This window comes from Myxococcales bacterium (assembly GCA_012517325.1).
In the GTDB taxonomy this organism is placed as follows: Bacteria; Lernaellota; Lernaellaia; order Lernaellales; family Lernaellaceae; genus JAAYVF01.
Genome location: JAAYVF010000085.1, coordinates 1 through 57671, shown reverse-complemented (window position 1 = coordinate 57671; position 57671 = coordinate 1). Strand labels below are relative to the sequence as shown.

Sequence of the window (57671 nt, the reverse complement as noted above, 5' to 3'; positions counted from 1 at the left end):
CGTCGCCCGCGGGGCCCTGGACGCCCTCGCGCTGGAGCGCTGCCTGCGCGCGGCGCGGGAGTCGGGCCGCCGGCTGGGCGAAATTCTCGTCGAAGGCGGTCACGTCACGCCGGCCGAACTGGCGACCATGCTCAAGATCCAGGCCCGCCGGAAGATCAATTCGGCGTTCCGCTGGAAGGAAGGGTCGTACGCGCTCCTGCCCGACACCGACGACCCGGCCGAAATGATCCCGATCGAACAGGACATCCTGTCGGTGCTGGTCAACGGCATCACGCGGCATTACACCCTGGCGAAACTGGAAGACCGCCTGTACCTCAACAAAAACGCCGTGGTGGAAAAAGCGCCGCATCCCGAGCTGTCGGCCTTCGATCTGCACGTCACCGCGCGCGAACTGCAACTGCTCGAACTGGTCGACGGCGAACGGACGCTGGGCGAGATCATCGCCGACGCCGACCTCGGCTTCACCCGCACCTTCCAGGTGCTCTACCTGTTCCTGCTGTTCGGCCTGGTCCGCTTCAAGGATGGCGATCTGTTCTTCCGCCTCGACGACGCCGTGGCCCACCGCGCCCGCAACGAAAGCCGCCCCGGCGCCGCCGCCGGCACCGAGCCGGTGGAAGACCTGGAGACGGTGGTCGAGGAATCCGGCGACCTGGAGGAAATGCCGCTGGGCCGCTTCCTGCATTACCTGTTTCTCGGCAAGGCCACCGGCTGCCTGTCCCTGCAGCACGGCGACGAGGAAGAATTCATCTATCTGTCGCAAGGCATGCCGGTGCAGGTGTTGTCGAACCGGCCCGGCCCGTTCGCGCTGGGCGAAATCCTGGTTCGCCAGGGCCGCCTGACCGCCGCGGAACGCGACCGGCTGCTGGCCGCCGCGCACCAGAGCGGCCGGCCGTTCGGCGAGGTGCTGCTCGGCGCCAACCTGCTTTCGCCCCACGAGCTGTTCGAAACGCTGATGGGGCAGATGGAAAACAAGCTCTACGCGCTTTTCGCCTGGCGCGAGGGCCGCTATCAGTTCGAACGCGACCTGAAGCCGGAGATCGATCTGCCGCCGCTCAACCTCGACTTGCCGCGCCTGATCCTCCACGCCCTGCAGGAAAGCGCGTCGGCCGAGGAAGTGGAAGCGATCCTGGACGAGATGTCCACCTACATCCTGGCCCCGGTGACGTTGGATTTCGACCTGGGGAGCCTGCTGTCGGACCAGCGCGAACGGCGCCTGGTGGCGATGATCGACGGCAAGAAGCGGGTTTCCGAACTGTTCGCGAAAAGCCCGCTCGACCCGGCGCGCAGCGCCCGTCTGGTCTACGCCCTGCTGCAACTCGAATGGGTGCAACTGGTCGAGGATTGAGCCGGCGGCCGGCCTTGCCGCTTATTCGACCGTGACGACCGAACCCGCCGGACGGGATTGAAGAATAATCTGCCGAAGCAGACCGAGCAGAATGGTTCGTTCCGGATTTTCCTTGCGCCAACGGTCAAGGGTGTCGTCGATCTTCCGGCACGATTCCCCGGAATGGCTGATCGCCTGACTCGTAAACCCGTTCGAAACGACGCCACTGACGCCAATCCCCGATCGACCAGCCTCGCTACTGATTTTAAGGGAGGCTCAATCAGATTAGAGCACCGATTAGTCATTTCTTTACTTTGCTTTGTTCCGCTTTTTCAAGAGAAGCGAAATATCTTGAAGCGCCTGGAATGATTTATCGTACACGGATCAATATCCAGAGGCCCCCGCCTCTGGCTAGGATCGCGAAAGCGATCGGCCGCTCGCTAGCGGCGGACTTTTTTCAAACCCGCTTGAGCGGGTGTTCGACCGTCGTCCATCGGGCGACGGTCGTAGCCATGGGAGGGAGCCCATGGGATAGAGAATCGTGGCATTGGGTCGCGTCAATCCAGCACCGATTCGTCATCTCTTTGCGAGACGGCCTTGGGGCCTCCTCAAGGATGCGGTGATTGCTTAGGGTTCGTCAGTTCGTGAAACCAAGAAATGACTAATGGGTGCTATAGAATCGTTTTTGGAGTGCAGTGAAAAAATTAAATTTCATTTTCCATTTACCTCTTTAAAATCCCATTAGCTAATCGGACGGCCTCGGCGTCGAGCAGGATATGGTGCGGATTAGTGATTTCTTTTACCAATCGCCGAAAGCGATCCCGTTTCGAGTCGGCCGGTTCGGCCGCGACTTTGGCATAGGTATCGATCAACTCACAAGCATCATCAGCCAGCTTGATTTGGAAATTGGTGGCGATGATCCCTTGCGGCCTCTCTTTCGACCGTTCCTGAAACGATTCAGGAAGAAATTTTCGATAGTGATTAAATTCTTCTTGCCGTTCCTCGGTTATTTCCGATTCCGAAGGGCTGGTCAATCGGCCGCATTTTTCGACAATTTGGTCCCAGGAATGATGCAATTCTGAGCGAAATTCATAATCAGGTTCTAAAAAATCAAGCCGATAATTGACGCGGAGGCGAGGAAATTGTCGATTGGGACAAGGATTATACAAGCCAAATAATGTGGTTGGGTACACTTTAATCCACTTTCCGGGCAGATCCATTTTGTCAAGCTCGGCTCTGATGAACGCTTCCCAGGCCTCGTCGGAATAATTGGGTATCGAATTCGCTTTTTCCTGAATAATTTTAAATTGCTCCTCATAGGCAGCTTGCTGTTGTGCCGCCACGTCTCCATGGTTTCTCCGATAAGTTTGGACAAAGTTCGATAATTCGGTGTGAAAACTACCCGGACTCGGGGTTACGCCATCCCAGACAAAGAGCGGAAAACCGTTGATCGTGATTTGCTTTTCGCTTTCGAACACCTTGATTTTCAAAGGGCCTTTGACGGGATTGCCGTACAGAATCGCGCAGGCGTTGGAAACCGTAAATACTTCGTCGGGGTGCGGAAAATCGACCTTTTTCACCGGTTGAACCGCGGAAAAAATCCGAAAAAATTCCTCGTCGGTCGCCACGTCCATGAACCGGTCCAGCAGTGGCTTGCGGTATTCATCGGGAACCGAGCCTGAAGCCGCCGGCCGCGGCGTTCGATCGGCTTTTAAAGACGAATTTTTCATTGGCGTTGTTTTGTTTATCGTGGGAGTGTCTTGGTGCGGACCGCAGCCCACCAAGAGAACTATTGAAAGAAAAAGAATAACAAGGTTTTTCATGGAATGACTGCCTTTCTTATCATGTATATTCTACCTTATTCTATTTATTTGTCAATCTAAAGTATTTCCGATAAAAACATTTCTTTATGAGGTCCTTCAAATGAGCCTTTACTCCCTAGAAATACCGGCGCTTTCAAGCTTTCTTCTCAGCCTTTACATACAATGGCCAGCCATCCAGTCTCCCATTTCAGGAAACGACGAAGGCAAATAGCCCAGGGTCGAACCGATGGATGGAATGACGTCGGCAACCAAGAGGAGAACTTTTCTAATCTGCCAAAAAAATTCAAACAAGATGCAAAGGTCACTCATTTTGGTCCGACAATGACTTTCTTCCCAGGTTTGGTGATTGTCCGGCTACTAGTGTTGCGGAATTGGCTATAACCCAGTCTTCCCTGCGGAAATTTCTTGTGAAAGATGAAAACGATTTCAATGTGTGAAGCGCTCCATTTTTCACAGTCGAAAAAAATTTCGAAAATCTTCTGTTGTATTATTCTCTGCGATCAACCCAACATATTGATATTATAAGTAAATACTGTTTTTGCCGTTAATAAAAAGACAAGTTGACAACATTTGGCAAGATATACTATTCTACTCAACTGTACAATATTGAGTAATTCAATATTGAACGGTAGGCAGGGACTTTGGGCTGGGGAAAACGACCAGCGAGCGATCAATATTCAACCAGATCGCCGATTCGCCCGAAGAAAAAAGGTGTCGCGGAGGGGCATTGCGTGATGAGTGAGTACCGGTATCCGAAATATTTCGCCGATCGATTCATTCCCAAGGAAGACGCGTACAAGGCCACGGTCCACTCGGGCATGAAGATCGCCTCGGGCTTCGCCACTTCCGAGCCGTCGGCGTTTTACAAGGGACTATGGGATTACATCCAGCAGGAAGACCTGCGGGACATCGCCTTTCGCCAGGCGCTGTTCATGGGGCCTTACCGCCTGCTGATCGGCGACGCCCTGAGCAGCAAGGGCCTGTTCAACGGCCTGGTCGGCGGCAACGGCAACGGCGGCGGCTTCACCTCCTCGATGTTCAAAAACCTGGCGCAGCGCGCCAACACCATCACGAAAAAAGTCGAAGGCCTCAACAAGTTGGTCGAGCACTTCCGCGAATTGCAGGAACGGCAAATCCATTTCGTCTCGGCCTTCATCGGCGCGGCCGAGAACATGGTGATCCCCGCCAACACGATCACCCGCCTGCTCTATCCCGATTTCGTCGGCCGCAACAAGAGCCGCCTGGACATCATCAACATGCAGTCGGTCCACTTCCCCGAGGCGGTGGACGCGATGGCCTTCGACGACGACGGCAAGCTGAACATCGATCTGTTCGTGGCCGTGATGACGCCGCCCGACGAAAAGGGCGAAATGAGCCACGGCGTCGCCAACGGCGCCACCAGCGACATGCTGGAACTGGCCTTCCGCAATCCGACCACGAAAATCCTGCTGTACATCAACAAAAATTACCCCTTCACCTACGGGATGCCCGAGGCGCCCAACACCCTGCCGGTCGAGCGCTTCAAGGAAGCGGCGCTGGCCGGGCGGCTGTTCGTCGTCGAGGACGATTCCCGCGTGCCGGCGCTGCCGCCGCACAGCTTCGACAACCCCTCCGAGGTCGAGGTGAAGATCGCCGAAAACCTCGTCAACCACATGGAAATGCACCGCGACCTGACTTACGGCCGCGCCGTGCAGGTCGGCATCGGCGGCACGGGCGTGCTGGCGATCAAAAAAATGCGCGACTCGAACTGGACCGGCCGCAGCTACACCGAAATGCTCGAACCGTTCACCCTGGATCTGTTCGAGGCGGGCAAGATCGCCGGGACGCACTGGATCGAAAAGGACGGCACGCGGCGGCCGCTCGACGGCAAGCTGGTGTGCACCTTCAGCCTGGCCGAGGACAGCAGCGATTTCTACCAGCGGCTCGACAAGAACCCGAACGTGCTGTTCGCGCCGGCGTCGCGAGTCGTGTTGCCCGAGGGTTTCTACGGCGGCCTGGGCATCAACAACATCCTGGGCATCGACTTCCAGGGGCACGTCAATTCGGCTGGCCGCGACAAGAACCACTACTCGGGCGTCGGCGGCGCGGCGATGATCATCCGCGGCCTGGCGCGCGGCGGCGTGGCCTATCTCTGCCTGAAGTCGCTGCACCAGACGCCGGAGGGCGAGGAGCGGTCGTCGGTCATGCCGTTTTTGCCGCAGGGTACGCCGATCAGCATGGTCGGGCCCGACCTGATGGGCACCTGCCGGAACGCGCATTTCTTCCTGGTGACGGAATACGGCGTCGCCAAGATCAACGCCATGAGTCAGGATCGTTTCATCCGCAGCCTGATTTCCGTGGCGCACCCGAAGCACCAGGATTGGCTCAAACGCCGCGCCTGGGACGAATTCCGGGTCAAGGTCTGATCGCCGGCGCGGCAACGCGTTAAAATTCGTGATCCTTCCGTGAAAACCCCGGATGACTTTTTCGCCAAATCGGATACAATAATCAGGCAGGCTTCGGGGGCGGAAGAAGAGGACCGAATGGCTCGGGCCAAAATTTGGATTTTTTGGTGCATCCTGATTTTATCGGCGGCCGGTTGCGGGAATGACGACCTGCCGGCCACCCTTTCCGACCAAGCGGGCGCGCCGGATTTTTCACCGGACTATCGCTCCCCGACGGCTACCGCCGGGCTTTCCATTCGGGTTCCACCGCAATTGATGCTTCCCGAACCGGAGGGCGACGAACCCGTCATCCTGAGTAACGGCTCGATCGAAATCGTTTTCGACGAAACCACCGGGCAAGTGCGCGAAATCAACGATCTGCGCCAGGATCCGCCTCTGGCGCTGCTGGACCCGAATCAAGTCATTACGGCCGTCCCGCCTTTCGAGATCGACGAACTGATCAAAGGCCCGCTCGGCGTTTATCAGACCGTGACGATGAAATGCCCGGTCATCACGCCGCTCATCGAACAGGAAAGCAACCGCGTCACGCTGCTTTGGGACGGGGCGCCGGACTGGCCGACGGTCGAAGCGGCCTGGGAACTGACGCCCGATTCGCCCGAGGTCCAAATCACCGCCCAGGTTTCGCTGGAACAAGACCACCTGATTCGCCTTCTGCGCTATCCGATTCTGACCGGCCTGCTGCCCCTGGACGGCGACGGCACCGCGGATCAATACCTCATCTCGCTCGAAGGCGGGGCGCTCCTGCGCGATCCCCGGGCCCGGCTGTCCGAGGAAATCGCCAACAACCTGGCGATCCTGCGCGATTTCGCGTATCCGCTGGGCCACGTTTCGATGACGCAGATGGTCGCCTACCTGCACGAGGGCGTCGGCGGCATGCTGCTGTACACGGCCGATCCGTCGTTCGGCGCCAAGTCGTTCCGCCTCGACGACCGCAGCGGGTCGCCGGCCGCCGCCAAGGACGGCCTGATCCTGTCGTGGGAAGTCGACCACTACAATCCCGACGTCAACGACGACGAGGGAACCGACGCCTTCGACATCGGCTATCCCGTCGTGCTGCGGTGGCTCGACAAGGGAACGTGGTATGAAGCGGCGGAGCGGTACCGTGAGTGGTCCGACGAGCAGGAATGGGCGGCCGATCCGATCGCCGGGCGGGACGCGGGCGAGCGGGAGTTTTACGAGAAGGTCGGCGCAAGCATCTTCGGGCTGTCGTCGCGGGTCGATCAGCGGCCGTGGATCAAGGCGTTTCACGACGCCTTGGTCGGCGATTCCCCCAACGCCAAACTGTTGTACGTGTTCGGCTGGGATTTTCATCCGATGGGCGTGCCGGCCCCGAAAAACTACAACTGCTTCGTCCAGGGCGGCTGGGACGAAGCGTTCTGGGTGCCGTTCGCCGGCAAGGCCCGGGAGAATTTCGAGCAGGCCCGCGGCCAGGGCGACTACGCCATGCCGTTCTATTACGATCTGATGGTCGGATCGAAGATGCCCGGCTGGAATCAATTCTTCACCCGCTTTGACAACGCCTACGATCCGCACGGCTCGTTCTGGAAGCACCTGTTGATCGGCGCGTCCGGCCGGCCGACGGGCTACGTCTATTACGACAAGATCACCGACGGCTTCGTCTACACGCTCGACCCGGCCGATCCGTTCGTCGGCAATTTCTGGCGCTGGCGCGATGCGTTGATCGTCAACCAGTTCGATCCGCCGCTGGACGGCCTGTACTTCGACCTCGGTTTTTCAGTGATCCTCTGGGACTCGTTCGACAGCTTCGCCAACTTCGATAACGGGCATCCCTCGGGCTCCGGCCGCTGGCTGATTCAAAGCGTGCGCGACAACCTGAGCCTGCCGCGCGGCACCCCCAATCCGCGCGGCTTCCGTTACGGCGCGGAAAACGTCTCGGAGCCCTACGTCGATCTGGTCGATTTCTGGCACCTGGGCGGCGCCGGCGTCGGGCCGATCCGCAGCAAGGTCAAGGATTCCGATCCGCCGGTTTTCAACGTGCCCGACAAGTGGTTCATGGAAGGCAACGCGACGGACGTGCCGCTGATGCAGTACCTGCACCACCACAACGGCACTCTGCGCACCGGCGGCAAGATCCAGGCCAGCTATTCGTTCGGCGACGTGTTCTATTGGATCACGGCGTTGGAATACATCTGGGGCGGCGTGGTGGAACTGATCTACTTCAACACGCCGGTCGACTGGTTGCCGTCGCTCGATCCGCTCGTCGCCTGCAAGGGCGCGGCTGCGGCCTGCGCCTTCCAGACGGGCTGGATCCAGTATAACGAGTACAACACCGGCCGGCATTGGTACGGCGAATCGACCACGCGACATGCCGACCCGGCCAAGCTCGATTTTCTGCACCGGGCCATTCACCTGCGCGTCGATACCGCGGCGGGCGCCTACCTGACCAAGGGCCGCATGGAGGCGCCGCCGGAGCTCGATCCCGAACCCGCGCCGATCGCCTATTCCTACAACTTCTACTCGTCGATCGTCGGGCCGCACTATTACCACTCCGGCACTTATACCGCCCCGCCGGTGCTGCGCGCCGCCTGGCGCCATCCGACCGCCGACAAAATCGCCCTGATGGTCGCCAACGCCTCGGCCGCGACGATCAACACCGACCTCGTCGCCGATCCGTCGCTGTACGGGTTGGCCGCGACCTGCGGCCTGCGGGAAGTCAATTTGGGGGAAGCGTCGCCCGCGGCACCGACCGCCGCGATTCGCCGCGACAACGGCAAATGGCGGGTCAGTGTGTCGCTGGAGCCTTACTCGTTCCGGATGTTCGAACTCGGTCCCTGAGGCCACCCGCGAGCAGCATCAAGAAAAGCAGCGCCGCCGCGCCCAGGCTGAGCCGCGCGCCCTGCGCGAAAGCCGCCGGTCGGTAAATGAAATCCACCTCGCTCTCGCCGGCCGGAATCGGCACCGCGCGAAACGCCAGATCGGCGCGGCGGATCGGCTCGGGCCGGCCGTTCACCGTCGCTTGCCAATCGCGGTCGAAGAGGTCGGTCACCACCAGGTAGCCGGCGGCGGGTGAATTCACCCGGTACGTCTGTCGATTGGCGACGCGGCGCAGGGTTGCGACCGCGGCCGGCGGGCCGTCGTCGGGGTACAGCGTGGGGTGATCGCCGGGCAGGCCGGAAACGATCGTCTGCCGATGCCAATCGATGCCCTGCCGCAGCCGGTTCAGCACCGCTGGCGGATCGGCGATCAGCGGCGTCTCGCGCGGCACGAACGCGCGCGGCATCGCCCCGGCGTTTTCGTAGAGGAACAGCCCGCCGTGTTCGGCGGCGAGCCGGAAGTGTTCGTCGGTTTTCAGCGCCTGTTGCGAAAGAATGAAGCGGGCGTTGATGCCGTCGGCGAAGCCGGTTCGCAGCGGCTTGTCGGTGAGAAACGGCTGCACGGAAGCGCCGGTGTCGAAGGGATTCAGCTCGGCCTGCCGCCCTTCCTGGTACAGTCCGACGAGTTCCCGCAAATTCGGATCGATCATCGAGCTGTAGGCGTGCAGGTCCTCGATGCGGTCGTACTTCAACGCCTCCTGCGTGTAGAGCCGGCCGTCGCGCACCCAATTCCAGCGATCGCCGATCCGCAAAACGCGGTACGGATCGGCCACGGCCTTCAACGCCTCGCTGATCGGCGTCGACCGGTACAGGCGGCGTGTGTCGATGCGTTCGGCCGAGACCGTCGCGCGGCCGTATACTTCGAGCGCCAACACCGCCGCGAGCAGCAGCGCCGTCCGGCCCGCGCCGAGTTTGCGGCCCAGGAAAAACGCCGCCGCCAGGCCGCCCAGGCCAATCGCGGCGGGCAATAGGTGTTTCCAGGCGCCGGCGCGAAACACCGGGGTGGCGGCAAAACCCAGGATCATCCAGACCGCCGCCAGCGCCGCCGCCAGGTCGAGCAACCGCCGCGCGTCCGGCGCCGCCGCGACCTGCCCCAGGGCGCGCACGGTCAACCAGAGCAGCGCCAGGCCGCCGACGCACCAGTACCGCGCCGGATGAAACGAGCCGTAACCGGGCAGGTAATCGAACAACCCGTGCGCCAACGGGGTCCGGGTCGTGGTCGCCAGGCCGATCACCAGCACCGCCAGCCAGAACCAGTCGGTCCGCGATTTGCGGCCGAAAACGGCGAACGAAGCCGCCAGAGTCCAGGCGGTCAGGCCGTAGGACAGGATCGTCGCGCCGCGCCGGAAACCGTAATCATTGAAGGCGCCGGGCGCGAACGAACCGAAAAATCGCGCCGGGGTCGTCAGCAGCGCCTGAAAGGCGTCCCATTGCGCATAACCGCCGCGCAACCGCTCCATGCCGTCCAGCAACGGCAGCCAGCGCGCCGCGCCCGCCAGAAAGCCGATCGCCACCAGCCCCAACGCCAGCAGCCAGCAAGATGCCCAACGCCCGACCGGCGGCCGCCGATCCCAGGTCTGGAACAGCACCCATGCCGCGCCGGCCAGCAGCGTGTACACCGCGTAATTGAACATGCCCGCCAGCAGCATCAGCCCCAGCGCCGCCGCGCCCGCCGCGACTTCGCGCCAGCGACCGTCCGGTCGCCGGATCAACCCTTCCAAAGCCAAAAACACCAGCGGGATCCAGGCCATGGTCTGGCTGAAATACGGGTAGAAAAGGTAGTGCAGTTGCAGGCCGCCGAAGGCCAGTGCCAGCGCTCCGGCGGCGGCGGCCGGCGCGGTCGCCTCGGCGCGGTGAAAAAACCGGAACGCGAAGGCATAAAGAAACAGGAACGCGAGCCAGTAATCGGCGAGCATTGCCAGCCAGGGCGGCAGCAGGCGCGCCGTCAGCCAGGTGAACGGGTAGACGGGATGATGGCGAACCGGGTAATCGGGCGAACCGGTGCCGACCCACGGATCCCAGGTGGGAAAGCGGCCGGCCCGCAATTCATCGGCGTAAAAGACGAGCTTCGGCAGGCCCTGCGTCAGGCCGTCGCTTTGCGGCCCGGCCAGGCCGACGGGCACCGCGTGCCGCACCGCGTGCCAGCCGAAAAAGGCGGTGATCGCCAGCACGGCCAGCAGGTGAATCGCCCGGTTTTTCCGCTCGGTTGCCGGCATCGGCCTCCCCGCACGGGATCGCGGTTCGTCGCGAAGGTAGTCGGATCCGCCGCATCAAACCACGGATGAAGCCTGCTGTAAACGTTTGCGTGAAAACAGGTTATTCCTGAACCGGCTTGATCTCGAATCCGGCTCGGCCGATTTCCGCGCCGGAGGCGTTTTTCACGACCACTTCCCACTTGCCGACCCAGGCCGGGCTGATCTGCTTGGCCGAGTAGGTGCGCCAATTCTGGGAAGTGCCGATCGACAGCGTGTTGCGGGTGATCAGCGAGCCCTGGTAGTACCAATCGTGGTGAATCTCGGTGGGACCGCCCGGGTTGTTGATGACCGTATGGCAGTAGACCCATTCGTCGGTGGCGGAAAACTGCGTCGCCGGCTCGACCGGCTCGCGGTCTTCCACCCGCGAGCAAAAAACGATGGACACGCATTCGACGCCGGCCGCTTGCGCCAGGCCGAAAACGACACCCAGTACCAACAATGATAGAATTAACGTTTTGTGCATGATGAATTCACTCCCTAGGCGGTCTCAGCATAGTGCAGACGTTTTACCGGAGCAATAAAAATGTGTTTCGATGATGGATTTTCTCGCGTGGTCGCGGCGGTTTTTTAAACCACGGAAAAAGTCGCCCGCAATGCGATTGCATATCAAGTGGCCGCCTTTCGCGGAATCCCTTGGCCGCCTCGAAGGATGCGATCCTTTTCGGGGTGCCATGATCTTCGATCCTTCCGGATCGATGGCCATGTCGAGCGGACACCAATCGTCACCCTGAACGACACCGATCCGTCACCCTGAACTTGTTTCAGGGTCTGAAGCCGAGATGCCGAAACGAGTTCGGCATGACGGGTTGGTAGGCGTTTTCCCCCTCATCCCTGCCCTTCTCCCACGAAGGGAGAAGGGAAAGCAGTTTCGCCCCTCGCCCTTGCATGGGAGAAGGGTCGGGGGTGAGGGTACAATCTCGCGTGGTTTCCGGCTTGCGAAAGGAAAGACGGCGCGGGTTTGTATCGCGGCTGCTAAGCCGCTCCTACCGTGGACATGCGGTCGGCGAAGCCGGGGTGAGGGAAAAAATTCGGCGGCATTCGCGAGCGCCACGGATCGCCGGCAAGGAGTCGATTACCGCAGTTTGAGCGCCAGGAGGCTGATCATCGCCGCGATGCCCGCGATGATCCAGAGGCGCACGACGACCTTCGGCTCGGCCATGCCGCGCAGGCGGAAGGCGTCATGCAACGGTGCTCGGGCGAAGATGCGCATCCCCAGCCCGCCGCGGTTCACCCCCAGCCGATCCTGGATCGCCGAGGAAACGAATTCGGCGCAAAACAAAAAGCCGGCGAGTACGAACAGAAATTCCTGCTTGATCAGCACCGCCGCCGTCGCCAGCATGCCGCCGATCGCCAGGCTGCCCGTGTCGCCCATGAACACCGTCGCAGGGTACGAATTGAACCAGAGAAAACCCACCAGCGCCCCGAACAGCGCCGCCAGAAACACCGCCACCTCGCCCGCGCCCTTCACCTGGTCGAACCACAGGTAGCTGCTGATCTTGGCGTGCGACAGAATGTACGCGTAGATCGCGTAGACCAGCGCCGTCATAATCGAGGGCACCGTCGCCAGCCCATCCATGCCGTCGGTGAGGTTGATGGCGTTGCTGATGCCGATCACCACCAGCACCACGAAGGGAAGATAAAGGATCGACAGCGGGATCGTCCCCTTGATGAACGGCAGGGTGAACCGGCCGATCAGGTGCGCCTCGTGCGGCGACAGGCTCGGGGTATAGCAGACCAGCGCCAGCAGCAGACCGAACAGGCCCTGGAAAAAAAGCTTTTCCAGACGCGACAGGCCGAGGTCGGCGTTGCGGTGCACGACGATTTTCAGGTAGTCGTCGGCCGCGCCGATCGAGGTAAACCACAGCAGCGACAGCAGCATGATCTGCACGAAGCGGTTGGTCGGGTCGCAGGTCAGGAGCGCCACGACGAGCGTGACCAGGGCAAAGATCAACCCGCCCATCTGCGGCGTGCCCTTCTTGTCGTTGACCTTCATCACCCCGTAATCGCGGGGCGTGTCGTGAATGCCGGCCCGGTGCAGCCAGCGGATCATCCGGCCGCCGAACAGCAGCGTCAGCAGGATGCCGAGCACCGCCGCGACGCCCGCCCGAAAGGTGATGTAGCCCAGCAGCCGGTTCAGCGTCGTGACGTGGCCGTGCAGCGCCTGCCAATGGGAAAATAGGTACAGCACGTTATTCCTCCGGCAGTCCGGCAACCGCCTGCTTGACGGCCCGCTTGATGGGCGAAATCGGCTCGATCATCTCCCCGGCCAGCAGCGTCCGCGACAGCACCCGCCGCAACGCCGCCGGATCGGGCACCAGACCGCGATCGAACAGCCGCCGGCAACCGTCCACCGCCGCGGTGCGGATCGGCCAGCGCGGATCGTCGAGCAGCGGGTACAGTTTTTCGTGGGCGCCCGGCGACGTCGCCAGCTCGGCGTAGGCCTTCACGGCCACCGGAACGACCTCGAAATGCCGGTCGAACAGCAATTTTTCGACGGCCGCCAGCGTTTCGGCGTCGCCGCGCAAGGGGTTGGCGAACGCCAGCAGCGCGCGCAGGCCGTACTGGCGCACCTCGTAATACGGATCGCGGAGCGAAACCAGGATGGCCCGCCGCACGCGCGCGTCGAAGTGGTCGACCTCGACCAGGCTCGTCAGGCTGTTGCGCCGCACGAAGCCGACGTCGCGGCCGAATCCCGTCAGCCGCCGCAAATACCAGGGCCGCCGGTCGACCTTGGCCTCGATCGCGTCGACCAGCACGTCGATGCAGTCGGTCAGCTTCAGCACGCCGATGAGCTTGATGCCGATGTTGCGGATCCACCAGTCGTCGTGGTGCAGGTAGCTCTCCAGCCGCTGGCGCACGATGGCCAGTTCCTCGGCGTCGAACTCGCGCCGCTCGGCCTCGGCCAGCAGCGCCCCCGCCGCCAGCAGGCGCACGTTGCCGTTGCTCTTGGCGACGACCACCGGCGCGCCGCCGAACGGCCGGCCCAGGCCCAGCCGCGCGGCGAAGTAGTTGAGCATGTCCAAGAGCGGGCCGATCCGCAGCAGGTAGGCGAACACGACGAAGATCGCCAGGCCCATCGTCGAGGGCACGATGAAGCTCCAGGCGTTGCGCCAGAAGCCCGCCCCCGCCTTGGGCGTGGCGAAGAACAGCAGCACCACCAGGGTCATCACCAGGCTGGCGGTCAGCGTCTTGACAAAGGTCGGCGCGAGGCGGCGCATGTCCAGCGGGAAGCCGTCGGCGGCCAGCCGCCGCGAGATGATGCCGTGCCGCCAGACCGTGTTGAAGGTAAACGCCAGGCTGGTGGCCAGGGCGAGGCCGGCGTGGCGCAGCGGCGTCCGGACCAGGATTACCGCGAAAATCAGGTAGACCACGACGCTGCCGGCGTTGGTCAGCATGCTGGTGCGGGTGTCGAGCTGGCTGGAAAAGACGCGGCTGTAGAGCGAGGTCAGCGACCAACCGAGCAGGCCCAGCGAATAGCAGACGAGGGCCAGGCTGGTCATCGCCGTGCCCTGCGCCGTGAACTTGCCGCCCTCGAAGACGAACCGCACCAGCGGGGTCGCCAGGGCGATCAGCAGGACGGTCGTGGGGATCATCAGGAGCAACGTGGCCTCGATCCCCTGTTGCAACATGTCGCGGTACTGCCGGCTGTCGCTGGTCGCGGCGACGCCCGAGAGGTCGCGCAAGAAAACGCGGTTGACGCTCATCGCCAGCACGCTGAAGGGAAACACCACCAGCAGGCGCGAGAAATAAAGGGCGCTGACCGAGCCGGCGACGAGCGGGGTCGCCAGGATCTTGTCGACGACGCCGCTGATCTTGTTGAGGATGGCGTCGAGGAAAACCGGCCCCGACAGCGACATCACCTTTTTCACGCCGGGCTCGTTGGCCAGGCGCGGCCGGTATTCGTTCCAGGCGATCTTTTCGCGCAGCCCGCGCCGCAGCAGGAAGAACATCTGAAAGACGATCTGCAGTACGCCGCCGACCAGCACGCCGACGCCCAGGGCGTACAGGCCGAAGAGCGGTTCGAGAATCGGCACGATGAACAGCAAGCCCAGGCTGTAGAGCACCGGCGAAAACGCGTTGGGCCCGAACCGGTCGAAGGCCTGCAGGAGCGTACCGAGAAACGCGCTGACGCTCATCAGAATCAGGAACGGGAACATCAGGCGCGTCATGGCGACGGTCTTGTCGATCAATCCCTTTTCGACGAAACCGGGGGCCACGAAATGAATCCACCACGGGCAGGTGACGATCGCCACGGCCGTGAACAGCGACGAGAGCACGAAAAAGACGTTGAACACCTGCCAGGCCAGCCGCCAGGCGGGCCGCTTGTCCTCACTGCGGTGATAAAACAACAGGAACGAGGGCAGAAACGCGTTCTCCAGCGCCATTTCCGCCACGACCTCGCGCATCAGGTTGGCGAGGCTGAGTGCCACCGCAAACACGTCCATAATGCTGCCGGCGCCGAAAAACCGGCCCAGGAATGCCTCGCGGAAAAAGCCCAGGCCCTTGGCGAAAAACGTGCCGACGCCCTGCGAAAACACATTTTCGACGACGCCTTTTTCCGACCTCTCGCGCGAAACCTCGATCCATTCACCGTTGAATTCGAGTTCCGCGCCGCCCGGCAGCACCAGGCGATCGCCGGGACTCAGCGGCGTCGGGCCGTCCAGCGGCGCCGGCGCCGCGGCGCCACGGCGCAACGACAGCGCGGAGCGGGGAATCGCGGTCCAGGTTTCCTCGACCGCGCCGTCGACCATCCGACCGACGCGTTTGAGCCAGAAATGACGGCGGTGCAAGCCGGGGACGGCGAACCGCGTGTCGTCCCAGCGGCCGGTCCCGACGCGGTTGCGGTCGTACAGCAAATCCGCGCGGCGGCCCTGCGGATCGATCAGGTAAGTGCGGCGGCGGCGGATTTTTTCGGCTTGCGGCTTGGGCGGGGCCAGCAGCGCATCGGCTTCGCTTTGAATCCGTTCGAGGCAATCGGGCACGACGAAACGGGCGGCGGCCGCCTGCATCGCGGCGCGGGCTTCCGGGCTCAGGTCGATCAGTTCGCGGATCGCGGCCAGCAGGCGCTCGGGGTCGACCGCGTCGCCGGGCTTGCCGTCCACCGTCTCCCGGTGCTCCTGAATGACCAGGCAGGCGCCCGCCGCGGCCATGGTCTCGGCGTTTTTCACCTGGTGGTCGCCCGGCAGGCCGCTCTTGGGAATCACCACCGCCGGCGCGCCGACCGCCGCCGTCTCGGCCAGCGATCCCGCGCCCGCCCGGCAGACGATCACGTCGGCGACGCGCAGCCACTTCTCGATTTCGTACAGATAGCGCTCGCGCCGGTAGAAATCGCGCGCCGCATCCTCGTCGAAGCCGACGGCCTTCAGGCGGGCCACCGTGTCGGCGGCGGCGTCGTATTCCGGCCCCGCGAACCGGCCGACCCCGTGCAGCACGAAAACGCGCCGGCGCAGTTCGGCGTCGGCCGCCAGCGCGGGCAGCAGCGCCGCCACCGCGCGGTTGATCGACCGCGCGCCCAGCGAGCCGCCGGTGATCAAAATCAAGCGGCGATCCGGATCGACGCCCAACTCACGCTTCCATTGGCGCCGCTGTTCCTCGCTCGCCGGTTCGCGCAAGGCGAGAATCGCGGGCCGCACCGGGTAGCCGACGAGTTTGCCGTTGTGGCCGAAGTGCGCCAGGCTCTCGGGAAAGCTGACGCATACCCGCTGGGCGATGCGGCCGAAGGTGCGGTTGACCAGCCCGGGGTAGGCGTTTTGCTCGTGCACCAGCACTGGGCGCCGCAGGAGCCGGGCCGCCAACAGCGTCGGCGCGCTGACGTAGCCGCCGGTGGCGATCACCAGGCGCGGCCGAAAGCGCAGCAGCAGCGCCGCCGCTTTGAGCGTGCCGACGAGCAGGGAAAACAAAAACACGACCATCGCCGGCGAGAACTTGCTGGTCGGCATCCCGCGCGAGGGCACGAAGCGGATCGGCATGCCGTAGCGGGGCACGATGTCGGCCTCGGCGCGATCCTTCACGCCGATATAAAGAAATTCCGCCTGGGGATCGTGGCCGGCCAGTTGGCTGGCGATCGCCAGATTCGGGTAAACATGGCCGCCCGTACCGCCGCCGGTAAGCACATAACGCATGCGCACCTTCAATGCCGTTTGGAAGTCGGCAAAGCTTAGCACCAGCCCATCCGGTACTCAAGACAAATGCCGCCCGGTGAATCATCCGGTTAGACAATCGCCGCCGGAAAAAGTGCGATTTTTTCGCCTGTCGCCGCGCGAATGACCAGGGGGCGAAAACGCTTTTTCTATGTTATATTCCGCGCCGATGAGTCTGATCTTCGCCGATTTGCTCACGCACCGCCGGCTGCTCTGGAGCCTGGTGATGCTCGATCTGCGCAAGCGTTACGGCGCCAGTTTCGGCGGCTTCTTCTGGTCGGTCATCAACCCGCTGCTGCAAATACTCGTTTATACGTTCGTTTTCGGTTACATCCTCGAGGTCAACATCGGCGGCAACGCCGGCACCGCCAACTACGGCGTTTTCCTGTTCGCCGGCATGCTGCCCTGGATCGCCTTTTCCGAGGCGGTGCAAAAATCGGGCACGGTGATTCTCGAAAACAAGGATCTGGTCAAACAGGTCCGTTTTCCGACCATCCTTTTGCCGATGCACGTGCTGCTTTCCAGCTTTTTGCACGAACTGATCGCCCTGGCCATCTTCATCGTCATTCTGGTGATCGTCGGCGAACCGCCCTACTTTTGGGCCCTCGGATTGCTCTTCATTTTTCCGCTGCAATTGGTTTTCACCCTCGGGTTGAGCCTGATCGCCTCCTCGCTGCACGTGTTTTACAAGGACGTCGGCCAGGTCATCTCGGCGGTGCTGACGCTCTGGTTCTTCGCCACGCCGATCATCTATCCGCTGCGGCTGATTCCCGATCAACTGAAGCTTCTGTTCTACATCAACCCGCTGACCCCGTTGATCAGCGCGTATCGGGCGGCGCTGCTCAGCAACGAAGTCCCGCACCTGTGGACCGTTTTCTACCTGGGCGTGTTCTCGCTGCTGGTGTTCCTCTTCGGCTTGCTCTTGTTCCGCCGCCTCTCCCGCGAATTCGCCGATTTGCTCTGATCCCTTTCCCGGCCCGCGGCGAATCAATTGAAGAAAGCCGGCGGCAATGACGGATAAAAAAAAGCCCGGAGCCTCGCGGCCCCGGGCTTGGACGCTTCGACGAAGCGAAGTCTATTCGAACGCCACGTAATCGATGGTCGCGGCCGAGTCGTAGATCCGGTCGGCCACGTCGCTCACGGTGATCAACACGGTGATCGTCGCGCCCGCGGTGACCGGGTATTCGGCCACGCGGCCCGCGCTGCTCTGGGTGTCACCCGGGCCGCGCGGCGTGCTGGCATCGCTGCCGCCCCAATTCAACTGACCGTCGAAGATCGCGCCGGTCGGGTTGTAGGTGGCGTCGGCGCTGCTGTCGATGTTGCCGATCGCCAGGCCCAGATCGGTCCAGGCGCCTTCGAAGGCCACGTCGTTGATCGTGCGATGGATGACGTAGCCCGTCTCGCCCTGGATGATGACGGTGAAGATGTCGTTGTACGCGGAGTTGATCCACTCCTCGTATTCCTGCGAAATGAAGTTGTAGGAAACCACGAACTTGGTCGCGCCGGCCGGAACCGTGAAGGTCCGCGTCACCGTGCAGGACGGATTGTCGCTGCCGCCGGAGGTGATGAAGCCGTAATACTGCTCGCTGCCGCCCGGGAACAGGTCGCTGTAATTGCCGTTGTACACGCCGAAGCAGCCTTCCGGACCCGCGAAGTACCAACCGTCGGTGGTGCCGGTTTCGAAATCGAAGTTGTCGCCGCCGCCGGCCGGAGGCGGATTGACGCCGTCGTCGCCGCCCAGGTCGGTTTCGCCGTCGTCGATCACGTTGGTCTCGTCTTCGAGCGGATCGTCTTCGGGTTCGGTGCCGGGATCTTTTTCATTGGGATCGTCGGCCGGATCGGTGATCGGGGCTTCGCTGGAGCCCGCGCAGTCGCCGGCGTCGAAGTTGACGGCGGCCGGCTTGCCGTTGCGGCTGGGCACGGCCCAGGTGCCGTCATCGGCGGCGAAGGTGAAGAACGGACCATCGGAGGCCAGAACCAGGATGTTGTCGGCGGCGGGCGGATTGCCGTCGCAATCGGTCACGGTGCCCTTCACGAAGCCGACGGCTTCGAGGGACAGGTACGCCACGTACCAACCGGCGCCCGAGGAACCGACGCTGGCGCCGAGTTTCTCGATGCTTTCGCCGTCGAGCATTACCTTACCGTCCTGGAAGAGAATCTTGTTGGCGTAACGCAGGCCCGGATCGCCGGCGGGCGTCGCGGTCGCGTGCGCCATGATGACCTGCGATTCGATGTCGCCGAAGCCCAGGCCCAGATCCTCGAGCACGCTCAGATCGACTTCGAAATCCTGATCGATCAACTGCGCCGTCTCGGCGTCTTTCAAATTCACCGCGAAGAGGAATTGCCAGTCTTCCGGGGTAGACACACCGGTTTCATCGGCAAAGTCGTCTTCATTCAGAATCCACTCGTAACCCGTCGCTTCCTCCAGAGCGTCTTCGGCCGCGTCCTCGGCTTCATCGCAACCGGCGATGAACCACATGGCGAGAACGAAGGCAAAGAGCGCCATTAACCTTGTCGATAACTTCATGCGATTTACCTCCCAAAAGGTATTTTGATTTGTTACACAGGCAGTCCCGACTATTGGGCAAAGCCGGATCAGTTATAGCAATCCCCCCGGAGGGTGTCAAAGAAAAAGAGGATTTTCTCAAGGAGGCGTATTGCGGAACGGATTCTCCGGACCATCGCTGACGGCCGCCAGAACATGATTGCGGCGAAAGAGCAAAATCAGTTTCTTCCCCGGCACGTTGGCGATGGCCTTCGTCAGCTCGGCAAAAGGATAATAACCATATTTATCCGGCTTTACTCCGTAATAATACTCGAATATTTTACCGCCACCAAGAACATAAATACCTTCCATGTAATAGATGGAATAAAGCGGCGCCGGGCCCGGAACTCGGTTGCTGGTCAGAATGGTTCGGCTCTCCAACTTGGGATATTGAGACATAATCTCTATCATCAGTTGATGGGCCAGGATACCGTTGGTCCGTAGACGCAATGTCTTGTGATGGACCGACTCGACCTGACTCCAGATCATGACACCGTAAAACAACACCAACAAAAACCAGCGTATATAATTTTGCCGGCGATAAAAGAATTGCAGCAAGGCGGCGAAACCGGCTCCGGCGAGAATCGCGAACAAGGTATTGGGGCGATAGATATAAAGCTCGCTGACCTGGCGAATGAAAATATCGGGCAACATCAACAGGAACAGCAGCGCGTAAAGCCAGCGAAAGCGGCGACGATCCTCGGGATGGCTTCGCGACCGCAAGTACAAGCCGCCGATCATCGTTCCCAGGACGCCCAGACAAAACGCGATCCAAAGCGCCAGGAACCACCATTGCTGCAGGCGCAAAACCACGATCGAACTGCCGACCGGGGTCAGCAGTCCCAGCAGAAAGAAAAACAGGTTCATCGGCGCATTCAAACCGGGACAGAGATCGTATCGGCCGGGGCCGCAAAATTTCGGCGAGACGGCGCCGGCATGAACGCGAAAGGCGAAATACAAACTCAGAATCACCGCAAAGGGAACGGCCGCGGAAACGATCATTCGCCGGCGCCGCTCCGGCGCGGTGGACCGCCACTCGCGCCAAATCAGCAAAGCCGTCGGCAGCAGGTAACTGACGCCGGCGTCCTTCCAGAGCAGCGAGCCGGCCAGCGCCAGCGCCCCGATGAAATACCAGGCGGGGTGAACGGGCGTTTCCGGTTCTTTCCGCATCAGGCACAGCAAGGTCAGGGAACCGAAGAAAGTCGAAAAAATCTGGCTGGCGGCATCGTTGGACAACACCGCCATGGCGTTGGCGTGACTGAGCCCGAAATAGGCCGCCGCGAACAGCGCGACCGGCCGGGTGAATTGCCAGCGACGCGCAAAGGAATAAACGAAAAGAATCGTCAACAGGTGGCCGGCGATCGAAAACCACCGGTAGAGGATGGGTTCGCCGCCGAAAAGCACGAGGTTGGCGCGGATCAGCAGATGATCGAGCGGCCGGTAGAATTCCGGGTTGTACAGCGTGACGAACAGTTTCCACCAGGGCTCGGGCAGCATGGTTTTCATCGAGGCCCAGGAAATGAAATCATCGGCGAAAAGCTGCAAATCCGTACTACGTGAATAAAGCAGCAATACCGAAATCAAGACCATGCCGACACCGGCGATCGTCGTGGAAATCGTTCTTTTCGAATCGGTCTGATTCAACCCGGTTCTCCAAGCAATCGCCTGATTAAACGATCGACCTGTGGATAAATCTGTGGACAAAACGTCAGTCGCTCGGCGGGTCCGGCCGGCAACCGATTTTTCCGCCGGAATCCCCTTCACGCCCCGATAAAAAATCCGTCTTTTTTCGCTTTATATTCAAAAATCGCCTTATAATATCAGCAACTTATCCTCTGAGAAGGTCGCTTTGCCGCCTCTTTTTCCTGCTAATCATTCTTGATACTGATTATTTCTGACGTTTTATCGCCGCATCCGCCAAAGTCACGGCGATCTTCCGATTCATCCCCAATTTATCCACAGGCCGTTCAAACTTCATCTCGCCTTTCAAATATGGTTGCTAACTCGGCCTGACGGATGATTTTTTTCATTCCGCCGACGATCCCATCCGGCCTCGATCCGCGGGAAAAAAACCAGCAACGATCCGGCCAGGAACAGGCCGGCGGCGTAGCCCGCCAACACATCCGACGGGTAATGCACGCCGACGTAAATTCGCGTATAGCCGACCAGCAATGATACCAGCGCCATCGGCGCCAACCAACGGCGATAATACGCCCCGATCACGATCGTCGCGGCGACCAGGTTGGCGGCATGATTGGACGGCAGGCCATTGCCGTGCTTCCAGCCGACCAGCGCCCGAATGCCCGTCAGTACGACGGTCGGCCGTGGGCGCGCCAGCAGCGGCTTCAGAATTTGGGCGCAGTACACATCGGTCAGCAGGACGGCGACGGCAAGCAACAACAGAAAGCGTCGATCGTTTTCACGATTGCGGACGAACAGCCACCCGGCCAGGCAAGCGACGGGAAACCACAACCACCACGGATTCTGAAGCGCCACCGACAACCGATCCAACCACGCGGCGGTCCACCGGGTGTTGATTGCTAAAAAAAGTTGCCGATCCAGTTCGGAAAGCAACATCCGGCCCCAAAGAAAAAAGGGCGCCGATCGAGGCACCCTTTTTTATCGACAGTCTGTAAAGGACTACTTGCCCTTTTTCTTCAAACCAGCGGGTTTCTCCGCCTTCTCTTTCTTCACGATGCCAGCGGGTTTTTCCGGTTCGACCGGCTTCACTACCTCGGGGGTAGGAGCAGGGGTGGGTTCCGGAGTCGGAGCCGGTTTGACTTCCTGTTTGATCGGCATCGGCATCGGAGTCGGTTCTTCCTTTTTAGCGCAGCCGATGATGGCGAAGGTGCTGAAAGCGAAGAGCACGACGGTTAGAATCACCACAAAACGTTTCATGCGGTTATCCTCCATTCCTTTTAGTTATCAACTTGAGGGGTCGCATGACACGACCCCTCAATCCCGTTTGCAAACCGTAATCCGTCAACTAGCCTATATTGGCTAGAGGTAAACGTGATTACTTACCAGTCGGGGCCGGAGCGGCCGGAGCAGCGCCAGCAGCCGGAGCGGCCGGATCCGGGGCAGCGGGGGCCATCGGTTCAGCAGCCGGGGCCGGCGGGGGCGGAGCAGCCGGGGCCATTTCGGGGGCCGGAGCGGCCGGCATCGCCTCGGGGGACGGCGCGACGGGCTCGGTCACTTTTTGGCAAGCAACAAAGCCGATCGCCAGCACAAACACGAACATCAAGGTAAGAAACGTCCGCATCTCATTGACTCCTTCGTCAAAGGTTTAATGGAGCATAGCCGTAGACGCAGAAACGATAGTGAAACGCACCCTTGATGTCAATAAGAAATTCACAGTGTACTTTAGATTCGTCACGCGCTATTTTGTTTGGTTGTCAAAGGAGGGTGCCGTGCGAAAATTCGATGCCAAGCAAGCGTATAACTATTCGACATCATTATCTTTTCCACGTCTTGTCGGCACTCCGGGCGAAATCCGCGGACGCGATTATATTCAGGAAGAAATGGCCAAAGCGGGGATTGCCACCGAAAATTCGCCTTTCCGATTTTTCCCCGCTTTGTCCTTTGGAATCCTGAAAAACCTCCTGGCGATCGGCCTGGTCATGCTGCTGCTGCACCGGCTGGCCTTATCGGCCTGGCCGCGTTTCGGCGCACTCGCCGGCCTGCTCATTCCGTTGATCGCCCAACATTTGTGGAACACCTACCGTCGCGCGGCCGCCGAAAAACTGAGCGACAATCGCGCCGCCTATTCCTTCCACGCGCGGTTCGTCCCCCAAGCTTCCTTGCAGTTGCGCAGCGCCAACATCATCGCGGACCTGCCCTGCAAGGGGCCGGTGCGCCGGCGCCTGGTGTTCTCGGCGCACACCGATTCGAAAAGCCAGAACATGTCCATCGTGACGCGCGCGACGTGTTCGATCGTTTTCGCGCTCGGCGTTTTCCTGCTGCCGTTGCTGACCGCGCCCGGCCTCATCTGGCCCGCGTGGCTATTGGGCAAGATCGGTTTCGTCTGGTGGGTGCTGTGGCTGGCGGCGGAAGTCTGCGCCGTTGTGCTGCTCACGATGAAGGTCACCAACCAATCGCCCGGCGCGATGGACGACGCGGCCGCTTGCGGTGTCTTGATGGAAACGGCCCGCGCGCTCGCGGCGGAACCGCCGGACGGCGTGGCGGTGCGGATCGTCTGGACCGGTGCCGAGGAACTGGGACTGGCGGGGGCGCTGCATTACGCGCAGAACCTCGACATCCGTTCGCCGTGGCGCGAGGCTTATCACCTTAATTGGGAAGGCGTCGGCGGCGGCACGAAAATCTGGTTGGCCACCGGATCGGGACCGGGAAAGGAAAAAGAATCCCTGCCGCGCAAGGCCGTCGCCCTGGCGGAAGCGGCTTGCCGGCGGTGCGGGGTCGCGCCGAAAAAACTCAGCCGGTTGGTCGGCGGCGAGGCCGATCACATACCATTGCTGGAGGCGGGTTTATCGACGGTGACCCTGATGTTTTCCGGCGCGCCGGCGACCAAAGTGCATACCAGCGGCGATCGGGCCGAGATTCTCTCGCCCGAATCGATTGAATTGGCGGGCAATATCGCCTTGACGGCGGTTTCTTTATTAGAGGAAGGAACAATCCAGGAATAAAAGGCCAAAATCTGCGTTTTTTGTAACGTCGCCTTTTTATAGAGAAATCAGGCAACTAAAAAATAATCGCAGAATATACTTGACATATTGTGTTCTAAACCCCTATAACATAACCCGAAATGCATTTATGGAGAGAAACGTGAAACCGAGCCGGACCCGATTCATGCCCTATTTCCTAGCGGCAACGGTCCTTCTTCTCATGCTGCTGACCGGCGCGTGCGGACCGAAATTCGATCAAATGACCGCCCAGCAAATCTACGAATACGGGCAAAACAAGTACACGGGCAAGAGCTATCAGGATGCCATCGACGCTTACGAGGCGCTGATCGACCTCTATCCTTTCTCGCTTTATGTCACCGATGCCGAGTTGGGCATCGCCGACGCGCATTTCATGAAGCGGCAATGGGTCGAGGCCGAGGCCGCCTACGATTCCTTCGCCAAACGGCATCCCAATCACCCGAAAATCGACCATGCGCTCTTTCGCAGCGGCATGTGCGGCTACAAACAAAAACTGTCGATCGACCGCGATCTGACCGCCACCCAAAAAGCCGAAGCGCAATTTTCCACGGTGGTTTCGCGCTACCCCGACAGCGAGTACTACAACGAATCGCGCCTCCGCCTGAGCGAGGTCCGTAACGATCTGGCCAAGCGGGAGCGGTATATCGCCAAACACTATTGGCGCGACGACGAATATTACGCCGCCTTCAAGCGTTACGAGCGCATCATCCGGCTCTACTCCGACACCGACTATTACGAAGAAGCGCTCTATTACGGCGCGCGCTGCCTGGTCGAACTGGACGAGCGCGCCGAAGCCAAGCGGTACCTGGAGCTGTTGGTCCGCAAATATCCGGAAGGGAAATACGCTTCCGATGCAAACAAGTTGCTGGGTACGTTGCAATAAACCGCTCGCCGCGCTGGCGGTGATGCTCTGGCTGGTCGCGGCCGGCTGCGCCGACGACCGCGCCCGCGTCGACCGCACGCTGGACGCCCGCGAGGCCGCGCTCAACAACCGCGATCTTGACGGGTACATGCGGTTGATCGCCCCGGACTACGTCAAAGCTCGCCCCGATTACGATCCGCGCGCCGAAATGGAAAAACTGTTCCGGCAACTGCGGTCGATCCACTACCAGGCGTACGCGCGCAACGTCCAATTCGAGCAGGCTGACCTGGCCAGGGTCGTTCAGGAATATCGCATGGTGCTGACCACTCCCAATGGAATGAGCAAGACCATCGAAGGCGTCGACCACTTCCTGCTGAAAAAGGAAGGTTCCTGGCTGTTTGCCAAGTGGTTGATTTACCAAGGGCTGGACGGTCCGGCGAAAAAACCGGACGGCCCAGCGGCGGAATCGGCGCCCGCCACACCCGAGCCGCCGGCCACTCAAGAAGGAGAGTCTTGATGGACCTCGAAACCACGATTTTAGTGGAACAGGGCAAAGAGGCTTTTTCGCGCGGCGATTATCGCGTCGCCGAGCAATGTTTCACCAAAGTGGTTCAGCGTCATGCGGAGTGGCCGGAAATGCACGGCAAACTGGGCACGATCTATCATCAGCAAGGCAAGTTCACCGACGCCATCAAGCTCTACGCCCATGCCATCGCGCTCAACCCGCAGTACCTCGAGGCGCGGCTGAACCTGGCCGTCCTGCTCAACGACATGGGCCAGTACGAACAGGCCAGCCGACTGCTCGCCAACCTGAAGAAAAACGTGCCCTACCCCGGCCGCCTGAACATGGTGCACCTCGCCGAACGCCACATGGTGACCGGCGACGCCTATTTCGCGATCCAGCTTTACGAGCATTCGCTGGTCGAATACGAACACGCCGCCAAACTGCGGCCCGGCTGGCCCGACCTGAAGCGGAAACTCGCGGCCACCTACCGCCGCCTGGGCCGTTACAAGGACGCGATCCACGAACTGGAAGCGGCCATCGCCATCAACGGCAAGGACCCCGACCTGCAGACCGAATTCGCCTTGTGCCACTACCAGTCCGGCAATCGCCAGCAGGCTTCCCTGCTCTGGCAGGCGGTGCTGGAAAAGCATCCCGATCACGAAATGGCGCGCCGCTTCCAAACCATGATGAACAACGGCCGCCATCACGAGATCGCCGCGGCGTAGCAATTTTATTTGGATTTCCAGGGGCTCACGCCCCTGGCTATGACCGTCGCCCTACAGGGCGACGCTCTGACACCTGCCAGGCAGGTTCCATGAAAGCCCGCCACAAGCGGGCGACCGATTGCCTTGGCGATCCTGGCCAAAGGCGGGAGCCCCTGGATTCTCCGTCGCATATTTGTAAGCAAGCCATTTCATCCGAATACGATTGAATCCGATGATGGTTTTCCTGATTGGCTATCTATTTTTTAACTCGATTGTACTCGGACAGGCTCACCGTGAACGCGCTATATCCTGATTGCCAGGCGAAGTTATCGTTTTCCAAAAAAGATTCACGAAGCTACCGCGATGAATTCGCTTTGACATCGCGAACCAGATCGGCAAGTGATACTTGAGGTTTACTCTTTACCAAGAGATGCACGTGATCTTCAATGCCTCCGCCGGCGAGAAGCGATGCCTTCCGATTTGCCAAGATTCCGGAAAAGAATTCAAACATGGCCTGGCGGATTTTGTCCGTTAAAAAAAGGATAACGACCGACCGTGCTAAAGACGATGTGGTAAATCAATACGGTATATGAACTTCCCATTGGATGCCCCCGACGATTAAACTGCTATTTTCTCATCCGGGTGCGATTTTACTCCAGCACCACTTCCCGCCCGAGGCTGACGAAGCAAAAGACCATCGTGACGTTCTCGCAGCCGAGCAGTTCCCGCACGGCCGCGCGGTAGATCTCGCCCTGCCGCCGGTATTCCGCCACGCGCTGCCCCAGTTGCTCGGGCGCGACCCGGCCCGTCTTGTAATCGAGGATCACCGCCGCGCCGTCTTTTTCGGCGATCAGATCCATTTTGCCGCTGTAGACCGTGCCGTCCGGATCGCGCCAGACGAACGGCGCCTCGCGCCAGACGCGCGCCCCCATCACCCTGGCGAACGAGGGCAGGCGCAGCAGGTTTTCGTGCCATTCGCGCAGCCAGGCGGTTTCGCGCGAAGACAATTCGTACTCGACGGCGACCTCGGCGGCCGTTCGTCCCCAGCCCAGCGGTTCGTCGAGGTCCAGCCGTTCCATCAGCGTGTGAAACGCCAGGCCCATTTTCAGGCCGGCGGAACGCGTCGCGGGCGCGGCCGGCGATTCGGCGGCGAGGCGGCTCGGGCTTTCGAAAACCAGGGCCGGCGCCGCCGGAACCTCCGCCGCCGCCGGCGGGCGACGGCGGGCGAGCCATTCCTCCACCAGCTCTTTCGTCGCCGCGGACAAGCCGCCTTCGGCCACCAGCGCCGGCAATTCCCAACGCGGCAGATCGGCGCGTTTCAGACCATCCAGCGCGACGGTTTTCCATTGCGCGCCGGCCAGTGCGCGCACGGTGAAATCCTCGGCGAGCATACCGGCCCGTTGGAAAAACTCGGCGAACCCGACCGGTTTCTCCACCGACCGATTTTTGCCGCGCCCGTATTTCGGGAAAAAAGGCAGCACGAGGTAATCGCGAGCCCGCGTCAGGGCGACGTACAACTGACGGATGCGCTCGGCCTCGCCGAAGCCCGCCTCCTCCCGCTTCATCCGCTCGTAATTGGCCGTCCGCACGTTGTCGGCGACGCAAAGCCCCAGTTCGCCCGTCGCCCGGCGAAACAGTTTGACCGGCGAGACTTGCGCCGCCCGGAAGTCGACGTTCAGTTCGAGCGCAACCACCACCGGCCAATCGAGGCCCTTCGCCTTGTGGATGGTGAGAATCCGCACCACGTCGTCGGCGTCCTCGGTGATGGCGAAATCGGCTTCCTCGCGCTCCTCGCGATAAGCCGCGGCCCACTCGCGGGCGAACTCGCCGAAGGTCAGCCGCGACCGGTCGGCGGCCCGCGCCGCGGCCAGCAGCTTGTGCAGATTGGCGACCGCCACCTCGGCGTGCGGCAGCGTCAACGCGGTGGGCAGCGCGCCCACCAGGTCGAACAGGCCGCGCACCGTGGCCAGGCAGCCCACGCGGTTGCGCGCCGCGTGCAATGCGCGCATGGCCGCCAGCATTTCACCGATCTCGTCGCCGGGCTGCGCGACATCGCCGAAGTAGCGCAGTTCGCGGTCGTCGCGCCCCAGCACGTGCAGCAGCAGATCCTCGTCGGCAAAGCCGACCAGCTCGCTGCCCAGCCACTGCGCCAGCGCCAGGCGGTCGTCGGGATCCTCGAGCGCCGTCAGGCCGTTGACGGCCGCGGCGATTTCCTCGCGCCGGTAAAACACCTTGCCGCCCTCGAGCCGATACGGCACACCGGCCTGGCGCAACGCCTGCTCGAGGCCCAGAAATTTCGACGCACGGCTGTCGAGGATGGCGACGTCGCGCCAACGGAGCGGGCGCTCGGCCCCGGCGTCCTTGTCGTAAACCGGCAGACCGGCCGCGTGCGTCGCGCGAATCCACGCGGCGACCGCCGCGAATTCGTAGGCCCGCGCGCTCGCGCCGTCCTCCGCCGGCCGATCGCCTTGCAGCACGATCACGCCCGCACCGTCCGGCGCGTCCCGGCGGCCGGCGACCAGCGGCACGTAATCCGGGCTGACGGGCATCGCCGGATCGAGCTTCATCAGAGGCGGGAAGACCGCGTTGACGAAATCGATGATGCCGGGCGCCGAGCGGAAATTGACGGCGATGTGCGTCGGTTCCGCGCCGGCCAGCAGCGCCCGCCGGGTTTTTTCGTAAACCTCGATGTCGGCGCGGCGGAACCGGTAGATCGATTGCTTCGGATCGCCGACGACCACCAGCTTGCCGGGCTTGAGCCGCACGTCCTCGACCCGGTCGGCCACGGCGCCGTCCTCGGCGAGAAAAAAGGCGATCTCCACCTGCAACGGGTCGGTGTCCTGGAACTCGTCGATCAAAAGCGCGTCGAAACGCTGCTGAAAATAGGCGCGCGCCGCTTTGTTTTCGCGCAGCAGCCGGCCGGCCAAGAGCAGCAGATCCTGAAAATCGAGCAGGCCCCGCCGGCGCTTCACGGCGAGGAAATGCCGGCCGAACTGACGAGCCAGCTCGAACAACCGGCGCATCTCGGGCTCGCGGACGATTTGCCGCAAGGTCGCGCGCGCCGCCTTCAACCGCGCGCGGAATTCCTTGTTCTCGTCCTTGCCGCCGTCGCGCCAGCCCGCGGCCTTGCCCTTGCCCAAATGAAAGTCCGGCAGCGCATCCACCGCCGGCGGAAACGCCTCGCGCTCGTCCGGCGACGGCAGATTGTCCAGCGCCGCCGCGAAATCGGCCACTTGCCGGAAGCCTTCGTTCTCCGGGTCGCCGCAAAAGCGGCGCGCGTGCTCCAGCGCCGCCGCCGCGAGGCCGCGCAGTTCGGCGAGCATCGCGGTGAAATCGGTCGCGGGCGGTTCGGCCTCGAGCAGTTCGTCGGGATTGCGGCAGATTTCGTTCGCCAGCCGCCACACGTAATCCCAATCGTCCCGACGTTGCCGGAATTCGCGCTCGCGCAGATACCACCGCAGGATCGGCGCCGCCTCGGGATCGCGAATCCGCTGGTCGAACCATTCGTCGTAGGTTTCGGCCAGCAGCCGGTTGAACGCCGCCTCGTCGAGCACCTCGGCGCGCGGATCGATGCCCGCTTCCACCGGCAACTCGGCGAGCAGCAGGCGGGCGAACGAATGCAGCGTGCCGATGGCCGCCGTTTCCAGGTCGCGCAGCGCCTGCGTCAACAACTCGCGGCGGTCCTCCGACGTGGCGGCGAGCGCCTTTTCCAGTTCTTGCCGGATTTTCACCTTGAGTTCGCCGGCGGCCTTTTCGGTGAAGGTGATGGCCGCCAGCCGCGCGAGGCGCAGCGGCCGTTCCGCGTCGGTCAGCAACGACAGAATGCGGGCGACGAGCAGAGTGGTTTTGCCGGTGCCCGCGCCGGCCTCGATCCAGAGGGCGTGGTCGCGCGACCGCGTCGCCAGCTCGCGCGCCGGTTGATCGGCCGGGATGGGCCGCCGGTCATTCATCGATCCGCCCCACGAGGCGCAACCAAGGACAGTATTGCTCACCGGGTTTGGCGGCGAGCCGCGCTCGGCCGCGCGGGTCGCAGATCACCTGAAAATCGCAATGCCGGCAATAGGCGTTGTCGTCGTTTTTCAGCAGGTCGGACCGGGGAACGAAGCGCCCCGCGCCGATGCCGCCGACGATCCCCGCGATCACCTGCCGCAACTCGTCGCCGTGCCGCGCGACAAAGTCCGCCGTCATTTCCACGGCCGTCGGATCGATCGCGCCGTCCTTGTTTTTGAGAAACCAGTAAGCCGCCCGGCGGACCGCCGCCGGTTCCGGCCCCGCGCCGAGCATCATCAGCAGGTAAAGCGGCACCTGGAGGGTGCAGCCCGCGTTGAAATCGTCGTTTTTCGGCGGTTTGCCGTCGAAATGGCGCCGGGCTTTGCCGGTCTTGTAGTCGACGATCCGCCAGCCGCCCTCGGCGTCGCGATCGAGCCGGTCCAGCCGCCCCTTCAGCGCGACGGTCCGCTCGCCGATGGCGATTTCGGCGGTCAGTTCCCGCTCGGCCGATTGCACCGTGTAGCCTTCGCTTTGCCGCGCGGCGAACGACAGCAGAGCGCGAATGCCCGCCGCCAGCCGCTCGCGCTCCGCCTCATCGAGCACCCCGCCGCCGGTCAGGTTTTCCGCCGCCAACCGCTCGTATTCGTCGGCAATCAGGCGATCCAGTTCGGGCGGCGTCAGCCGGGCGGGATCGGCCGCGGCTTTTTCCAGCACCTTGTGAAACAGCCGGCCGCGCCGGTCCGCCGGCAGCGAAACGACCAGTTCCGGATCGTCGGGGCTGCGCAACGCCAGGATTTGCGTGAGCAGAAACCGCCGCGGACAAAGCGCGTAGTTTTCCAGTTCAGTCACCGACCAGGCGTCCTTGCCGCCGGCCCACGCGGCCAGCTTCGCGCGCGCCGCCGCCGACTCGCACAACCCCTCGTGCCGGGTGACGTATTTTTCCGCCCAGCGGCTTTGCTGCCGCCGCCAGACGCGCTCGAACGAAGCCGCGCGCGCCGCGCGCAGATAATAAATGGGGGCCGCCGGGTCCGCTTTCGCCAGTTCGATCATCGCGCCCAGGTCGCGCTCGTCATCGTCCAGCGCCGACGCCGGATCGACCGGCGCGAAGCGGCCCGCGGGCATGACCTCGACCAACGGTTGCCGGCGCGGCAGGTCGTCGTAGGTCAGGGTTTCGCCGAGCGCCCGGCCGGCGAGGCCGAGCAACAGGTGGCTGGGCAGACGCGGCTTGCCGCTGGCCGGATCGAGGCGCGGAAAGGAAAGCGCCAGCCGTTCGGTGGCCACGCGGCAGACGAGGTCGAAGACGCGCCCTTCCTCGACCGCGCGGTCGGCCGTGATCGGCAAGGCGTGCGGGCGGCCGGCGCGGCGGCAGATTTCGAGCCGTTCGCCGTCGAGCAGAAACGGATCCTGGCGCGGCGGCTGCGGAATCTGCGATTCGACGCAGCCCGGTACGAAAACCATGCGAAAGCGCAGACCGCGCGCGGCGGTCCAGCCGACGATCGCCAGCCCGGCTTCGTCGCCGGCCTCTTCTTTCAGGCTCAGGATCAATTCGTCGGCCCGGCCGCGGAAATAGCCTGCGTCGAACGGCAGGCCGGCGCGGTCGATCGTATTGAGTTCGGCCAGACGCTCGAGCAGTTCGGCGCGGTGCTCATCGGGCTTGAGGAATCGTTCGATCAGCCGCGTCAGGGCCGCGGTCGCCCGGCGAAAATCCGCCGCCGCGGCCAGATCGTCCAGGGCCGCGCGCAAAAACGCGAACGCCTCGCTCAGCGCGCGCGCCGCCCGCCGCTCTTCCTCGGACGCCTTCCCGGCGGCGAATTGCTCGAGCCGCTGCAGCCAGTCGTCGCCCTTTCTGATGCGCGCCAGGCGACTAACGCGATCCCAAAGCGGCTGCGTCTCCCGTCCGTCGTCCGTCGCGGGCAATTCGACCGCCGCCAGAAAGGCCATGACTTCCGTCCGACCCAGCGGCGAGCCGATCAAACCCAACAGGCGCAGCACGGCGCGCCACGCCGGAGCTTCGAGCGGCGTCTGCCCGCCGGCCAACCGATAGGGCACGCCGGCGCGGCGGCAGGTCTCGGCGAACAAGTCGGCATAGAGGTCGGGATGCCGCAGGATCACGCCCATCTCGTGATAGGCGACGCCGGCGCGGCGCAACCGGCGCGCCTCGCGCACGATCGTTTCCGCCTCGGCGGTTTCGGACGGGCAGGACCAAATACGCAGCCGCTCCGGGTCGGGCCGCCAGGGCTCGGCCGGCGGCAGGCCGGCTTTTTTCAGGAACGGCGGCGGCGCCAACACCCGCGGCACCCACCAGCGGACCGTCGCGTGTCGCGCGATGGCCGTCAGCAATTTTTCCTGCAGCGCGTTGACGTCGTAGACGCCGACCACGTGCAGCTCACCGGTCCCGAAGTGGGCCGCGAACCGGGCGGCCGCGGCGGTCGCCTGGTTTATTTCGTCCTGCGGAGTGAAAAAATCGCGCGTCAGTTCCCGGCGATATTCGTCGAACAACCCGGCCAACTCGCCCAATTTGTCGGCGCCCGGCGCGGCGAGCGGCCACGCCGACCAGCCGGCTTCCTCCAGGTCGGTGAAGGTCGCCAGCAGCGCCTCGGGCGAGCCGTCGTAACGGCCGACCGGCGCGAAGTAAACGGCGCGTTCGCGTAGCAGGCGCGCCAGCAAGGCAGGTTGGTACAGCGGCGGCACCGGGCGGAGCGAGCGGCGCAGCAACGCCGGCCGGCCCAGCGCGGCGGCCAGGTCGCGAAACGTCGGCAACCAGACACCCCAGACGCCGCCGCCCCGGCGCAGCAGCAGTTCCTGCAATTGACGGCGCAGCGGATTGGAGCCGACCAGGGCGACGATCGGCGTGCGCTCGCCGCGCCCGCGCCGCGCCAGCACCTCGTCGACGAAAGCGTCCACGCAAGCGTGAAAGTCGTCGAAGAAGGACCATTCGAATCGCGTCGCTTCGCCGCTCGGCATGCCGCGAGGCCTCCGGTTTTAAAAAGGCAGCCCCTTGTCGCGAAACACCTCTTCGTAAAGGGCCAGAATCCGTTCCATCCGGTGCGCCACCGAAAATTGCGACCGGACCAGCGCCGCCCCCGCGCCCGCAAGCCGTGCGGCCAGTTCGCGGTCGACCACCAGTCGCTGCAGGGCGCCGGCCAGCGCCGCCGGTTGCCGGATCGGCACCACGAGGCCGGTTTCGCCGTCGCGCACCAGTTCCGCGTTGCCGCCGACGTCGGTGGTGATGACCGGCAAGCCGCAGGCCATCGCCTCGCGGAGGACGCCCGAAACGCCCTCGCCCGCGAAACTGGGCATCACCGACAGATCGGCCGCCGCGTAGACGCGTTCCATGTCGCGGCGGAAGCCGGCGAAAATCACCCGGTCGGCCACGCCCAGTTCGGCGGCCCGTTCGCGCCAGGGGGCCTGATCGCCGCCCCCGGCGAAGACGTGCCATAGTTCCGGATGCGCGGCGCGCAGCGCCGCTGCCGCTTCCAGGTAGTCGCCGTGGCCTTTTTGCCGCACCAGGTTGGCCGCCACGACGCTGACCAGCGCGTCGGGCGGGATGCTCCACTCGGCGCGCACCGGCGCGCGCTCGGCCGGCAGCGGGCGGAAGCGTTCGGTGTCGGCGCCGCCGTAGATCACGCGGATTTTATCGGCGGGCACGCCACAATCGACCATCACGCGCCGGCTGTCCTGGCTGACCACAATGATGCGATCCAGCCGCCGGCTGCGGTACTTGTAGCGGTTCAGGCCCAGGCGGAAATTGACGCCGCGCGTGTTGACGACGCACGGAATGGGCAGCCCCGCACCCGCCAGCAGCACCAGCGACAAATCGCTTCCCTTGTGCGTATGGACGATGTCGTAGGCGCCCCGCCGCAGCCAGTCGCGCAGGCGCCAGATCTGCGCCGGGTGGTACCAGCGGTTGAAGCGCAGAAACCGCACCGCAACGCCCGCCTGTTCCAGCGCGGTCAGGTTGGACGATTCGCGGTCGGCGCCGGCCCGGTAATTGAAAAGCGCCTCGACGCGCGCCCCGGCCGCCGTCAGCGCCCGCGCCAGCTGCGACAACTGGATGCTGCCGCCGGAACGGATGTTCTGGTGCGTGGTCGTCAGCAGAATTTTTTTGCCGGCGATTCCCATCGGCTTCGCTCAGGCCGCCGGTTTGGCGGGCGCGTCGCGCAGATTGGCGGCGATCTGCCGGTACGGCACGACCCGGACGATTTCCTCCAGCGTGGTGAGCTGGTGCGCGACCTTGCGCAGCCCGTCGAGGACCAGCGGCGTCATCCCCTTGGCGATAGCCAGGCGCTGGATTTCCGGCAGCGGCGTCTCCATCTGGATGTGCTGCTGCAGTTCATCGTCGACGATGAACAGTTCGAACAAGCCGATGCGCCCGCGATAGCCCGTCTGATGGCAGTGCTCGCAACCCCGCCCTTGCACCAGGTCGAGGCCCGCCGCCGCCCGGCCGAACAGCGCGCGCAGGCGGTCGTTGGGCAGCAACGGCGCGGCGCACTGCCGGCAGACGCGGCGCACCAGGCGCTGGCTGAGCACGCCCAGCAGGATGGAGGAAACGATGTCGTACTCGAGGCCCAGGCCGGCCAGGCGCGAGATCGCCGAAACGGCGTCGTTGGTGTGCACGGTGGACAGCACGAGGTGGCCGGTTTGCGCGGCCTTGGCGGCAGCGTCGGCCGTTTCGGCGTCGCGGATTTCGCCGATGAGCAAAACGTCCGGATCGTGGCGCAGGAAGGCGCGCGCCAGATCGGCGAAATCGAGTTTCGGGCCGACCTGTTTCTGGCAGACGCCCTCGATGTCGTATTCGATCGGATCCTCGGCCGAGAGGATTTTGATCTGCGGATTGCGGATGTGCTTCAGGCTGGCGTAGAGCGTCGTCGTCTTGCCCGAACCGGTGGGGCCCGAGTTGAGAATGAGGCCCTGCGGGTTGGCGATCAGCCGCTTGAAGTTGTCCAGGTCGCCGCTGGTGAAGCCCAACAGTTCCAGGTCGATCGGCGCCATGGACTTGTCGAGAATGCGCAGCACGATGTCCTCGCCCCACGGGCCCGGAATGATCGACACGCGGAACGGCACCTCGTACAGGTTGCCGCCCTGGTTGACCGGCAAGGTCAACCGGCCGTCCTGCGGCGCGCGCTTTTCGCTGATGTCGAGCCGCGAGACGATTTTGATGCGGTTGACGACCTCCTCGACGTTCGCCTTGTTGATCGGCGAACGGACGCGCTGCAACAGCCCGTCCACCTTGAGGCGCGTCACCGTCTCGTACCGGAAATTCTCGATGTGGATGTCGGTGGCGCCGCGGCGCAAGGCGGTGATCAGAACCTCGTTGACCAGCCGCTTGATCGGCGTGTCGTCCTCGCGGTCGAGCTGCGCCGAATGGATGCTCTTTTGTTTGCCGGCGTCGCCCTCGGCCGGCGCCTCGGCGCCCAGGATGACCTCGCGCTCCAGTTCCTGCGGCGGCGACGGTACGCCCGGCGGCGGATCGACGACCTTGTCGAAGCCGTAGGCATAGGCCAGCGCCTTCTGGATTTTTTCGCCCGCCACCTTGATCGGCGTCACGCGCCGGCCGCGCATCACGCGGCTGATCGCGTCGAGCGTGTCCAGGTCGTTCGGATCGGCCAGGCCCACGACCACCGGATCGCGGTCGCCGGTTTCCACCCGCCCCAGGATGATCACGTCGTGCGTCAGGCAGAACATCTGGGGCAACAGCCGCACGCTTTCCGGGTCGACCTGATAGGGTCCGAAATCGAAGTCGGCAATCGGTTCGCTCATGTTTCCTTGCCTCCAAGCGCTTCGGCCGGGTTGGCGATCAACAGGCGATCCAGTTCCGCCTCGCCGACCAGCTCACGTAGTTCCTCCAATCCGGCCCCGAACGCTTCCATCGCTTGTTTGGGCGTATGCGCGTCGGAGCCGACGAAATCGACCAACTCGTGCTTGAGCATCCATTCGGCCGCCTTGCGGGCCTTGCGGCCGTACATGCCGGTCAGGCTGCCGAGATTGATCTGCAGGCGATAGCCGGCATGCGTCAGCATCTCGGCCAGCCGCGGCTCGCGACCGACGTCGGCGTAACGCTCCGGGTGCGCCAGGATCGGCACGAATCCCTTGATGCGGATGCGAAAGGCGAACTCCTTGGTCAGCGGCGGCAGCTTCAGCAGCGGCAATTCGACCAACACGTGCGTGCCGCCGGCCAGCGGATCGATCCGCCCCGCTTCGAGGCGCTGGTAGAAATGATCGTCCAGGTAGTATTCGGCGCCCGGGTGCAGCACCAGGCCGGGCATTTCCAACCGGGTGCGTTCCAGCAGCAGGCGGATCGCTTCGTCGACGGCGGCGCGCGTGGGTTCGTAAACGCCGACCATGACGTGCGGCGTCACCGCGATGCCGTCGAAGCCGGCCTGCCGGGCCTGAAAGAGAATTTCCAGGCTTTCCGCCGCCTCCTTGGCCCCGTCGTCGAAACCCGGCAGCAGATGCGTGTGCATGTCGATGTAGCCGCCCACCGTACGATTCTCCCCGAACAGTTTGTTTTTTCTTTTCTTTCGCTCTTTGTACCCGATGGCAGGCTTTCAGGCAATCAAGAACCTGCCGCCGTACATGAAGATAACGATCGATACGCGGCGGTCCGTCAACCAATAAATAAAGGCGGGGCGGCGGATCCGGTTGGGATCCACCGCTAGCTTAGAGACAGTTGATAGGGTCACCTAGAAGGCCGGGCAATTTGAGGACACCGTGAGCAGGTGTCCTCGCGGGCATGATAAACCCTCGACAATCGAGGGCGATGGGCCCGAGAGAACTGAGGGCCTTCGGTCTGCCGTCTCCGGCAGATCAGCGGTATCGGCGAAAGCCCTCAGCAAGCTATGAAAGAACGAATGTACGCCTCACCATGGGTGCAAACGCGGTGCCAAAAGATGTTTCTCTTTATTCTCATGGAGTTGCGGAAAGGCCGGTCCGAAATGGACGGTTGTTTCTCGCGGATTTTTCATCAGGCGCGATGAAAAACTGAAAGCGGGCGCTTGTCTTTTCAAGGTACTGCTTGGCAGGGGAAAATATTCATGGTATCAACAGACTAGCTCATCATTGGTCGTGAAAATGCGCATTTTATTGAGAAATCTACTCATTATCGGCGGGCTGACCCTGCTCGCGGCGGCCTGCAACCCCACTTATCTGCCGATCGAGCCGACCGGTATCGCCCAGGTGGAGGAATTCGAGGTCGGCGGTTTCGGTTCGTTCGGTTACGTCGGCCGCAAGATTCGACCGGTCGGCTTTCGCGGTCTGGTCGCCAACTTCGGCGTCTATCTGCGCAAGGGAATCAAGGACGGCGTGGACCTGACCGTCGCCGTCGACAATTGCAGCCTCAACGGCGCGCTGGGTTTCCGGCAGGACATCGACGGCAACGCCGTCTTGCGGCCGCGGCTCGGCCTCGGGTGGTTGTCGGGTTTTGCCGGCGTGGATTACGCGACGCGTCTGAGCGAGGGCGAAATCACCAACTACAGCGTCGGCGGTTCGGCGTTTGCCTGGATCGGCGACGCCTACTGGACCGACGATCCGGGCCGCAGCTACGGGCTGCGCCTGGGCGGCTTCGGACACACCGGCTCGGAACCGCGCTGGCAGTCGACGGTTTCGGGCGGTTTGCGGCTGGATTGGGCGCCGTTGCAATTCGGCGGCAAGGGCGCGCCGGAAACGATCGTCGATTTCTTCGGCGGCTCGCGCAATCCGTACGCCGAGCCGATCGATCGCGGCATTCTGCGCAACTGGCCCGCGCCGACCTTCGCCTTCGAGCCGGGCGCCCTCGTGCTCACCGGCGGCCCGGCGGTGACGTACCATCACAAAGGCGCGAATTGGAAACCCGGCGGCGAAAAAGAAGAAGAGGAGCGGGAGGAAGAATGACCTTCCGTTAGTACCGTTTCTCTCATTACTGATTCAGGTAATCGATTAAAATGAGAAAAAACGGGTACACGAAGTCGTCACGCCCAGCGTGACTTGGTTCATGTCCCCGTTTTTTATTTCTCATTCCGCATTCCCCATTATTCCTTGCGGCATGAGCGGTATCGCGGCTGCTAAGCCGCTCTTACGTTCCGCATTCGCCATTCCCCATTATTGATACCCGCCCCAGGCCAGTGCGACGTGGCGCGTCTGGCTGACGGTGCCTTCGTCGCCGACGCCCTGCGATTGCTCGACGAGAATATCGAGGCCGCCCACGTAAGGATCGACCGCGGTCGAGGCAAGCGCGCCGGTCACCGCGTCGGGCGTCGGTCCTTCGATGGAAAGGATTTCGAAGCTGCCGGTCAGGGACAACGGATCGAATTCGCCGGCCAGGGTCGGAGCGGCGAGATTGCCCTGATCGTCGGCGAGGGCCTGCGCGAGCACGGCCGACCAACTTTCGGCGAAAGCGCCGTCGGCTGTCGCAAAGCCGAGGGTCACCTCGACCTCCAGCCGGTGCCGGCAATCCCAACCGATCTCGCTCTGGCTCTCGTCGTCGCCGGCCGCGGGCACGGATTCGATCTGCCGGATTTCGCCGCCGTTGTAAGCGATGGTGACGGTCAGATCGGTGGCGGTTCCCGCCGGCGATTGGGTCAGAAACGAGGTGTCGCCGGAATAATCCGCCGCCGTGGTGAAACCGCCGCCGGTGGTGTCGAGCAGGTCGTCGGCCGAGATGCCGACCAGTTCGCTGACCGTGTCGGCGCCCGCGAGGACCGTCGTCGTCTCGTCGCACAGGTTGTCGGCGTTTTCGTCGCCGGTGTCGTCGTCACCGAGGTTGTCGTCGTCGTTGTCGTCGTCATCGTCGTCGCCGGAGCAGGCGAAAGCCAGAAACGCCAAGCTAGCAAGCGTCAAAAACAGGATCCAGAATAATTTCATTTTCATCGGTTCCTCCATCGCCCCCATTCAGTCGATTCAGTTCACTCCAGATCGGGCGGGGGTGTCAATCGCGGCCGGCTCGTGACGCGCCGAAGGCCTACGGCAAATATCCCAATTGGCGGAGTTTGTCGCGCTGTTCGGGGCTGATGGTGACGGCGTCGCCGCGGCCCTGCGCGGCGAAGAGCCGCGGCAGCAGTTCGTCGAGGCGCGGCACATCCGGCTCGCCGAAATGGTTGATCGTCTCGCCGGGCTCGTCCGCCAGGCGATACCAGGCCGCCGGATATTCGACCGGCTTTTTCTTGATTTCCTGCGACATCCCGCTGAACCACTTCCAGCGGTTGTCGGTGGCGTAGCGCACCGGCACCTTGGTCAGCGAGGCGTTTTCGCCACCCACCCAGCGCCACGGCAACGGTTGATCGAGCCGCATTTCCGCGGCCAGGTTCCGGCCGTCGAGCCCCGGCGGCATGGGCAGATCGAGCCATCCCAGCAGGGTCGGAAACAGATCGACCGTGTTGCACGGGCCCTCGATCGCGCGGCCGGCGGGGATGCCGGGGCCCGCCAGCAGGCCCGGCACGCGGATTTCGTCCTCGAACAGCGTCATGCCGTGACCGTACATGTCGTGCTCGCCGAACATCTCACCGTGATCGGCGGTGACCACGACGATCGCCGGGCGGCCGGCGCGGTCGAGCCGGTCGAACAACCGGCCCAGTTCCCGGTCCACCGCCCAGATTTCGGCGTGGTAGAGCGCCTGGGCCGTCGCGGTGAGCGACGGCGGACCGCCGCGCAGGGCGTCGATCAGCTCGAACGCGTCGTGGTGGCGGTCGACCTCGCGCCGGTCGGCCTCGGTCGTGCCGGCCAGCAATCGGTCGGGCACGTCGGCCGGCGGGCGATAGGGCCAATGCGGATCGTAAAAATGCAGAAAGAGAAACGCCGGCACGTTCGCGCGCCGCTTCGCCAGCCAACGTTCGGCCAGCGCCACGGTGTCGCCGGCGCGTTCGCTGCTCGGGTGGTCGATTCGGTCGAAGCCCTGGCCGAAGCCGTACGGCGCGTCGACGAACAGGTGCGTGACCACCCCGTAAGTGTCGTAGCCTCGCGCCGCCAGTTCCTCGGCCAGCGTCCGCGCGCTCGGCGGCAGCGCGTCGGCCACGGTGCGCAGGCCCAGCGACCACGGATAGCGGCCGGTCAGCATCGCGCCGTGCGAGGTCAGCGTCCAACTCGACGGCGCGCGCAGATCAACCAGGCGCACGCCGCGCGCGGCCAGCCGGTCGAGGTTCGGCGTGAACCCCGCCGGATTGCCGTAGGCGCCCACCGCGTCGCGGCGCAGCGTGTCGATGCTGATGAAAATCACGTCCGGCCGGTTGTCGCCGCCGGGACGCGTGGTCTCGGTCAGCCAACGCGGCGCGTTGAGCAGCGCCAGCACCGCCGCGACCCACAAACCCCAGAACCACCAGCGCGGTTTCGCCGCCGTTTCGACCGCCGACCAACGGCGCAGCACGAGCAGTGGCGCGATGCCCGCCAGCAGTCCCAGAACGAGCGGCAGGCCGAGTGGCAGCAACCAGAGCGCGGGCTGGTCGGCGAAAGCGATCCAGAGCCGGTCGGGCATCAGCAGCGCGCCGACGATTTTTTGCAGAAACGCCGCCATCGAGGCCGGGTCAGCGGCGAACACGGGTAGTTTTTCCCGGGGTAGCCGCGCCGTCAGCGTTTGCAGGGCGGGCGGCAATCCCGACAGCAAGAGCGCCCCGGCGACCCAACCCGTCACCAGCACGAGCCCGATCCGTCTGGGGTGCACGAGCAGAACGCGCAACAGCCAGACCTGCGCGGCCGCGAGCATCAGGCCGGCCATGGCCCAGGGGGCGGCGCGGTGCATGGCGGCGGCCAGGGCCCGCCAATACAGGTGCCCGGCGTAGCCTTGCGCGGCCGCCTGGCGCAGGCCGTCGATCAGCCCGAGCGCCACCGCCAGGCCGAGCGCCAGCAGCGCCGCTTGCCATTCCAGTTCGGTCGGCCGAAACCGATTCGCCTTACGATCCATCGGTTTTTCCGGGAACCGGCGGCGGCGTGACGGGCGGCGGCGGGGCGGCCGGCAGGCGCTTGGCGGCGAACTTGATCACGTAATAGGGACGGAACGCGCCGGTGGCCGTCTCGACGTTGAACAGGACGTACCCTTCCTCGATCCGGTCCGGGCGGCGCGACTTGAGCACGCCCTCCACCCGGACGCGCCGCAGATCCACCCGCACCTCGTCGCGCACCTGCAGTTCGTCTTCCTGGCGCAGGCGGCAGTGGGTGAACCGCGAAAGCTTGTCGCCGAATAGGGTCAGCTCGACGACATATTCGCCCGGCCGGCCGTCGGCGGGTTTGACGATCACTTTGACGTTGGTCGGTTTCATGACCTGGCTGTCGTCGTAGACGTTGGCGGGCCCTTCCCACGTGCCGAGGAACCGCCCGGCGGGATCGACGGGCGCGGCGCCCAGCGCGATCGCCGGCAGTAACAGCCAAAGCAGCCACGGCAGGAAACGGCGGTTCATCGGCGGCCTCAGAGCAGTCGGACGGAAGCGAGGATCACGTCGCGGAAGGCGCCGGCCCGTTCGCTCGACCAGTAGGCCGGCACGCCGATCAACAGCACCGCGCGCGGTTTGCCGGCTTCCTCGATGACGAACGTCCAACCGTGCATCTGCGCGTCCGCGGATTCGTAACCGCGCGCCGGACGGCCGGCGACGGTCGCTTCGGCCGGTTGATTGCGCGCCGCTTCGTCAGGGCGGCGCGGGCGGAAGCTTTGCAGCAGGTCGGCGGCCGATTGGCCCGCCGGCAGCCGGTCCAGGTTGCCGACGCCGACGAACGGCAAAGCCGGGCTCTCGCTTGCCGGCTGATACAGAACGAACGAGGCCAGATCCTTGCGGACGAAGCGTTCCGGCGCGCGCCATTCGAGGCCGCCCTCGCGCACCTCGCGCCATGGCGCGTATTCGTCGCGCACCTCGCGTTTCAACGACGAGCAGGCCAACGCCAGCAGCAGGCAAAGGCCCAGCAGCCACGGCGCCGGGCGGCGTCTATTGTTTGGGCGCGGTATCATCGGCGGGCGCGGCGCCCTCCGGGCGCTCTTCCAGAACGGTTTGCAGGGCGATCTTGAAATCCTCGATGCTGAACGGCTTGCGCACCAGCCGGTCGCGCTGATCCTCGGGCGCGTGGCTGGGCAGTTGCGTCAGGCCGCTGCAATAGCGTATCGGCATGGCCGGCGCCAGGGCGCGAATCCGCTCGGCGGCTTCCGGACCGTCCAGGCGCGGCATGACCATGTCGAGAATGACGGCGGCGATGTGCTTCCGGTGGGCGGTGAACAGTTCCACCGCTTCCTGGCCGTCGCGGGCCAGCAGCGGCCGGTAGCCCATCTGGATCAGCATGTTTTTCATCAGGATGCGCAGCAGTTCCTCGTCGTCGGCGACCAGCACCGCTGGGCGATCGGCCATTTCCGGCGCGTCTTCCGGTTCGGGTTCCTCGATCGGCTCGACGGTGCCGACGACCAGGTTTTCGCCGTTTTTCTGGTTGACGAACGACGCCATCCGCAACCGCGCCTCGAAGTCGATGCCCTTGTTCTGGTTCAGCGAGATGCGGATCGACTGCGGCCCGCGCTCGGCCAGCGCCCGGGACAGATCGGCGAAGCGGATGATGGCCTGGGGCGGCAGCAGGTCGGCGAACTTGATGTCGCCGATCAGCCGGTCGTCGAGGTTGAGCAGGTTGATCGCCTTGGGGTTGGCCATGAGCAGGTGGCCCTCGGCGTCGAACAGCACCAGCGCGGCGGGAACCTGGTCGAAAATGGCCTGGACGCGGCTTTCGGGGCCGCTGAGGGAGCGTTCCTTTTCCAGGGCCTTGCGCAGCATGGCATTGTGATCGCGCAGTTTTTGCGCTTCGCGCGCCCGGTTGGTCAGTTGCACCACCGCGATCAGCAGGATGCCGATCACCCCCAGGTCGAAGAGCACCGGCGCTTGCAGCCCCAGGCGCAGGCGCAACGCGCGATCGACGTTCGCCTCTTCATCCCAGGCCAGCAGAGTGATGTGGTGGGTGATGTATTGGTAAAAGCCGACATGAATCGCGGCCAGGAGGACGATCAGAATTGCCGCCCATAATACGCGCCTGCTCTTCATGGTTCCCCTTGTTTACTGAAATATCCTTCGATTGTAGAGACAGGCGAGGCGAGAGGCAAGACGCTTTTCGCCCGTCGGGCGCCTGACGCTAGCGCAACGGCCAACTGGTACCCGTGCGCCGGTAGCGCGGATCGACCGGCGTCTCCCAGCGCTCCGTGCGCCAGCCCCGCGCCGCCGCCAACCGCGCCAGGTCGGCGTCCGGGTTCACCGCCACGACCTCGCCGGCCACCTCGAGCAACGGCCGATCGATGCCGTTGTCGGTATAGACGATCGTTTCGGCCGGCGTCAGGCCGCGTTCGGCCAGCCAGCGCGAAACCAGTTCGCGTTTGCCTTCCGCGTAGCAGGCCGGCCCGGCCATCGTCGCCAGCAACCGGCCGTCCGACCGCAGGCAATCGGTGCCCACGGCGTCCTCGGCGCCGGCCGCGCGGGCGATCGCCCGCGCCACGAAGACGTTGGAACCCGAAGCGAGCAGCACCCGGTCGCCCCGTTCACGATGGGCCGCGACGGCCGCCAGCGCCTCACGGTAAAATCGCCCGCGCATCGTCGCCGCCACCGCCGCGTCCGCCAACTCTTCGGTCCGCGCCGCCGTCAGTCCCGCGCAGCAGGTCGCCCCGGCCGCAATGATGATTTCCGGTCCGGCCAGGCCCAGCCGGTAAAGCACCATCGCTTTCGCCGAACGCCAGCGCCCGCGCCAGGGCAGCGCGCCGGTCCGCCAAAGGTGGCGGGCGAAGAGAAAGCCGCTCATCCCGTCCAGCAAGGTCCGATCGACGTCGAAAACCGCCGCGCGCATGGCTCACTTTTTGAAGAGCGGCAGTTCGTTCGTCTCGCCGCCCTTGGCGCGTTCGGCCTTGCCCGCCGGCTTCGCGCCGGGCAGGCGGAACGAATAGCCCGGCGTTTCGCGTGGCACTTTGTAGGCCGCCGTCTCCAGATACCACTTGCGCTCGGACCAGTTGCCCTGCCCCGATTCGGCCTCCGCCTCCAGAAAGCCGAAGACCTTGGCGTCGAGGTTGTCGATGTAGTGCAGCACGAGGGCCTCGGCGAACATCGGAATTTTGGTCGCGCCGTACTCGGGCCGCCCGTGGTGCGAGAGGATGAGGTGTTCCAGCAGCATCAGCCGCTCGGGCGGAAAGTCGCCGAGTTCGGCCGCCAGGCGGTCGAGGTACTGCACGCCAAACACCTGATGGCCGACCAGCTTGCCGGCGTCGGTGTAATCGAAAGCGTACTCGTAGGCCATTTCGCGGATCTTGCCCAGGTCGTGAAAGAGCACGCCGGTCAGCAACAGGTCGCGGTCGAGCGCCGGGTAGTGGGTGCAAATCTTGTCGGCCAGCAGCATCATCGAGCAGACATGCTCCAGCAGGCCGCCGACGTAGGCCTGGTGCACGCCGGTGGCGGCCGGGGCCGCTTTCAGGCGCGGGCCGAGTTCGGGATCGTCCAGCAGCGCCCGGCAGAGGCGGCGCAGCGATTCGTCCGCAAGGCCGTCGATCAGTTCGTTCACCGTGCGCGCGTAGGCTTCGCGGTCGCGCGGACAGGCCGGCAGGAAATAATCGACGTTCACCGATTCGCGCGGCACCGTTTCCAGGTGCGAAACATCGAGTTGCACCTGGCTCTGCCAGATTTTGCCGCGGGCGCGGATGAAGACGAAATCGCCCGCCGCCGCGCGACCCTCATAATCGAGGGCGTTGTCCCACAGGCGGCCTTCCATCTCGCCGCTGCCGTCGCTGAAAACCAGCGAGAGGTAGGGCTTACCCGCCTTGGTGGTGCCGGTGCTTTTCGCGCGGAGATAGTAGGTTCCCTCGACCGGCGAGCCTTCGCCGATCGTTTCCAGCCATAAATGTTTCATCTGGCGACCCCTTTAGCCCGGCCATGATAGCCGTCCGGCGGCGCTCGCGACAAGCCCGCCGGTTGACGAGGCGCGGCGCCAAGGGGTATTAGGGTGAATAAGTTTCCTGCGGCCGACAAACCGTTCAAGGTGGTGGAATGCGCGCCCGGCGATGGCTTTTTTTTCTGGTGTTGCTGCTGCTGTTGCCCCCGCTGCCGGCCCGGGCGCAGCGCGGCGGCCGCGTCAGCATTCTGGGTAACGTCGGCGCGTTGTGGCCGCAGATGGAACACCAGCGCACCAGCCGTTTCGACACGCCGACCGCCCTGCTCACCGGCGCCCTGCTCAACTACGGCATCACCGATCACGCCGGCATTCAATTCGGCCTGTTGTCGAGCGAAATGCGCGTGCGCACCGACCGCAACCACGACAACACCATGACCGCCCAGGAAATCGTCACCTGCTTCCGCTGGAACGTCCTGACCGACCTGATCCAGCCCTACATGCTGCTGGGCGCCAACTACTACATCATCAGCCTGGACCCTCCGCTCGAGGACGAAAGCGATCCGGGCCTGATCGGCGGCATCGGGCTGGAAGCGGTATTGACCGACCACGTCTCGTTCGGAGCCGTCGGCCGCTATTCCTACCTGTTTGCCGATCATTTCGATTCCGCTACAATGTTCAGCGGCTTGTTTACGCTGGCCTTCACTTTTTGAACCGAGGTGACAAGGAATTGGGACATCGAATCGCCGCGCTATGCTTGTGGACGCTGCTCTTCTTCACGGCGGTCGCCCAGGCGAAAGACTTTAAAATGAACACGGCGGCGGAAGGCGGCTATCTCTGGCTCTTCGCCTACGATCGCCACGCCAGCCACATCGACATCGACCCGGCGCCGGCGTTCGGCGGCACCCTGTTTCAACTGTTCGATTTCAACTGGGCGCGCAACATGGTCGGCGAAATCAATTACATCTATTGCGCCGCGCGCGGCGAGGCCTTCAGTTGGGACGACGAAAAGGAAAAAGTCACCGACGGCGACGACTCCACCCTGTTCGACATCGCTATGCACCACGCCGCTTTCAATCCCGGCTACGTTTTCGAGGGCCGGCGGCTGCATCCGTACATCTCGGGCGGCCTGGGCGCCACGTACCTGATCTTTCAACCCATTGAAGGCAAGAAAAAGGACGAGGTCGATTTCACCATCAACCTCGGCGCCGGCGCGGACTACACGATCTGGGAAACGGGTCAGGCGGCGCTCGAACGGCTCGATCTGGGCCTGCGCGTCCGCTATTACTATATTTTCCAAAAGGACATCGTCGACGCCGCGATGAACGGCGTCAGCGTGACCCTGCGGCTCAACCTGCGGTGGTAAAATGCGCGGATATGCGATCGGCTTGGCGTGTCTACTGGTGCTGGCGGCCGGCGCCGCCGCCTGGGCGGTGCAGGAAGGCGACATGATCATCGCCCCCGAGGTGGGTTTTGCCGCGATGAACGGCGAACTGGGCCAAATGCTCGGCGGCGATATCGCGTACGGCGTCACCCTGGCCTACGGCGTGATCGACTGGCTCGCCATCGAGGCCGATACGCTCTACAGCCTTCACGAACAGGCCGATAAGGACGAAACCGGCGAAATCTCCACCTCGCATTTCATCGGCGGCATCGGCCCGCGTTTCAATTGGAACACCCGCTACGTGATCCCCTACCTCACCCTGCAGGGCGCGGCGTCCTTCCTGCGCTACAAGTCGGAATGGGAAGGCCCCCGGAAAACCCTGAAGGATCAAAACGACGCCCACGCCTTCGGCGGCCTCGGCGGCCTCGGCGTCGATTTTGTGATCGCCGATGCGTTCACGGTGGGCCTTTTCGGCAAGGCCGGCTACCTGAAATCGAACCTCGAATACAGCAACCAACAGGATCGTGATCAGGAAGCGGGCGCCTACGGCTACTTCGCCGGCGGCCTGCGGCTCACGATGATTTTCTGAACCCCGCCAAATACGACAACGCCCGCGCGGCGCGCTCGGAATCGGGATAAATCGGCAGAAAATCGCCGAACGCCGCGCGCATCCGGGACAGAAACGGCGGAAAACCCAGATGCGAGACAAGAATCGGTTTGCGCCGCGCCGCCGCGCGCAGCATTTCCGGCTCGCCCAATAGGGCCGACATCGGCATTCCCGCCTCGACCGCCGGCCGGATCGAACCCCACGGAATCGTCACCAGCAGCAGCAGCGCGTCGACGTTCGGATCGGCCAGTTGCGCCGCGACTCCCTCGGCGAACAATCCCGACGGGCCGAAATCCAGCGGGTTGCCCAACGGCACCCACGGCGGCACCTTGGCGCGCAACGCGGCCAGCGTCGCCGGGTCGAGTTCGGCCAGTTGCAGGCCGCGCGAGGTCAGCACGTCCGCCGCGAGAATGCCTTGCGAACCGGAAGTGGTGACCAGGCCGACGCGCGGGCCGGCCGGCGCGGGGCAAAGCGAACAGGCCAGCGCCGCGTCCAGCAGTTCCTCCAGGTTTTCGACCCGCCGGCCGCCCGCCTGCCGCAAGGCGCCGGAAAAAACCGCGTCGCGGCCCGCCAGGCTGGCGGTGTGGCTGCCGATCGCCTTGGCGCCCGCCGCCGTCCGCCCGCCCTTGAGTACGAACACGGGTTTGCGCGCCGTGCAACGCTCCATCGCCCGCAAAAAGCGCGGCCCGTCCGCCACGCCTTCGAGGTACATCGCCACCACGCGCGTCTCCGGATCGTCGGCGAGGAAATTCAAAAAGTCGGCTTCGTCCAGGTCCAGCCGGTTGCCCATGGTGATCGCCTTGGACAACCGCAGCCCGCGCGCCGGAGCCGCATCGAGCAGAATCGAGCCGAAGATGCCGCTCTGGGCGATCAGCGCCACCCCGCCCGGAACCAGGCTCTCGGGCTGCACCTCGGTGGACGCGAAACCGTTGGCGGTGTTGACCACGCCGACGCAGTTGGGACCGAGCACCCGGATCCCGGCGGATCGAATCAGCTCCTTGAGGCCGGCCTGCCGCGCCGCGCCCTCGGGCCCGCTCTCGGCGAAGCCCGCGCTTTCGACGATCGCCAGCCGGCAAGCGATGCGGCCGAGTTCGGCCAGCGCCTCGCCCACGGCCGGCGCCGGGATGGCGACGATCGCCAGGTCGAACGGCCCGGCGGCCGCGGCGGCGGCGACGGTCGGATAGGCCGGGCGGCCGAAGACGGTTCCCGCGCCGGGCCGGACCATCGTCAGCCGGTCGGCGTAGCCGTGGCCGATCAGGTAGCGGGCGATGCCGGCGGAAAACAGGTTGGTTTCCGAAGCGCCGACGAAAATGACGCGGGCGGGATCGAACAACGGGCGCAGATCCGATTCCGGCAAGGTGCGGACTCCTTTGCGAAGCGCTTACAGGTCCATCATCGGGGCGTCGATGATTTCAATGCCGGGCTTGGGCGCGTACGAGAACAGGCCGGTGGACAGGCCGGTATTGAAGCGCGGATTCTTCAGTTCGATCTTGTTGAGGTTGCCGTACGCGTCGACCGTGTCGATGCGCTCGACCAGGAAGCCCTGCCGGTTGATGTGCAGCACCAGGTAGTTGAAGCCGAGCGGCTTCTTCGGCGTCAGCTTCAAACGCGCCTTGCCGCCCTCGTCCGGCAGCAGTTCGGGCGTGTACTGGGTTTTCACGTCCACCTCGCCCGAGAGGATCGACATCGGCAGCGCGATGTTGTAACCGCCCTGGCTCTTGCTGAGGTACGCCTTCTTTTCCTCGACGTAGAGAATCACCAGGCTCGTGCCGTCGGTGATGATTTCCTTGGCCGGCGCGGTCTTGTAGACCCACCGCATCTTGTCGGGCCGCGCCAGGTAGATGACGCCGTCGGCGCGCTTTTCGCGGTTGCCCAGTTGCTTGACGACGGTGGTCTGCACGAAATCGACCGTCAGGTCCTTGGCCTTACCGTAGCGGGCCTGGATGCCGCCGATCAGATCGGTCAGCGGGTCGGCGGCGGCCGGCGCGAGCAGGGCCGCCAGCAGCAACAAGATCGTCCACGGGAACATTTTTCGCATTCAGGATCTCCTTACGAAAACGGCTCACTGTAACAAAAAGCGCGCCGCCGGTCACGGTGCTTGGTTGACAATCGCCCGCCGGCGAGACAGCCTACCTTCACGGCAGAAAAAGGAGCGAGAACGATGAGGTTCGTGAAAATCCTCTGCACCCTGGGCCCGGCGACCGACCGGCCCGGCATGATCGAGGAACTGGCCCGCGCGGGCATGGACGCCGCCCGCATCAATTTTTCGCACGGCGACGAAACCGCGCAACGGCCGCGCGTCGAAGCCGTGCGCGCCGCCGAACGGGCCATCGGGCGCCCGCTGGCCGTGGTCGCCGATCTGCAGGGCCCGAAAATCCGTCTCGGCCGCTTTCCGGACGGTCCGGTCCAACTCGACGACGGCGACGAAATCGTGCTGGCCGCCGGCGACGGCCCCTGCTCCGGTCACCGCCTGACCGTCGATTATCCCGAGTTGGCCGACGCGGTGTGTCCCGGCGGCGACATCTTTCTGGCCGACGGCTACCTGCATCTGCGCGTCGAGGAAATCCGGCAGGGCGATGTGCGCTGCCGCGTCGTGCGCGGCGGACCGCTGTCGGACCGCAAGGGCGTCAACCTGCCCGGCGTGCCGCTGCACATGCCGACGCTGACCGAACACGATTACCGCGACGCGCTGGGCGCCGTGCGGCTGGGCTGCGACTTCATCGCGCTGTCGTTCGTGCGCTCGGCCGGCGACGTGAAGACCCTGCGCGACTTTTTGCTGGCGCACCAGGCGCAACTGCCGATCATCGTCAAGCTCGAACGCCCCGAGGCGCTGACCGATCTCGAAAGCGTGCTGGAGGCCGCCGACGCCGTGATGGTGGCGCGCGGCGACCTGGGCGTCGAGGTGGGCGTCGCCAAGGTGCCCGCGCTGCAAAAGCGGATTCTCGCGGCGGCGCGGCGGCTGCGCAAACCGGCCATCGTGGCGACGCAGATGCTCGAATCGATGACCACCTCGCCCATCCCGACGCGCGCCGAGGCCTCCGACGTCGCCAACGCCATTCTCGACGGCGCCGACGTCGTCATGCTCTCGGGCGAGACCGCGGCCGGCCGCTATCCGCTGGAAACGGTGCGGATGATGACCGCGATCGCCCAGGAAACCGAACCGCTGGCCGCGCTGCAAACGGCGCCGGCCGGCGACGCCGGCCTGCCCGGCGTGGCCGAAGCGGTCATCAACGGCGTGCTGGCCATGACCGAGGCGCTGCAGCCGCGGGCGATCGTCGCCTATACCCACAGCGGCTCGACGGCGCGCCTGCTGGCCAAGCGGCGGCCGCCGGTGCCGGTCATCGCCCTGACCTCCTGCGAAAAAATCAGCCGGCTGGGCGCGCTGTATTTCGGCTGCATCCCCCGGCAGGCGCCGGCGCTCGCCCGCACCGACGAAATTTTCGGCCTGGCCGACCGGCTGCTGATCGAGGGCGGATTCGCCGCGCCGGGCGACCGCATCATCGTCGTCGCCGGGTTGCCGTTCAACAAACCGGGAACGACCAACCTGATTCACGTTCACGAGGTCGGCACGACCTGACGCGAGGAGGGCCGATGGCCGGAGATTGCCGCTATTGCGGAGAATGCCTGAACCGTTGCGTTTACCTGAAGCTGTCGCTGGCGGACGCGGGCGCGGAAATGCGCCGGCTCGACGCCGGGGAGGCGACCCCGCGGCTGGACGCCGGCTGCATCTCGTGCGCCGCCTGCAACCTGTTTTGCCGGTACGGCGCCAAACCCTACGACCGCATCCTGGAAAAATTCCACGGCAACTACCTGGCGCACGGCCTGCCCGAGCGGGCGAAATTTTTGCTGCCGACCCGTACGCCCAATTTCCGCACCTACATCCTGGACCGGTTGCCGCCCGACGAACGGGACCTGGTCGAGAAATGGGAACGCGCCGAGCCGGAAGGCGACGTGCTCTACCCCGGCTGCAACCTGATCACCAGCGCCTACCTGACGCAATCGGGCGTCTTCGACGACCTGACCATCGCCGGCAGCCTCGCGCTCTGCTGCGGCGAAATGTACTACCGGATGGGCCTGCCCGACGTGGTGCGGCGCATCGCCGAACGCCTGACCGAATACTACGCCGGCAAATCGATTCGCCGGATGGTGTTCGTCTGCCCCGCCGGGCTCAACATGTTCCGGCACATCCTGCCGGAAAAATTCGGCGCCCGATTCGATTTTCCCACGGTCTACTTCACCGATTACCTGCTGGAGCGGCTCGACCGGGGCGAGTTGCAACCGGTCCGCTACCTGACCGGATCGCTGCTGGTGCACGACAGTTGCCACGGCCGGCTGCTCGGCGAATCGCTGACCGGCAGCGTGCGCGAATTGCTGCGGCGCCTGGGCGTGGAACCGGTCAACCCGCCGCACACCGCCGCGAGCGGCTACTGCTGCGGCATCGCCGCGGCCGCGCCGCGCCAGTCGGCCGGCGACCTGCTGCGCGCCGTCTCGCTGCCGTCGCTCGAATATTTTCGCGCGGGCGGCGAACAGGTCGGCGCCTATTGCACGGGCTGCTACCTGACCCTGGGCAGCCTGCAAGGGGCGACCGGCCTCGGCAAACCGGTGCGGCACGTGTTGGAGCTGGTGGCGGAAGCGATCGGGCGGCCGGTGCCGGACCGGTTGGGAGAGCGCACGCGGCTGCTCTTGCGGGGCATCGTCGCCAACACTTTGCCCGCCTACGCCTCACCGCGCCGGTTCTGGATGGGCAAGCCTACTGTTTGACGATCCGCACGGTCGTGTTGGGTTGCAGGAACAGGCCTTCGAGCGAGCGCGGCACGACGACCAGCGAATAAGGCTGGGTCAGCGCCTCGGTGACCATCTGGCCGAGGCGCGGCTCGGTTTCGCGCACCGTCACCACCAGGTTGGCGCCGTCCCGCCGGACTTCCTGAATGCGCACCGCAAACCCGCCGGTCGGCCGTATCCCCATGAACACCGCGACGACCGCCTGCGTTTTGAAATCGACGGCCGGCAGCGGCGGCTGCGGCTCGCAATTGGCGTGGATGTTCCGCCAGAGCTGCGACCACTGGCCCGGATCGACGACGACCCGCACCCCGGCCTCCTTGACGCCGCAGTATTGTCCTTCCCAGCGTTGCACGTCGGCCGCTACGACCGTGGCGGCCGGAGCGCTCTTGGCCTCGTCGGCCTCTTCCTTGGCGAGGATTTCGTTGCGCCGGCGGTACTGGTCGCTGGACATTTTTTCCTGCTCGGCGACGGCGCCGCCCGCGCCGCGGGAAGGCGCCGGCGGCGGCACGGCCATCAGGCCGGCCGCTGCCGGAACGTTTTGCGTCTCGGCGTCGCCGACGGCGCGGCGGGTCGGCGCGGGCGCCTCGGCGTATTTTCCTTCCAGGCGACCGGTCGCCTCGGTCGAGACCTCGCCGCCCCGCGGGCCAAGGTTCGCGTCTTTTTTCTTATCTTGCCCCGTTTCCGGGGAAGCAAACTGTTCTTTCAATGCCAGGCTGGTCGAGCCCTTGGCCAACTGGTCGGCGATCTGTCCGGCCCGGTCGCCGCCCGCCGGCACGGCTTCGCGCGTCGCCGCTTCCTCGGCGGGAGCCGGCAGGGCCGATTCGGTCTTGGCCATTTCCAGCGCGGGCGCCAGGTCGGGGCTCCGCAGCGTTCCTTCCAGGTGCGTGACGACCACCACGCCCACGACGATCGCCACCAGGCAAACGCCCACGACCGGCGCGAGCCGGAAAACCGTGCTCAGCTTGTGAATGCGGTTGCGCAGGAAAAAGCGCCGCTGCCGCGTCGTGGCGGCGAGGATTTTCTCGCTCAGTTCGAGCGGCAATTCCGCGTCGGGCAGCGCGCGGACCAGCGGCTGCACCCGCCGCACGAGCCGGACGGTTTCCGCCTCTTCGGGGTGCTCTTCGAGATAGTCCTCGACCGCGGCGCGGTCCTCGGCCGGCAACGTGCCGTCCACGTATTCGGCCAGGTATTGCTCGATGTGCTCGCGATTCATGTGCCCCCCTCCGCGTCCACAAAGGGCCTGAGGGAGATGGCCAACTCCGATCTGGCTCGATGGATGCGACTTTTCACCGTGCCGAGCGACTGGCCGGTGATTTCCGCAATCTCCTCATAGGACAACCCTTGCAGATCACGCAGGATGATGGCTTCCCGGTGATCGTCGCTCAATTGATCGATCGCCCGGCGCACCGCCTGCCGGGTCTCCTTCGCCGTCACGCGATCGTTCGGATCCGGGTCCGCGGCGGCGTACTGCCGGACCGGTCCGTCGTCCTCGCCGTCCGGCATCGGGTCGAGCGATTCGCCCGTAAAATAGTGCCGCCGATTCAAGTACTTGAGCCGGTTACGGCAATGGTTTACGGCAACCATGTACAGCCAGGTGGAAAACTTCGCCTCCCCGCGAAAGCTACCCAAGGAACGAAAGAGCTTGACGAAAATCTCCTGGGTCACTTCCTGCGCTTCTTCCGGCACGCGCACGAATCGCAGCGACAGGTTGAAAACCCGGCGCTGGTAACGCAGGACCAGCTCCTCGAAAGCCCGCTGGTCGCCGCCCAGGAAACGTTCCACGCAGCGGATATCCGCGCGGTTAAAGTCTTGATCCACCATGCGTGCCGTAACCACGTTGGGAATAGACCGCGCGGCGCGAAAAAAGTTCCGCGACGGCCGTTTCGTTGATTGAACGGTATCTTAGTACACCAATCCATAATTTCAATGACGTATTGCAGGTTTGCCCCACGAGCGCGAGTGTCCCCACCCGCCCCGCTCAAAACGGAGGTTATCGCGCCCGAGCCATTGGTCCAAATCATTATCTCGTCATCTGATCAAAGCGAAGGATCTCGTCGGTGACAATCATTGGTTCGACGGCGATAAAATCGACAGCCTCTTCCGCCGGAGCGACAAATAAGCTTTCTCGTCTTTCGGTGCGCAAGCCGAAATCCAAAGGCAAGATTCCGGAAGAGTTCGGTATGGTTGAGGGGTCGAGAAAAGGCGTTCGTTGAGAATACCCAGTCTGTTTATTGATCGATCGAATCAGCAGCCGCAGCCTTGGTCGGCATCGTCGTCGCCGGAGAGCATGGGGGTGTCGTCGTCGGTTTCCTCGACGGCCAGATCGGGGCCCAAAGCAATACCGAAAGGGTAGCCGACGATGATGTACTCGTCGGTGTCGTCGATGCTCGCCTCGCTCGGCTCGTTGCCGGTTAAAAGCCGGCTCCATTCGATGTCGCCATCGGGCGTGATTTTCACCAAACCCCAGGTGTTGTCATCGCAACTGCCGTTTTCTTGATAGCCACTTCGACAAGCCGTGATGTTTGCGTAGCCGTTGCCGTAACGGTCAATCGTCAGGTCAAAGGCATGGCCGCCATCCAGCGCCCATTGGGGAAATTGAAATTCCTTTTCCCCCTTGATTTGTCCGTTTTGATCAAAGGCCGAAAATCGCAAGTAAAGCGTATCTTCATTCCAAGGATCCTGTAAAACCAACACTCCGCCATCCGGATACAGCGCCATTGCCGAATTTGACCAACCTGAATCGAGACGACCCGGGGTTTGGCGCCATTTGTTGATCGTTTTGCCAGTCGTCATATCCACTGTATATAGCGAAGGCATATTCGGCAGATTGTAAGAAACCTCGCACTCGGCCAGTAAATAAATATTTTTCAATCGATCATCGCCTTCGATGATAAGCGCCTGACAATATTCCTGGCTTGTCCACTGCCAAATTTGATCACCCAGGGAATCGTATTTCACGATATTCGTGTGCCGCATATATTCGTCGTTTGTCTCGCCGGCGGGATCCGAACCGGCATAATAAGCACAATCTTCATTATCAACATATATATATTGCAATTTGACATCATCCAGATCCAACTGGGAAATCGCATATTCGTGTTGCCATTGTTTGTTTCCATCTTTGAGATATTTAACCGCGAATGAAAGTTCCAGTTCGTCGGGATCCTCAATGTCTATTATCTTCATAGTATAATAGACGTTGGAATTCTTACCGACGATGACATTTTCACAAGTTGAATAATATGGATATTCATTATCATATATTATTAAGCGTTTCTCATGGTAATTGTATTTTGCCGCAGTAGCGTTTGTCATTTCCGTATCGTAATCAACTTTTTGACCGCATAAATAAATAACGCTATTAATATTGTCGGGCGAAAAATACTGAAACCCCCAATTATCATCGAATCGATACTTACTACGAAAATCGCCTCTTTTTGAAATAACAGAAAGATATTCATCCCATCCTGATATATTCATTATAATATATCCATCATCAACCGAGGTTATACCAAACGATGAACCGAATTTTTTCCCATACCATAACAGATCTGATTCACTGCCAAGAGCATATTGAGGCGCTATTTCTCCGCAAAAAGCCACTCCATACCATAATATAAATGATAAATTCACTAAATACTTGGTCATTTTCGCCTTTTTATTCATTTTTTTATTCCAAATCCATCATATGCTTTTAGAGGATCGCTTTGCGACACTTTGCACCATACCACCACTGATTTGTCTTTTTTGTTTTTATTGGTTAATTTGTCGATCCAACTTCTTTGGCTTGCATCCAGCCGAACAATGGCAAAATACCTGATGCACACTTTGCCGCCTTGGTTGCCGCCGATTGCTTTGAACCAATTGAGTGCATAATTCGAGTTGAAATTGCCAGGTTTGGTATCATCATTGGGTTGAGTATTGTCCAAATCATTAACGATTTCCTTGAGTTCAGGATAAAACCCGTTACAAGGTCGTCGCGCGCCATTGGGCCCGATCCAATAAATGAATATCGTACTATGGTTGGAGTTTTCCAATGCAACATAGGCACCTGGTTGAACCTTATTGGCAATGTTAAGCCAAGTGTTACTAGTATCCTCCGCTGAGATGAATTGTCGATTAGCGCCTTTTTTAAAGAATTCTTCCATTTCAAAAGTGCTATGAACAGATGGGATTTGAGGGAAATCACCGCTCACTCGAAGCGCCCATGCCGCAAATTCCGTACACCAAAATTCCGGTATATTATCCCAAATACCATTTTTTTTCGGCCAATTCGTGCCATATTTTGGGTTCCATGCCTGACCTAATTCTCCTACGGCAGTACTTAATATCCGGCTATCCAATATTTCCTGGGGCTGATAGCTCAATGGATAGAGCGGACCGAAGTCATCGCCTTGATAAAGCAATTTATGCTTTTTACTTTTCCAAATTTTATCAGTATCAGTAATGACAATTGTTTTCCCTGCAGGTATTAAGAAGGCATCGTAATCCAACTCGATAATTACACACCCATTAAGGGTGATCTTTAGATTGCGCAAAACCAGGCTTTTTCTGGCTTCAATTTCGATATGTATTTGATCGAAGGCATTTGTATCAATGCATCGCCGTTCGGAATCGATATTATTCTTCCAGCGAGATGCATTGAATACCAATAGCAACCCTTTTTCTTCACTATTATTTTTTTTTGATCCTTTTATGTGGTGTGCAACCATATCCATTTCGGGAAACACGCCAAGATTGTCCCAATTTACATCAGCTTGATCGGAGGTTTCATTTAGCGAGTAAAACTTGGCAATCCTTTCCGCTTTCCAATTTATTTTTGCATGACTCCCGATCGGCCGCGTTAAATAAATCGGAAAACGTGGTATTTTATTTTCTTGCCCAATTTTCACCAATGCAACTCCAACAATTTCTTCCGGCTGCCAACCATCTTTACTTTCAACAGTTTTTATGACCTCCTTTGTTTTCATTTCGAATGGTTGAAAACCACCAATTTGTACTAAATCATTCATGGTATCCAATCGAAATACTTTAGCTGGATCGCTATGTCCTATTTGAATTTCAGTATCATCCCAAAATCCCAGATACCAATCCGGATGCACCAAATGTGGGTTTTCGGATTGCTGCGTATGCAACAAACTCACCAATTGCTTTTTCGGCGAGGGGAGCGGCTGAAAGCGGCTTGGTTCGACCCGGCTTGCCGTCAGTGCGTTCTGGCGTAGCGTCGCCAACCTGGCGTCAAAGCGGCGGTCGGTCAGTTCGGCCTGGTCGCGATGGAGCCGGCGGAAATGCTCGATAACCGTGGGTTCGGTTTCGGAGATTTCGTCGATCAGTTCCCACAGCAAGGCATTCTCGGCCTCGTCGCGCGGCGCGCCCAAGCGGTCGAAATTGAGCACCAGCATTTCACGGTTGTTTTCGACCAGATCCTGGGCGTCGCCGGGCCGGCAATATCCGGCGGTTGAAAGCGCCTTGACCACCTCCGGCCGCCAGGCTTCCTTCAACAAACTTCGTTTTTCGGCAAGGATTTCGGCCTCGGTCTTCGACTCGGGTTTCGCATCGAGCGAAACGATTTCCTTCTTGGACGGGCTTGCCAACGGCGCCAGTTGGCCCGATTTGGCGGATTTCAACGGCACAAAACGCTTTTCCATGCCGAACCCTCTTCCGAATCGTTTCGGCTAATCGACCTTGAGAACATCTTCCGCGGGATCGCCGACAAACTTTTGCGCTTCCGGCACCGTATCCTTGCCATCGTTGGTGGCGGCTTCCTTGAAAATCGTATTGGCGGCGCCGGAGTACAACGACTTCGATTCTAGTTTGATCCCGTAATAAGTCTCTTGCAAGGTCGGGTCTTCCTTGATGATCTTCACGATCGCCACGCCCGGATGCAGCGCCTCGTCGCCCGTGCCCGAAACCGCCACCGTCGAGCGCAGCTTCACCAAAATCGCCGCGTAGTTGCGCCGTAGCGCCGTCGCGCCCGTCCGGATCTCCAGCGTGCAGTAATCGCTCGGATGCTCATCCCACGGG

General features: G+C 62.7%; 45 protein-coding genes (1 of these 45 running past the window's edge). 15 read left to right on the top strand and 30 right to left on the bottom strand.

Going from position 1 to position 57671, the window contains the following annotated elements; all coding sequences use genetic code 11:
• Positions 1–1345, top strand: the 3' portion of a protein-coding gene (locus tag GX444_14790) for a DUF4388 domain-containing protein (GenBank protein ID NLH49846.1). Its footprint begins 752 nt before the window's first position; 1345 of the gene's 2097 nt are visible here — the last part of the coding sequence; its start codon lies off the left edge, out of view; it ends in the stop codon at positions 1343–1345.
• Between the two features lie 57 nt (positions 1346–1402).
• Positions 1403–1693, top strand: a complete 291-nt coding sequence (locus tag GX444_14785) for a hypothetical protein (GenBank protein ID NLH49845.1) — start codon at positions 1403–1405, stop codon at positions 1691–1693.
• 353 nt (positions 1694–2046) lie between these two features.
• On the opposite strand, the gene GX444_14780 is transcribed toward GX444_14785, so the two are convergent.
• Complete coding sequence (locus tag GX444_14780; GenBank protein NLH49844.1) at positions 2047–3147, bottom strand: hypothetical protein; 1101 nt, start codon at positions 3145–3147, stop codon at positions 2047–2049.
• Between the two features lie 734 nt (positions 3148–3881).
• Between GX444_14780 and GX444_14775 the strand changes: the two genes are divergently transcribed.
• Together GX444_14775 and GX444_14770 are read left to right on the top strand one after the other, a co-directional pair.
• Positions 3882–5552: a hypothetical protein gene (locus GX444_14775; protein ID NLH49843.1), complete on the top strand. Its 1671-nt coding sequence runs from the start codon at positions 3882–3884 to the stop codon at positions 5550–5552.
• Positions 5553–5669: 117 nt separating this feature from the next.
• Positions 5670–8387 carry a hypothetical protein gene (locus tag GX444_14770; GenBank protein NLH49842.1) on the top strand — a complete coding sequence of 906 codons (2718 nt, stop codon included), beginning with the start codon at positions 5670–5672 and terminating at the stop codon, positions 8385–8387.
• Here the strand turns inward: GX444_14770 and GX444_14765 are convergent.
• The 4 genes from GX444_14765 to murJ form a co-directional block, all read right to left on the bottom strand.
• Positions 8335–10641 carry a YfhO family protein gene (locus GX444_14765; GenBank protein NLH49841.1) on the bottom strand — a complete coding sequence of 769 codons (2307 nt, stop codon included), beginning with the start codon at positions 10639–10641 and terminating at the stop codon, positions 8335–8337. The two genes, GX444_14770 and GX444_14765, sit on opposite strands and share 53 nt — an antisense overlap.
• A gap of 100 nt (positions 10642–10741) precedes the next feature.
• A complete protein-coding gene (locus tag GX444_14760; GenBank protein NLH49840.1) occupies positions 10742–11143 on the bottom strand; it encodes a DUF2914 domain-containing protein in 402 nt (133 codons plus the stop codon).
• A 609-nt stretch (positions 11144–11752) separates the two neighbouring features.
• Positions 11753–12868, bottom strand: coding sequence for a phospho-N-acetylmuramoyl-pentapeptide-transferase (mraY, locus tag GX444_14755; GenBank protein ID NLH49839.1), 1116 nt, complete (start codon positions 12866–12868; stop codon positions 11753–11755).
• A gap of 1 nt (position 12869) precedes the next feature.
• On the bottom strand, positions 12870–16844 hold the full coding sequence (gene murJ, locus GX444_14750) for a murein biosynthesis integral membrane protein MurJ (protein NLH49838.1): 3975 nt from the start codon (positions 16842–16844) through the stop codon (positions 12870–12872).
• A gap of 145 nt (positions 16845–16989) precedes the next feature.
• Here murJ and GX444_14745 point away from each other — a divergent pair, with 145 nt between their 5' ends.
• Positions 16990–17784: an ABC transporter permease gene (locus GX444_14745; protein NLH49837.1), complete on the top strand. Its 795-nt coding sequence runs from the start codon at positions 16990–16992 to the stop codon at positions 17782–17784.
• A gap of 111 nt (positions 17785–17895) precedes the next feature.
• On the opposite strand, the gene GX444_14740 is transcribed toward GX444_14745, so the two are convergent.
• The 5 genes from GX444_14740 to GX444_14720 all read right to left on the bottom strand — a co-directional run bounded on the left by GX444_14740 (position 17896) and on the right by GX444_14720 (position 22627).
• Positions 17896–19347: a hypothetical protein gene (locus GX444_14740; protein ID NLH49836.1), complete on the bottom strand. Its 1452-nt coding sequence runs from the start codon at positions 19345–19347 to the stop codon at positions 17896–17898.
• A gap of 117 nt (positions 19348–19464) precedes the next feature.
• Entirely contained in the window at positions 19465–21009 is a 1545-nt protein-coding gene (locus GX444_14735) for a hypothetical protein (GenBank protein ID NLH49835.1), read from the bottom strand.
• Between the two features lie 342 nt (positions 21010–21351).
• Entirely contained in the window at positions 21352–21942 is a 591-nt protein-coding gene (locus GX444_14730) for a phosphatase PAP2 family protein (GenBank protein ID NLH49834.1), read from the bottom strand.
• Positions 21943–22005: 63 nt separating this feature from the next.
• Entirely contained in the window at positions 22006–22263 is a 258-nt protein-coding gene (locus GX444_14725) for a hypothetical protein (protein ID NLH49833.1), read from the bottom strand.
• Positions 22264–22381: 118 nt separating this feature from the next.
• Positions 22382–22627: a hypothetical protein gene (locus GX444_14720; protein NLH49832.1), complete on the bottom strand. Its 246-nt coding sequence runs from the start codon at positions 22625–22627 to the stop codon at positions 22382–22384.
• A 313-nt stretch (positions 22628–22940) separates the two neighbouring features.
• On the opposite strand from GX444_14720, the gene GX444_14715 reads away from it, so the two are divergent.
• From GX444_14715 to GX444_14700, 4 genes are all read left to right on the top strand, one after another.
• Positions 22941–24008, top strand: a complete 1068-nt coding sequence (locus GX444_14715) for a Zn-dependent exopeptidase M28 (protein NLH49831.1) — start codon at positions 22941–22943, stop codon at positions 24006–24008.
• Between the two features lie 139 nt (positions 24009–24147).
• Positions 24148–24909, top strand: coding sequence for an outer membrane protein assembly factor BamD (locus tag GX444_14710; GenBank protein NLH49830.1), 762 nt, complete (start codon positions 24148–24150; stop codon positions 24907–24909).
• Positions 24878–25405, top strand: a complete 528-nt coding sequence (locus GX444_14705) for a nuclear transport factor 2 family protein (GenBank protein NLH49829.1) — start codon at positions 24878–24880, stop codon at positions 25403–25405. The genes GX444_14710 and GX444_14705 overlap by 32 nt, the downstream gene beginning before the upstream one ends.
• Positions 25405–26118, top strand: coding sequence for a tetratricopeptide repeat protein (locus GX444_14700; GenBank protein ID NLH49828.1), 714 nt, complete (start codon positions 25405–25407; stop codon positions 26116–26118). The genes GX444_14705 and GX444_14700 overlap by 1 nt, the downstream gene beginning before the upstream one ends.
• Positions 26119–26452: 334 nt before the next feature.
• Here the strand turns inward: GX444_14700 and GX444_14695 are convergent, their stop codons facing one another.
• The 6 genes from GX444_14695 to GX444_14670 form a co-directional block, all read right to left on the bottom strand.
• Positions 26453–26608 carry a hypothetical protein gene (locus GX444_14695; GenBank protein NLH49827.1) on the bottom strand — a complete coding sequence of 52 codons (156 nt, stop codon included), beginning with the start codon at positions 26606–26608 and terminating at the stop codon, positions 26453–26455.
• 139 nt (positions 26609–26747) lie between these two features.
• Positions 26748–30047 (bottom strand): UvrD-helicase domain-containing protein, encoded by a 3300-nt coding sequence (locus GX444_14690; GenBank protein ID NLH49826.1) that lies wholly within the window; start codon positions 30045–30047, stop codon positions 26748–26750.
• Entirely contained in the window at positions 30040–33051 is a 3012-nt protein-coding gene (locus GX444_14685; GenBank protein ID NLH49825.1) for a hypothetical protein, read from the bottom strand. Before GX444_14685 ends, GX444_14690 begins: the two co-directional genes overlap by 8 nt.
• 18 nt (positions 33052–33069) lie before the next feature.
• A complete protein-coding gene (locus tag GX444_14680; protein ID NLH49824.1) occupies positions 33070–34209 on the bottom strand; it encodes a glycosyltransferase family 4 protein in 1140 nt (379 codons plus the stop codon).
• 9 nt (positions 34210–34218) lie between these two features.
• Complete coding sequence (locus GX444_14675; GenBank protein NLH49823.1) at positions 34219–35847, bottom strand: type II/IV secretion system protein; 1629 nt, start codon at positions 35845–35847, stop codon at positions 34219–34221.
• Entirely contained in the window at positions 35844–36569 is a 726-nt protein-coding gene (locus GX444_14670; protein ID NLH49822.1) for a hypothetical protein, read from the bottom strand. Before GX444_14670 ends, GX444_14675 begins: the two co-directional genes overlap by 4 nt.
• Positions 36570–37170: 601 nt before the next feature.
• Between GX444_14670 and GX444_14665 the strand changes: the two genes are divergently transcribed.
• A complete protein-coding gene (locus GX444_14665) occupies positions 37171–37956 on the top strand; it encodes a hypothetical protein (protein NLH49821.1) in 786 nt (261 codons plus the stop codon).
• Positions 37957–38163: 207 nt separating this feature from the next.
• On the opposite strand, the gene GX444_14660 is transcribed toward GX444_14665, so the two are convergent.
• The 7 genes from GX444_14660 to GX444_14630 form a co-directional block, all read right to left on the bottom strand.
• Positions 38164–38931, bottom strand: coding sequence for a hypothetical protein (locus tag GX444_14660; GenBank protein NLH49820.1), 768 nt, complete (start codon positions 38929–38931; stop codon positions 38164–38166).
• A gap of 91 nt (positions 38932–39022) precedes the next feature.
• Positions 39023–40954 carry a sulfatase gene (locus GX444_14655; protein NLH49819.1) on the bottom strand — a complete coding sequence of 644 codons (1932 nt, stop codon included), beginning with the start codon at positions 40952–40954 and terminating at the stop codon, positions 39023–39025.
• Positions 40944–41447, bottom strand: coding sequence for a hypothetical protein (locus tag GX444_14650; protein ID NLH49818.1), 504 nt, complete (start codon positions 41445–41447; stop codon positions 40944–40946). The genes GX444_14655 and GX444_14650 overlap by 11 nt, the downstream gene beginning before the upstream one ends.
• Positions 41448–41455: 8 nt before the next feature.
• A complete protein-coding gene (locus tag GX444_14645; protein ID NLH49817.1) occupies positions 41456–41989 on the bottom strand; it encodes a hypothetical protein in 534 nt (177 codons plus the stop codon).
• Positions 41967–43055: a response regulator gene (locus GX444_14640; protein NLH49816.1), complete on the bottom strand. Its 1089-nt coding sequence runs from the start codon at positions 43053–43055 to the stop codon at positions 41967–41969. Before GX444_14640 ends, GX444_14645 begins: the two co-directional genes overlap by 23 nt.
• Before the next feature lie 88 nt (positions 43056–43143).
• Positions 43144–43845, bottom strand: coding sequence for an HAD-IB family hydrolase (locus GX444_14635; GenBank protein ID NLH49815.1), 702 nt, complete (start codon positions 43843–43845; stop codon positions 43144–43146).
• Between the two features lie 3 nt (positions 43846–43848).
• Positions 43849–44895, bottom strand: coding sequence for an HD domain-containing protein (locus tag GX444_14630; protein NLH49814.1), 1047 nt, complete (start codon positions 44893–44895; stop codon positions 43849–43851).
• A 137-nt stretch (positions 44896–45032) separates the two neighbouring features.
• On the opposite strand from GX444_14630, the gene GX444_14625 reads away from it, so the two are divergent.
• From GX444_14625 to GX444_14615, 3 genes are read left to right on the top strand one after another with little or no spacing between them, the layout of a single operon-like run.
• Entirely contained in the window at positions 45033–45587 is a 555-nt protein-coding gene (locus tag GX444_14625; GenBank protein ID NLH49813.1) for a porin family protein, read from the top strand.
• Between the two features lie 17 nt (positions 45588–45604).
• A complete protein-coding gene (locus tag GX444_14620) occupies positions 45605–46240 on the top strand; it encodes an outer membrane beta-barrel protein (GenBank protein ID NLH49812.1) in 636 nt (211 codons plus the stop codon).
• A 1-nt stretch (position 46241) separates the two neighbouring features.
• On the top strand, positions 46242–46847 hold the full coding sequence (locus GX444_14615) for an outer membrane beta-barrel protein (protein ID NLH49811.1): 606 nt from the start codon (positions 46242–46244) through the stop codon (positions 46845–46847).
• Here GX444_14615 and GX444_14610 read toward each other — a convergent pair.
• Positions 46831–48222, bottom strand: coding sequence for a hypothetical protein (locus GX444_14610; GenBank protein NLH49810.1), 1392 nt, complete (start codon positions 48220–48222; stop codon positions 46831–46833). The two genes, GX444_14615 and GX444_14610, sit on opposite strands and share 17 nt — an antisense overlap.
• 24 nt (positions 48223–48246) lie before the next feature.
• Positions 48247–48903, bottom strand: a complete 657-nt coding sequence (locus GX444_14605) for an outer membrane lipoprotein carrier protein LolA (GenBank protein NLH49809.1) — start codon at positions 48901–48903, stop codon at positions 48247–48249.
• A gap of 123 nt (positions 48904–49026) precedes the next feature.
• Between GX444_14605 and pyk the strand changes: the two genes are divergently transcribed.
• Both pyk and GX444_14595 read left to right on the top strand, forming a co-directional pair.
• A complete protein-coding gene (pyk, locus tag GX444_14600; GenBank protein NLH49808.1) occupies positions 49027–50442 on the top strand; it encodes a pyruvate kinase in 1416 nt (471 codons plus the stop codon).
• Positions 50443–50456: 14 nt separating this feature from the next.
• Positions 50457–51626, top strand: a complete 1170-nt coding sequence (locus GX444_14595; protein ID NLH49807.1) for a (Fe-S)-binding protein — start codon at positions 50457–50459, stop codon at positions 51624–51626.
• On the opposite strand, the gene GX444_14590 is transcribed toward GX444_14595, so the two are convergent.
• From GX444_14590 to GX444_14570, 5 genes are all read right to left on the bottom strand, one after another.
• A complete protein-coding gene (locus GX444_14590; protein ID NLH49806.1) occupies positions 51616–52860 on the bottom strand; it encodes a protease complex subunit PrcB family protein in 1245 nt (414 codons plus the stop codon). The genes GX444_14595 and GX444_14590 overlap by 11 nt on opposite strands.
• Positions 52857–53429, bottom strand: coding sequence for a sigma-70 family RNA polymerase sigma factor (locus GX444_14585; GenBank protein NLH49805.1), 573 nt, complete (start codon positions 53427–53429; stop codon positions 52857–52859). Before GX444_14585 ends, GX444_14590 begins: the two co-directional genes overlap by 4 nt.
• A gap of 462 nt (positions 53430–53891) precedes the next feature.
• Positions 53892–55313 (bottom strand): hypothetical protein, encoded by a 1422-nt coding sequence (locus GX444_14580; protein NLH49804.1) that lies wholly within the window; start codon positions 55311–55313, stop codon positions 53892–53894.
• Positions 55310–57295, bottom strand: coding sequence for a hypothetical protein (locus GX444_14575; GenBank protein NLH49803.1), 1986 nt, complete (start codon positions 57293–57295; stop codon positions 55310–55312). Before GX444_14575 ends, GX444_14580 begins: the two co-directional genes overlap by 4 nt.
• Positions 57296–57322: 27 nt before the next feature.
• On the bottom strand, positions 57323–57671 hold a 349-nt coding region (locus GX444_14570; protein NLH49802.1), incomplete at its 5' end, for a hypothetical protein.

Coding starts and splice junctions, on each gene's coding strand:
- GX444_14780 (NLH49844.1), bottom strand. CDS start 3,147: ATGAAAAACCTTGTTATTCTTTTTCTTTCAATAGTTCTCTTGGTGGGC.
- GX444_14775 (NLH49843.1), top strand. CDS start 3,882: ATGAGTGAGTACCGGTATCCGAAATATTTCGCCGATCGATTCATTCCC.
- GX444_14770 (NLH49842.1), top strand. CDS start 5,670: ATGGCTCGGGCCAAAATTTGGATTTTTTGGTGCATCCTGATTTTATCG.
- GX444_14765 (NLH49841.1), bottom strand. CDS start 10,641: ATGCCGGCAACCGAGCGGAAAAACCGGGCGATTCACCTGCTGGCCGTG.
- GX444_14760 (NLH49840.1), bottom strand. CDS start 11,143: ATGCACAAAACGTTAATTCTATCATTGTTGGTACTGGGTGTCGTTTTC.
- GX444_14745 (NLH49837.1), top strand. CDS start 16,990: ATGAGTCTGATCTTCGCCGATTTGCTCACGCACCGCCGGCTGCTCTGG.
- GX444_14740 (NLH49836.1), bottom strand. CDS start 19,347: ATGAAGTTATCGACAAGGTTAATGGCGCTCTTTGCCTTCGTTCTCGCC.
- GX444_14730 (NLH49834.1), bottom strand. CDS start 21,942: ATGTTGCTTTCCGAACTGGATCGGCAACTTTTTTTAGCAATCAACACC.
- GX444_14725 (NLH49833.1), bottom strand. CDS start 22,263: ATGAAACGTTTTGTGGTGATTCTAACCGTCGTGCTCTTCGCTTTCAGC.
- GX444_14720 (NLH49832.1), bottom strand. CDS start 22,627: ATGCGGACGTTTCTTACCTTGATGTTCGTGTTTGTGCTGGCGATCGGC.
- GX444_14705 (NLH49829.1), top strand. CDS start 24,878: ATGCAAACAAGTTGCTGGGTACGTTGCAATAAACCGCTCGCCGCGCTG.
- GX444_14700 (NLH49828.1), top strand. CDS start 25,405: ATGGACCTCGAAACCACGATTTTAGTGGAACAGGGCAAAGAGGCTTTT.
- GX444_14695 (NLH49827.1), bottom strand. CDS start 26,608: ATGTTTGAATTCTTTTCCGGAATCTTGGCAAATCGGAAGGCATCGCTT.
- GX444_14690 (NLH49826.1), bottom strand. CDS start 30,047: ATGAATGACCGGCGGCCCATCCCGGCCGATCAACCGGCGCGCGAGCTG.
- GX444_14685 (NLH49825.1), bottom strand. CDS start 33,051: ATGCCGAGCGGCGAAGCGACGCGATTCGAATGGTCCTTCTTCGACGAC.
- GX444_14680 (NLH49824.1), bottom strand. CDS start 34,209: ATGGGAATCGCCGGCAAAAAAATTCTGCTGACGACCACGCACCAGAAC.
- GX444_14675 (NLH49823.1), bottom strand. CDS start 35,847: ATGAGCGAACCGATTGCCGACTTCGATTTCGGACCCTATCAGGTCGAC.
- GX444_14660 (NLH49820.1), bottom strand. CDS start 38,931: ATGAAAATGAAATTATTCTGGATCCTGTTTTTGACGCTTGCTAGCTTG.
- GX444_14655 (NLH49819.1), bottom strand. CDS start 40,954: ATGGATCGTAAGGCGAATCGGTTTCGGCCGACCGAACTGGAATGGCAA.
- GX444_14650 (NLH49818.1), bottom strand. CDS start 41,447: ATGAACCGCCGTTTCCTGCCGTGGCTGCTTTGGCTGTTACTGCCGGCG.
- GX444_14645 (NLH49817.1), bottom strand. CDS start 41,989: ATGATACCGCGCCCAAACAATAGACGCCGCCCGGCGCCGTGGCTGCTG.
- GX444_14640 (NLH49816.1), bottom strand. CDS start 43,055: ATGAAGAGCAGGCGCGTATTATGGGCGGCAATTCTGATCGTCCTCCTG.
- GX444_14635 (NLH49815.1), bottom strand. CDS start 43,845: ATGCGCGCGGCGGTTTTCGACGTCGATCGGACCTTGCTGGACGGGATG.
- GX444_14630 (NLH49814.1), bottom strand. CDS start 44,895: ATGAAACATTTATGGCTGGAAACGATCGGCGAAGGCTCGCCGGTCGAG.
- GX444_14625 (NLH49813.1), top strand. CDS start 45,033: ATGCGCGCCCGGCGATGGCTTTTTTTTCTGGTGTTGCTGCTGCTGTTG.
- GX444_14615 (NLH49811.1), top strand. CDS start 46,242: ATGCGCGGATATGCGATCGGCTTGGCGTGTCTACTGGTGCTGGCGGCC.
- GX444_14605 (NLH49809.1), bottom strand. CDS start 48,903: ATGCGAAAAATGTTCCCGTGGACGATCTTGTTGCTGCTGGCGGCCCTG.
- pyk (NLH49808.1), top strand. CDS start 49,027: ATGAGGTTCGTGAAAATCCTCTGCACCCTGGGCCCGGCGACCGACCGG.
- GX444_14595 (NLH49807.1), top strand. CDS start 50,457: ATGGCCGGAGATTGCCGCTATTGCGGAGAATGCCTGAACCGTTGCGTT.
- GX444_14590 (NLH49806.1), bottom strand. CDS start 52,860: ATGAATCGCGAGCACATCGAGCAATACCTGGCCGAATACGTGGACGGC.
- GX444_14580 (NLH49804.1), bottom strand. CDS start 55,313: ATGAATAAAAAGGCGAAAATGACCAAGTATTTAGTGAATTTATCATTT.
- GX444_14575 (NLH49803.1), bottom strand. CDS start 57,295: ATGGAAAAGCGTTTTGTGCCGTTGAAATCCGCCAAATCGGGCCAACTG.